This window comes from Chloroflexia bacterium SDU3-3 (genome assembly GCA_009268125.1).
Classification (GTDB): Bacteria; Chloroflexota; Chloroflexia; order Chloroflexales; family Roseiflexaceae; genus SDU3-3.
Map to the genome: position 1 here is coordinate 115,344 of WBOU01000012.1, position 57,671 is coordinate 173,014.

42 protein-coding genes, 2 pseudogenes and 1 riboswitch (2 of these 45 cut by a window edge) are annotated in these 57,671 nt (G+C 66.3%); of the genes and pseudogenes, 21 read left to right on the forward strand and 23 right to left on the reverse strand.

Features of this window, described 5'->3' with window-relative positions; translation table 11 throughout:
* The 10 genes from F8S13_19055 to F8S13_19100 form a co-directional block, all read right to left on the reverse strand.
* Positions 1–218: the 5' portion of a cysteine--tRNA ligase gene (locus F8S13_19055; GenBank protein KAB8141504.1), read on the reverse strand. 1,207 nt of this gene lie to the left of the window's left edge; 218 of the gene's 1,425 nt are visible here — the first part of the coding sequence; the start codon lies at positions 216–218; the stop codon falls past the left edge of the window.
* A gap of 57 nt (positions 219–275) precedes the next feature.
* Complete coding sequence (gene cysE, locus F8S13_19060) at positions 276–1,046, reverse strand: serine O-acetyltransferase (GenBank protein KAB8141505.1); 771 nt, start codon at positions 1,044–1,046, stop codon at positions 276–278.
* A gap of 170 nt (positions 1,047–1,216) precedes the next feature.
* On the reverse strand, positions 1,217–1,555 hold the full coding sequence (locus F8S13_19065; GenBank protein KAB8141506.1) for a zinc ribbon domain-containing protein: 339 nt from the start codon (positions 1,553–1,555) through the stop codon (positions 1,217–1,219).
* Positions 1,556–1,756: 201 nt separating this feature from the next.
* Positions 1,757–2,971 carry a winged helix-turn-helix domain-containing protein gene (locus F8S13_19070; GenBank protein KAB8141507.1) on the reverse strand — a complete coding sequence of 405 codons (1,215 nt, stop codon included), beginning with the start codon at positions 2,969–2,971 and terminating at the stop codon, positions 1,757–1,759.
* Positions 2,972–3,502: 531 nt separating this feature from the next.
* Complete coding sequence (locus F8S13_19075; protein KAB8141508.1) at positions 3,503–4,489, reverse strand: GNAT family N-acetyltransferase; 987 nt, start codon at positions 4,487–4,489, stop codon at positions 3,503–3,505.
* A 154-nt stretch (positions 4,490–4,643) separates the two neighbouring features.
* Positions 4,644–6,062 carry an aspartate ammonia-lyase gene (locus F8S13_19080; GenBank protein KAB8141509.1) on the reverse strand — a complete coding sequence of 473 codons (1,419 nt, stop codon included), beginning with the start codon at positions 6,060–6,062 and terminating at the stop codon, positions 4,644–4,646.
* Positions 6,063–6,487: 425 nt separating this feature from the next.
* Positions 6,488–8,833, reverse strand: coding sequence for a sodium-translocating pyrophosphatase (locus tag F8S13_19085; protein ID KAB8141510.1), 2,346 nt, complete (start codon positions 8,831–8,833; stop codon positions 6,488–6,490).
* Between the two features lie 535 nt (positions 8,834–9,368).
* Entirely contained in the window at positions 9,369–10,703 is a 1,335-nt protein-coding gene (locus tag F8S13_19090; GenBank protein KAB8141511.1) for an MFS transporter, read from the reverse strand.
* Positions 10,700–11,446 (reverse strand): DNA/RNA nuclease SfsA, encoded by a 747-nt coding sequence (gene sfsA / locus F8S13_19095; GenBank protein ID KAB8141512.1) that lies wholly within the window; start codon positions 11,444–11,446, stop codon positions 10,700–10,702. The genes F8S13_19090 and sfsA overlap by 4 nt, the downstream gene beginning before the upstream one ends.
* A 1-nt stretch (position 11,447) precedes the next feature.
* Positions 11,448–12,236 (reverse strand): enoyl-CoA hydratase, encoded by a 789-nt coding sequence (locus tag F8S13_19100; protein KAB8141513.1) that lies wholly within the window; start codon positions 12,234–12,236, stop codon positions 11,448–11,450.
* 1,312 nt (positions 12,237–13,548) lie between these two features.
* Here F8S13_19100 and F8S13_19105 point away from each other — a divergent pair.
* Positions 13,549–13,818: pseudogene (locus tag F8S13_19105) on the forward strand (hypothetical protein).
* A 200-nt stretch (positions 13,819–14,018) separates the two neighbouring features.
* Here the strand turns inward: F8S13_19105 and F8S13_19110 are convergent.
* The 7 genes from F8S13_19110 to F8S13_19140 all read right to left on the reverse strand — a co-directional run bounded on the left by F8S13_19110 (position 14,019) and on the right by F8S13_19140 (position 23,924).
* Positions 14,019–14,969, reverse strand: coding sequence for a prohibitin family protein (locus tag F8S13_19110; GenBank protein KAB8141514.1), 951 nt, complete (start codon positions 14,967–14,969; stop codon positions 14,019–14,021).
* 44 nt (positions 14,970–15,013) lie between these two features.
* Positions 15,014–15,304, reverse strand: coding sequence for a hypothetical protein (locus F8S13_19115; GenBank protein ID KAB8141515.1), 291 nt, complete (start codon positions 15,302–15,304; stop codon positions 15,014–15,016).
* Positions 15,305–15,349: 45 nt separating this feature from the next.
* Positions 15,350–16,888, reverse strand: a complete 1,539-nt coding sequence (locus F8S13_19120; protein ID KAB8141516.1) for a HAMP domain-containing histidine kinase — start codon at positions 16,886–16,888, stop codon at positions 15,350–15,352.
* Between the two features lie 706 nt (positions 16,889–17,594).
* On the reverse strand, positions 17,595–19,676 hold the full coding sequence (gene hflB, locus F8S13_19125) for an ATP-dependent zinc metalloprotease FtsH (GenBank protein KAB8141517.1): 2,082 nt from the start codon (positions 19,674–19,676) through the stop codon (positions 17,595–17,597).
* 320 nt (positions 19,677–19,996) lie between these two features.
* Positions 19,997–22,042, reverse strand: coding sequence for an ABC transporter permease (locus F8S13_19130; GenBank protein ID KAB8141518.1), 2,046 nt, complete (start codon positions 22,040–22,042; stop codon positions 19,997–19,999).
* Positions 22,043–22,104: 62 nt separating this feature from the next.
* The gene (locus F8S13_19135) at positions 22,105–22,503 is read right to left on the reverse strand and encodes a hypothetical protein (protein ID KAB8141519.1); all 399 of its coding nucleotides are present in this window, start codon (positions 22,501–22,503) and stop codon (positions 22,105–22,107) included.
* Positions 22,500–23,924 carry a hypothetical protein gene (locus tag F8S13_19140; protein KAB8141520.1) on the reverse strand — a complete coding sequence of 475 codons (1,425 nt, stop codon included), beginning with the start codon at positions 23,922–23,924 and terminating at the stop codon, positions 22,500–22,502. Before F8S13_19140 ends, F8S13_19135 begins: the two co-directional genes overlap by 4 nt.
* A gap of 336 nt (positions 23,925–24,260) precedes the next feature.
* Between F8S13_19140 and F8S13_19145 the strand changes: the two genes are divergently transcribed.
* From F8S13_19145 to F8S13_19165, 5 genes are all read left to right on the forward strand, one after another.
* Positions 24,261–27,284 carry a S8 family serine peptidase gene (locus F8S13_19145; GenBank protein KAB8141521.1) on the forward strand — a complete coding sequence of 1,008 codons (3,024 nt, stop codon included), beginning with the start codon at positions 24,261–24,263 and terminating at the stop codon, positions 27,282–27,284.
* 756 nt (positions 27,285–28,040) lie between these two features.
* Positions 28,041–28,478, forward strand: coding sequence for a hypothetical protein (locus tag F8S13_19150; protein ID KAB8141522.1), 438 nt, complete (start codon positions 28,041–28,043; stop codon positions 28,476–28,478).
* Positions 28,479–28,531: 53 nt separating this feature from the next.
* Positions 28,532–29,218: a 1-acyl-sn-glycerol-3-phosphate acyltransferase gene (locus F8S13_19155; protein ID KAB8141523.1), complete on the forward strand. Its 687-nt coding sequence runs from the start codon at positions 28,532–28,534 to the stop codon at positions 29,216–29,218.
* A gap of 73 nt (positions 29,219–29,291) precedes the next feature.
* Positions 29,292–30,215, forward strand: a complete 924-nt coding sequence (locus F8S13_19160; GenBank protein ID KAB8141524.1) for a methylenetetrahydrofolate reductase — start codon at positions 29,292–29,294, stop codon at positions 30,213–30,215.
* Between the two features lie 111 nt (positions 30,216–30,326).
* On the forward strand, positions 30,327–31,718 hold the full coding sequence (locus F8S13_19165) for an aspartate kinase (GenBank protein KAB8141525.1): 1,392 nt from the start codon (positions 30,327–30,329) through the stop codon (positions 31,716–31,718).
* A 58-nt stretch (positions 31,719–31,776) separates the two neighbouring features.
* On the opposite strand, the gene F8S13_19170 is transcribed toward F8S13_19165, so the two are convergent.
* Positions 31,777–32,031: a hypothetical protein gene (locus F8S13_19170; GenBank protein KAB8141526.1), complete on the reverse strand. Its 255-nt coding sequence runs from the start codon at positions 32,029–32,031 to the stop codon at positions 31,777–31,779.
* Positions 32,032–32,167: 136 nt separating this feature from the next.
* On the opposite strand from F8S13_19170, the gene F8S13_19175 reads away from it, so the two are divergent.
* A complete protein-coding gene (locus F8S13_19175) occupies positions 32,168–32,422 on the forward strand; it encodes a hypothetical protein (GenBank protein ID KAB8141527.1) in 255 nt (84 codons plus the stop codon).
* A gap of 80 nt (positions 32,423–32,502) precedes the next feature.
* Here the strand turns inward: F8S13_19175 and F8S13_19180 are convergent, their stop codons facing one another.
* Positions 32,503–34,077 (reverse strand): phosphoglycerate dehydrogenase, encoded by a 1,575-nt coding sequence (locus tag F8S13_19180; GenBank protein ID KAB8141528.1) that lies wholly within the window; start codon positions 34,075–34,077, stop codon positions 32,503–32,505.
* A gap of 263 nt (positions 34,078–34,340) precedes the next feature.
* Here F8S13_19180 and F8S13_19185 point away from each other — a divergent pair, with 263 nt between their 5' ends.
* Positions 34,341–35,732 carry a cellulose-binding protein gene (locus tag F8S13_19185; protein KAB8141529.1) on the forward strand — a complete coding sequence of 464 codons (1,392 nt, stop codon included), beginning with the start codon at positions 34,341–34,343 and terminating at the stop codon, positions 35,730–35,732.
* Between the two features lie 76 nt (positions 35,733–35,808).
* Here the strand turns inward: F8S13_19185 and F8S13_19190 are convergent, their stop codons facing one another.
* Positions 35,809–36,549 (reverse strand): hypothetical protein, encoded by a 741-nt coding sequence (locus F8S13_19190; protein ID KAB8141530.1) that lies wholly within the window; start codon positions 36,547–36,549, stop codon positions 35,809–35,811.
* Between the two features lie 374 nt (positions 36,550–36,923).
* On the reverse strand, positions 36,924–39,893 hold the full coding sequence (locus F8S13_19195) for an AAA domain-containing protein (GenBank protein KAB8141531.1): 2,970 nt from the start codon (positions 39,891–39,893) through the stop codon (positions 36,924–36,926).
* 319 nt (positions 39,894–40,212) lie between these two features.
* Between F8S13_19195 and cax the strand changes: the two genes are divergently transcribed.
* The 7 genes from cax to F8S13_19230 all read left to right on the forward strand — a co-directional run bounded on the left by cax (position 40,213) and on the right by F8S13_19230 (position 49,076).
* Positions 40,213–41,328 (forward strand): calcium/proton exchanger, encoded by a 1,116-nt coding sequence (gene cax / locus F8S13_19200; protein ID KAB8141532.1) that lies wholly within the window; start codon positions 40,213–40,215, stop codon positions 41,326–41,328.
* Positions 41,329–41,375: 47 nt separating this feature from the next.
* Entirely contained in the window at positions 41,376–42,308 is a 933-nt protein-coding gene (locus tag F8S13_19205; protein KAB8141533.1) for a LysR family transcriptional regulator, read from the forward strand.
* 254 nt (positions 42,309–42,562) lie between these two features.
* The gene (locus F8S13_19210) at positions 42,563–43,582 is read left to right on the forward strand and encodes a sensor histidine kinase (protein ID KAB8141534.1); all 1,020 of its coding nucleotides are present in this window, start codon (positions 42,563–42,565) and stop codon (positions 43,580–43,582) included.
* A gap of 216 nt (positions 43,583–43,798) precedes the next feature.
* The gene (locus tag F8S13_19215; GenBank protein ID KAB8141535.1) at positions 43,799–44,512 is read left to right on the forward strand and encodes a response regulator transcription factor; all 714 of its coding nucleotides are present in this window, start codon (positions 43,799–43,801) and stop codon (positions 44,510–44,512) included.
* 216 nt (positions 44,513–44,728) lie between these two features.
* Positions 44,729–44,822, forward strand: a riboswitch (SAM riboswitch).
* Positions 44,823–44,938: 116 nt separating this feature from the next.
* Complete coding sequence (locus F8S13_19220) at positions 44,939–46,159, forward strand: ABC transporter substrate-binding protein (GenBank protein ID KAB8141536.1); 1,221 nt, start codon at positions 44,939–44,941, stop codon at positions 46,157–46,159.
* Between the two features lie 62 nt (positions 46,160–46,221).
* Positions 46,222–47,253, forward strand: a complete 1,032-nt coding sequence (locus F8S13_19225; GenBank protein ID KAB8141537.1) for a uroporphyrinogen-III decarboxylase — start codon at positions 46,222–46,224, stop codon at positions 47,251–47,253.
* Positions 47,254–47,255: 2 nt separating this feature from the next.
* Positions 47,256–49,076, forward strand: a complete 1,821-nt coding sequence (locus F8S13_19230) for an ABC transporter permease (GenBank protein KAB8141538.1) — start codon at positions 47,256–47,258, stop codon at positions 49,074–49,076.
* 492 nt (positions 49,077–49,568) lie between these two features.
* Here the strand turns inward: F8S13_19230 and F8S13_19235 are convergent.
* A pseudogene (locus F8S13_19235) lies at positions 49,569–49,775 on the reverse strand (DEAD/DEAH box helicase).
* Between F8S13_19235 and F8S13_19240 the strand changes: the two are divergent.
* The 6 genes from F8S13_19240 (at position 49,776) to mglC (ending at position 56,385) form a co-directional block, all read left to right on the forward strand.
* Complete coding sequence (locus F8S13_19240; protein KAB8141539.1) at positions 49,776–50,651, forward strand: ABC transporter ATP-binding protein; 876 nt, start codon at positions 49,776–49,778, stop codon at positions 50,649–50,651. It begins immediately after the preceding pseudogene.
* The gene (locus F8S13_19245) at positions 50,648–51,397 is read left to right on the forward strand and encodes an ABC transporter ATP-binding protein (protein KAB8141540.1); all 750 of its coding nucleotides are present in this window, start codon (positions 50,648–50,650) and stop codon (positions 51,395–51,397) included. The genes F8S13_19240 and F8S13_19245 overlap by 4 nt, the downstream gene beginning before the upstream one ends.
* Positions 51,398–51,572: 175 nt before the next feature.
* Entirely contained in the window at positions 51,573–52,301 is a 729-nt protein-coding gene (locus F8S13_19250) for a VOC family protein (GenBank protein KAB8141541.1), read from the forward strand.
* A 360-nt stretch (positions 52,302–52,661) separates the two neighbouring features.
* The gene (gene mglB / locus F8S13_19255; protein ID KAB8141542.1) at positions 52,662–53,735 is read left to right on the forward strand and encodes a galactose/glucose ABC transporter substrate-binding protein MglB; all 1,074 of its coding nucleotides are present in this window, start codon (positions 52,662–52,664) and stop codon (positions 53,733–53,735) included.
* A 73-nt stretch (positions 53,736–53,808) separates the two neighbouring features.
* Positions 53,809–55,326, forward strand: coding sequence for a sugar ABC transporter ATP-binding protein (locus F8S13_19260; GenBank protein ID KAB8141543.1), 1,518 nt, complete (start codon positions 53,809–53,811; stop codon positions 55,324–55,326).
* A gap of 60 nt (positions 55,327–55,386) precedes the next feature.
* Positions 55,387–56,385, forward strand: a complete 999-nt coding sequence (gene mglC, locus F8S13_19265) for a galactose/methyl galactoside ABC transporter permease MglC (protein KAB8141544.1) — start codon at positions 55,387–55,389, stop codon at positions 56,383–56,385.
* Positions 56,386–57,000: 615 nt separating this feature from the next.
* Here mglC and F8S13_19270 read toward each other — a convergent pair.
* Positions 57,001–57,671, reverse strand: partial view of a hypothetical protein gene (locus F8S13_19270; GenBank protein KAB8141545.1) — the 3' portion only. It continues 139 nt past the right edge of the window; 671 of the gene's 810 nt are visible here — the last part of the coding sequence; its start codon lies off the right edge, out of view; the stop codon is at positions 57,001–57,003.

Here is a 57,671-nt window from a genome sequence, read left to right on the forward strand (position 1 = left end):
TCGTCCACATCGGTGAAGTTCACCACGTGCTGCACGGCGTAGCCACGGTACTCGAGGTAGCGCCGCACCACGTCGAAGATCATGGCCGACATGGCGTGGCCGATATGGGCCGTATCGTAGACGGTGACGCCGCAGACGTAGATCTTGGCGACGCCCGGCTCGATCGTCTCGAACGGCTCTTTCTTACGGGAAAGCGTGTTGTAGATCTGGATGCTCATGCGCTCTTCCTACTATCAAAATGCGGCTGCTGCCAGCCGGTGCTCACTTGGCGGGCGCTAGATGCCCTCGCCAAGCATGTACTGCTCTTCGGGGTCTTCCTTGCCATTCTCGCCCAGCGTGGCCCAGAGCTGCTCGGATGCGATCTGGAAGTTCATGTGGTGGGCGGTGTGGTGGTTGGTCACATCCTCCAGGCTCTCCAGCCGCTCCTCCAGCTCGCAGACCTTGCTGCGCAGCCCGCGCAGCATCTGGGCCTCGGGGTCGGGCAGCTGCTCGACGCGGCGGCTGGTGCCGGTGCGCGGGTCGCGGGTGGCCACGATGCGGGCGGGCACGCCTACGGCGGTGGAGTGCGGCGGCACATCCTTCACCACCACCGCTCCGCCGCCCACGCGCGCGCCCTCGCCCACGGTGATCGCGCCCAGCACGCTCGCGCCCACGCCCACGATCACGTGGTCGTGCAGCGTGGGGTGGCGCTTGCCCTTCTGCTTGCCGGTGCCGCCCAGGGTCACGCCCTGGTACAGCATCACCCAGTCGCCGATCTCGGATGTCTCGCCGATCACCACGCCCATACCGTGATCAATAAAAAAGCCTCGGCCAATGGTTGCGCCGGGGTGGATCTCGATGCCGCTGAGGAACCGCGCGAACTGGGAGATGAGCCGGGGGAGGAAGGGTACCCGCGCCTGCCACAGGCGGTGGGCCACGCGGTGGAAGAGGATGGCGTGCAGCCCTGGGTAGAGCAGAACCTCGAAGATAGAGCTGGCCGCAGGGTCATTCTTGAAGATAGCGCGCACGTCATCGCGCAGGGTGAGCAGGCTTGAGCGAAAGGACATAGAGAAACCTCCCCAAAGTTCATCCGGTTCCACGGGCAGAGAGAGGGGCGGGGCACCACAGCGGGGCACGTGTGTGCCCCGCGCAATGCCCCTAACAACAGACGTGCGATGCCCTCTTGCCCCAGGCAAGCAGATGTTTCGGGGAGGCAGATAGACCTGCGCTGGTGGTGTTATGCTGTGGTCGAAGAACTCGCACTGGTACTCGCTGCGCTATCGCTTGCAGGGCTGGCGCTGGCTGGGGCCTCGGCCTTGGCCTCGGTCTTGGCCTCGCCGCCCTTGGCAGAATCAGTCTTGCTCGCGTCGTCGCTCGTCCCTACAGTCGCGCTGCTGGACTTGCGGCTATCGGTGATGTACCAGCCTGAGCCCTTGAACACGATGCCCACCGGCTGGAAGACTCGCCGCACGGCCCCTGCGCACGAGGGACATGTTCGGATAGGTTCGTCCTTGAAGGATTGGAACTGCTCGAACTGGGCGCCGCACGAGTCACACTTGTAGACATAGGTAGGCATAGCCTCAGAACCCCTCCTGATGCCAATTGATATTTGCTAATTCGTCGCGATCCCTATTGTACTCTATTCAGCAACTCCTATCAAATAAAAAGCGCTAGAGTTCTGTTAAAAGTCTGTTTCCCTCTGCCCTTTTCTGCCTCCCTTTTCGCGCTGTCTGACCATCTGCCATGTCTTTGCGCCTTCGTGGTGAATCGGTTCTCTTTACCCCACGAGCAGCGGCTGGAGCAGCGCGGCCAGCTCGGGCGGGTCGCTGATGCCCAGCTGCACCTGCGGGGTACCGTGCCAGGCCGCGCAGGCCCGGATGGCCCCGGCCAGGTCGGTCAGCAGCTGGGCGGTGGGCTGCACGCCAGGCTCCAGGTGGAGCGCCTTCAGCTCGAAGATGCCCTGCTTGCGGTGGGCCTTGGGGTCGAGCCTGCCGATGATCTGGCCGCGCCAGAGGATGGGCAGTGTGAAGTAGCCGTAGCGGCGCTTGGGCGCGGGGGTGTAGCACTCGATGCGGTAGTCGAAGCCGAACAGGTCGAGGGCGCGCTTGCGATCCCACACCAGCGGGTCGAAGGGCGAAAGCAGCGTGGTGAGCGTGGGCGTGAGCGCGCCCGCCTCGGCCTGCCGGGCCAGCGGCAGCAGGCTGGGGTGGATGTAGCCCGGCTCCTTGAAGCCCTCCACTGTCGCCTCGGCTAGCAGACCCTCGCTGGCCAGCTGGGCCAGCAGCGCCGCGCCGCCCTGCTTCTTCACGCGGAAGTAGTCGGCCTGCCAGCGCGGCAGCACCACGCCCAGGGCGCGCGCGGTGGTGAGCGCGAACTGGCGGTGGACCTCGTCCAGGCTGGGGGCCTGGGCGTCATCCCACCAGGGCACCACTCGCTCGCGCAGGTCGTAGACGCGCTGGAAGCTCTTGCGGCGGGTGATCATCAGGTCGCCGGTGGTGTAGAGCGCCTCCAGCAGGCGCTTCTCCAGCTTCCAGTTCCACCATGTGCCCTTCTGTCCGTCGGTGCGCTCGAAGTCGGCGGACATGACTGGCCCGCGCTCGCGCACGGTGTCGAGCAGGCGCTGGATCTCGGGGCCGTGCTCGTCAAAGTGCTGCTGGATGTACTTCCAGGCCCGCGCTGCGCCCGCCAGCTGCCTGCTGCGGTAGAGCGGGTAGTCCTCGATCGGTAGGAAGCTGGCCTCGTGCGACCAGTACTCGAAGATCGCGTGCTCGGCCAGCAGCTCGTCGAGCCAGCGTGGGTCGTAGCTGCCCAGGCGGCTCCACAGCACCAGGTAGGGGCTGCGGGCCACCACGCTGATGGTGTCGATCTGAAGGATGCCCATGCGCTGGATGGCGGCGAGGACGTCGGCCTTGGCGGCGGGGCTGTCGGGCGGGGTGAGCAGGCCCTGGGCGGCCAGCATGAGCGCGCGTGCGGCGCTGGCGGTGAGGTGCATAGCGGTGCTCTTCTAGGTTAGGAAGGATGTCGGCCTAGTATACCAGAACATCCGTGCGTGGCCATGCGACTTTTTGCCTAATGCCGAGGTGTTTTCCCACAAGGGGATGGTTTTACCACGAAGACGCGAAGACATGAAGGGAGGAAAGGGGATGGGGTCGGGCTGGCCGGGCAATGCTTGGAGCGTTGCCCGGTCGGCCTGACCGGCCGCGGCCTCGATGATGATGGTTCCGCGTGTTTGGTGGGTGGATGCTCTGCGCGGGCGGCGGCTAGGGGCCAGCCCCTAGCAACCCCGCGAGGGGGCGATGCCCCCTTCGAAACCCCCAATTTGAGGCATTCCTATGCCGAAATATGGCGGCTGATGTTCGTGCATATGGCCATCAAAACATGAGCGGCACCTTCGCCGCATGGGCCGAGTGAGTGGGGCTGGCGATTCGCTCTTTTTTTCTTGACTCTTGGTGCCTTGGCGTCTTGGTGGTAAACGGTTTTCTCCTCTTTGCGCCTTGGCGTCTTCGTGGTGAATCGGTTTCCTCTACCGCGCGGCGAAGGCGATGCGCTGGTCGATGCGGCGGGTCAGGCGGTAGGCCACGGGGCGGAAGCCCAGGTGCGGCCACACCCGCGAGGAGAGCAGGTTGGTGCTGCGCCAGTCGGTGGCGCAGGTGGTGATGCCCTGGGCGGCGGCCTCGCGCAGCGCGTGGGAGAGCAGCGCGCCGCTGATGCCGCGCCCGCGGTGGCTGGCGGTCACGCCGCCGATCGACAGCTCGGTGCAGCCCGCCGGGTAGAGCAGCTTGTCGGGCGCCTCCTCCGCCGCGCAGAACTCCTGCACGCCCACCGGCTGGTCGCCGTCGAAGGCCAGCCAGAGCGTGACCTCGGGGTCGTCGACCTCGGCACCGTAGAGCGGGGGCAGCTCGGCGGCGCGCTCGGGCGCGGTGAAGGCCCAGCAGGGCGACTGCACCTGCTGCCGCCAGATCAGGTCGGAGAAGCCCGCCATGGTCTGGCGGTCGGCGCTGGTGGCGCGGCGGATGGAGATGCCGGGCTGCGGGTCGCGCGGCGCGAGGCTGGCGATGTCGAGCAGGGCGTACATGTGCTCGATGCCGAAGCTGAGCGTAGACCATGTGAACAGCAGGCTGGGGTCGGCTGCGGGGATGGTGGCGAAGTGGGCGTAGCAGCCCTGGTCGACCCAGCCCACGGCTAGGTGGGCGTACATGTCGCGCAGCAGCTCGCTGCCCTGGCCTGGCGCGGTGGCGCTGCCAGCTAGGCGCACCCAGGCCACGCGGCCCCAGGTGGCGTCGAAGATCAGCTCGCTGATCATGTAGCCGCGCAGCTGGCCGCCCGCGAAGGCTGCCACGCCATGGGCGTGGGGGCGCTCCAGCAGCGCGGCCACGGCGGCCTCGGCATGCTGGGGCTGGGCGTACTGCGGGGCGATCATCGGCATGGCCGCGAGGTCGGCGGCGTGGCGGGCGGCCAGCATGGCCCCGGCCTCGGGCAGCATCTCGTGGGTAAACGGTCGAAGCTCCATGGTGGCGTGCCTTTCACTGCGCGCGGGTGACAACAGCGCGTATGGTAGCACCTAGGGGCCGGGGGCAGATCGGGCCAAGGGCCGAGGAAACACTACGGCGGTCGGGCATGTGCGTGCCCGACCGCCGTAGGATGTGCGGGGATGTGCGCTGGGACTAGCCGCCAGCGCCCACGCCCTGGATGCCGCCCTCGGTCATCTTGCGGGCGTCGATCAGCTCGTCCACCTCGGCCTCGCTCAGCAGGCCCTTCTCGACCACCACCTGCTTGATGGTCTTGCCGGTGGCCAGCGACTCCTTGGCCACGGCAGCGCCGTTCAGGTAGCCGATCTTGGGGTTGAGCGCCGTCACCAGGATGGGGTTCTTGGCCAGCCAGCCGGTGGCTTTCTCCTCGTTGGCGGTGATGCCCACGACGCACTTGGTGGTGAAGGCCTTCACCGCGCCGATCAGCACGTGCATCATCTCGAACAGGTTGTGGGCGATGATCGGCATCATCACGTTCAGCTCAAGCTGGCCAGCTTGCACGGCCAGCGCGATCGCGTGGTCGTTGCCCTGCAGGTGGAAGCAGGCCTGGTTCAGCATCTCGGCCAGCACCGGGTTGACCTTGCCGGGCATGATCGAGGAGCCTGGCTGCACGGCGGGCAGGCGGATCTCGTCAAGGCCGGTGGTGGGGCCGGATGAGAGCATGCGGAAGTCGTTGGCCACGCGCACCAGCGTGATGCACAGCGTGCGGATGGAGGCCGAGAAATCTGCCGCGTCGCCCATGTTCTGCATGGACTCGAACAGGTCGCCCGACTCGTGCAGCTCGCTGCCCAGCAGCTCGGAGAGCCGCTTGACCATGCGGCTGTGGTACTCGGTGTGGGCGTTCAGGCCGCTGCCGGTGGCGGTGCCGCCGATGCCGATGCGGCGCAGGCGGTTGGCGGCGGTGTTGATACGCTCGCGGTCGTTGCGCACCGCGCGGGCGTACGCGCCGAACTCCTGGCCCAGGCGCACGGGCACCGCGTCCTGCAGGTGGGTGCGGCCCGACTTCACGATGTGGTCGAACTCCTTGGCCTTCTGCTCAAGGGCGTCGGCCAGGCCGTCGATCGCGGCCAGCAGCTCCTCGATGCGCCAGAGGCAGCCGAGGCGGATGGCGACCGGGATGGTGTCGTTGGTCGACTGGGCCATGTTCACATGGTCGTTGGGGTTGACCGGCTTCTTCGGATCCTCAAGGGCGAACCCGAGGATCTGGTTGGCGCGGTTCGCGATCACCTCGTTCACGTTCATGTTGTGGCTGGTGCCAGCGCCAGCCTGGAACGGGTCGACCACAAAGTGGGCGCTCAGCTTGCCGTCGATCACCTCCTGCGAGGCCTCCACGATGGCCTTGGCCAGCTTCTCATCCAGCAGGCCCAGGTCGAGGTTGACCTCGGCTGCGGCGCGCTTGATCGTGGCCATCGACCACACGAACGCCGGGTAGGGCTTCATCCCGCTGATCGGGAAGTTCTCGACAGCACGCTGGGTCTGGGCACCATAGAGCGCATCGGAAGGCACGCGTACCTCACCGAGCGAGTCTTTCTCAATACGATATTCCTGCGTCATCGCACAGTATCCTCCATACAAGGGCACGTTGCAGTACGGTTTCAATAGTAGCATGATTTTTGCAGAAGGCTAGAGCGTAGCGGTTATGGCTTGTTCTCCCTTTGATGATGTTCCTTGACGATTCGCGCGCGGGCGTGGCGGTGGGTGAAGATCGCTTGCTGGGGGTATTTTTGCTCTTGGAGTGCGGGCGGTGATCGTGCGCGCGTTCGGCGCTGTGCGCTATGATAGAGTGGTTTATCGTGCGGTTGGCGGCGGCAAGGGGGGGAAGATGATCGTTGGTGGCAATTGTGGCGCTCGCGCCGCGCTTGCTTGTATTTCTGCACCGCCTATAGATAGAGAAGCATCGTTGGGCGACGGATGCTTGGCACACAAAGGCGGGCGCACCACATGTGCGCCCGCCTTTCGGTTCGTTGTGGGTTGGGTCGCTAGTCGGCAGCGCCGCGCGGGGCGGGGGTGGCCGTCTCGATCGCGGCCTCGGGGGTGTCGCGCTTCGACTGCCAGATCGCCCAGGCCAGCGCCAGCGTGCACAGCACCATGCCCACGATCACGCCCGCGCCCAGGCCCTGGCCAGGCCGCACCACGTTCACGATGATCGGCGCGATGATCAGCGACACCAGGTTGATCACCTTGATCATCGGGTTGAGCGCCGGGCCTGCGGTGTCCTTCAGCGGGTCGCCCACGGTGTCGCCCACCACGGCGGCTTTGTGCGGCTCGGAGTGCTTGCCGCCGTAGTTGCCATCTTCGATGTACTTCTTGGCGTTGTCCCACGCGCCGCCCGCGTTGGACTGGAACACCGCCATCAGCTGCCCGGCCAGAATGATGCCCGCCAGGAAGCCGCCCAGCGCCTCCACGCCCAGCAGGAAGCCCACCAGAATGGGCACCAGCACCGCGATCAGGCCCAGGCTGATCAGCTCCTTCTGCGCCGCCGTGGTCGAGATCGCCACCGCGCGGGCGTAGTCGGGCAGCACGTTGCCCTCCATCACGCCGGGGATGCGGAACTGCCGTCGCACCTCATTCACGATCTGGCCGGCGGCGCGCGCCACCGCCCGGATGGTGAGCGACGAGAACAGGAAGGGCACCGCGCCGCCGATGAGCAGGCCGATGAACACCAGCGGCGAGGCCACGTTGATGCCGCTCAGCACGGTGACGCCCGCCACGCCCTGCTCGATCAGCTGCTGCTGCACCTTGCCGGTGTCGGTCAGGAACGAGCCGAACAGCGCCACCGCCGCGATCACCGCCGAGCCGATCGCGATGCCTTTGGTCACGGCCTTGGTGGTGTTGCCCACCGCATCTAGGTCATCCATCACGTTGCGGGCGTTCTTGTCCAGCCCAGACATCTCGCCGATGCCGTTGGCGTTGTCCGAGATCGGGCCGAACGAGTCCATCGAGATGGTATTGCCGGTGAGCGTCAGCATGCCGATGCCGGTGAGCGAGACGCCGTAGAGGATGGATGTGAACTGCAGTGTCGGGTCGGCGATGCCGCCGTAGATCAGCACTGAGGCCAGGATGGAGATGGCGATCACCACCACGGCCCACACGCTCGACTCCAGGCCCAGCGAGAGTCCGCCCAGGATGTTGGTGGCCGAGCCGGTCTGCGAGGCCTTGGCGATGTCCTTCACCGGGCTGAAGTGCGTGGATGTGAAGTACTCGGTCACTTTGTCCAGCACGATCGCCAGCAGGATGCCGGTGATGGTGGCCAGGAAGGGCCGCCAGTCGCCCTGCATGTAGAAGAACGAGACCACCGCGAAGCCGATCACGGCCACGATCGCGGCCAGGTAGAAGCCGCGGTTCATGGCTGCCATGGCGTTGCGGCGGCGGTCGTCGGTGCGCACAACCATGTTGCCGATCACCGAGGCCACCACGCCGATGCCGCGCAGGATGAGCGGGAAGATCACGAAGCGCATGTCGTACTGGCCGTCGAACATGCTGCCCAGCGCGGCGTCGCCCAGCACCAGGCCCAGGATCAGCGCCGAGACGATCGTCACCTCGAAGCTCTCGAACACGTCGGCGGCCATACCGGCGCAGTCGCCCACGTTGTCGCCCACTAGGTCGGCGATCACCGCCGCGTTGCGCGGGTCGTCCTCGGGGATGCCCGCCTCGACCTTGCCCACCAGGTCGGCCCCCACGTCGGCGGCCTTGGTGTAGATGCCGCCGCCCACGCGCATGAACAGCGCGATCAGGCTGCCGCCGAAGCCGAAGCCCAGCAGCGCATCGGGCGCGGCGATGCCGAAGAACAGGAAGATCAGCGTGCCGCCCAGCAGGCCCAGGCCCACCGTGAGCATGCCGGTGACGGTGCCCGAGCGGTAGGCCACCTGCATGGCGGCGTTATAGCCCTTGCGTGCGGCGGCGGCCACGCGCACGTTGGCCTCGACCGCCACGTTCATGCCCACGAAGCCCACCGCGTAGGAGAACAGCGAGCCCATCAGGAACGCCAGCGCGCGCCCGATGGCCACGGCCATAGTCGCGCCAGCGCCGAACAGCTCCTCGGCCTCGCGCGTGGGCGGGATGATCGCCACGCTGGCCCCCAGCACCACCGTCAGCACCACGATCAGGATGCTGATGGTGCGGAACTGGCGGCTCAGGTAGGCGTTTGCGCCCTGCTTGATGAAGCCCCAGACCTCCTGCATGCGCGGCGTGCCCTTGTCCTGCTGCAGGATCTGCGAGCGCAGCAGGAAGGCGTAGGCGATCCCCAAGATTGAAATAGCGAGCACGGCCCAGACCGCGCTCTGCTCGAATGAGCTCAGCCCATTAAGTCCGTTTAGCCCTAGCATGGCTATCTCCTTTTCACCACCGAAGGCGCACTTGCGTGATCGACGCTGATCCGACACCCTAGGCCATGGCAGGAATCATGCCCGCCACCCCGCCGACGGGTCCGCCCTGCCGCGCGTGCTGATCGCTCAGCCGCGCTGCGCCCCTACATACACACGCGCCGTGTATGCCTCCTTGTCCACCAGATGTAGTTGCCAAACGTGTGATCGTTGGGCGCTCTGGCCGCATTCTAACATATGGGGTTTGGCGCTGTAAAGCGTTTCCTCCTCTCTTGCGGCCTTGGCCCGGCCCCGCGCAGGCATTGGTCCTACCTGCGACTCATCCTCTTGGCGGCCTGCATCCTTCTTGCGATGGATCTCACGATAGGGCTTGATGCCGATGCTGAATCTGCGGCCCAACGTTATGATAGCCCCACACAAGTCGGTGATCGCGGTGGCACCGCAGCGCTTGACGACACGGCGCTTTTTCCCCTCTGCCGCGCCTCATTTCTACCCCTAACGGCTGCTCTTACAGCGGAGCAGCCGTTTCTTCATGCTGCTAGATCTGGCTGGGCGGGGTGTTGCCCGCCTCCACGATCGCCCGCCGCAGATCCACCCGTGTGAACAGTGCCAGCCCGGCCACAAAGAATACGATCAGCGAGATCAGCGCCACGCGGTAGCTGCCCGTGAACTGCAGCGCCAGGCCGAACAGCAGCGGGGCCAGCCAGCTGGTGCCGCGCTCGCTCAGCTCGTACAGGCTGAAGTACTCGGCCTCCTGCCCCGCCGGGATGATCTGCGAGAACACCGAGCGGCTGAGCGCCTGGCTGCCGCCCAGCACCAGGGCGATCGGCACCGCCAGCACAAAGAACTGGGTCTGGGTCTGGATGAAGAAGGCCAGGATGACGGTGGCCGACCAGATCAGCAGGCTCAGGATGATCGCCCGCTTGCTGCCCAGCTTCCGCGCCAGCCAGCCGAACAGCAGCGCCCCCAGGAAGGCCACGAACTGCACGATCAGGATCAGCGTGATCAGGCTGGAGCTGGCCATGCCCAGCTCTTGCGCGCCGAACTGCGACGAGAGCGCGATCACGGCCTGGATGCCGTCGTTATACAGCAGGTAGGCGGCTAGGAACAGCAGGGTCTGCGGCAGCCTGCGCACCTGGCTGAAGGTGTGGCGCAGCTGCGCGAAGCCCACTGTCAGGTAGTGCTGCCCTGGCGGCAGCCGCTTCACCGCGCCGCGCTGGCGCAGGGTGAGCATGGGCACGATGGTGAAGATCGCCCACCACGCGCCCGAGGAGGCCAGGCAGATCCGCACGGCCACGCTGTCCTCGATCCCCAGCTTGCCCGCGTTGAGGAACAGCGCCAGGTTGGCCACCAGCAGCAGCCCGCCGCCCAGGTAGCCCAGCGCCCACCCGCGCGAGGAGACCGTGTCGCGCTGGTCGGGGGTGGCGATCTCAGAGAGGAAGGCGTTGTAGAAGACCATGGATGCGCCGAAGCACAGGTTGGCCACCAGCAGCAGCCCGCCGCCCAGCAGGTAGTTGCTGCCCTGCAGGAAGAACATGCCCATGGTCGCGATCGATCCGGCGTAGGCGAACAGCAGCAGCAGCGGCTTCTTCAGCCGCGAGTAGTCGGCGATCGCGCCCACCACCGGCAGCAGGAAGATCTGCAGGAAGACCGACAGCGACACCACGTAGGCATAGAACGAGTCGGCCCGCACGGGGATGCCCAGCGGGTAGACAAAGCCGCCCTCGCCTGCGGCGGCCTGGGTGACTGTGGTGAGATACGGCCCCAGGAAGACCGTGATGACCGTGGTGGTAAACGCGGAGTTGGCCCAGTCGTAGAAGTACCAGCCGATCTGCTCGCGGCGGTTCTCCGCCGCGCTCGGTTGGGGTGTCATAGGTGCTCCTTGGCTGTGGTCTCGAACAGAACCGGGATCTCGTGGCCCAGCGCGATGCCCGCGCGGCTCAGCGGGCACGCGTAGGCGTACACCTCCACCCCGCGCCGGGCGGCCTCGGCCAGCGCCAGGGCGAACTGCGGGTCTATGGCGGTGTGCATGGCCACCGCGCTGGCGCTGCCCTGGGCCACAAACACCACCGCCGCGCGCGCCCCGGCCTGGGCCAGCGCCGCAAGCTCGCCCAGGTGCCGTCGCCCGCGCTCGGTGGGCGCGTCGGGGAAGTGCGCCACACCCTCGATCAGCAGGCTGGCCGACTTTACCTCCACCAGGCATGGTTCAGCCGCCCCACCCAGCTGAAAGTCGAACCGGCTCGCGCCTACGGTGGCCTCGCGGCGCACCTGCGGGTAGCGCGCGAAGGGCGGCAGGGCCTGCGCCCGCAGCGCGGCCTCGATCAGGCGGTTGGGCAGGTGGGTGTCCAGCCCCATCAGGCGCTCGGGCGGCCCCGCGTGGATGGCGGCCACCGCCTGGTACTGCGTCTTGCGCCCCGGCGCGGGCTGGTGGGCCAGCAGCAGGCGTGCGCCGGGCACCAGGGTCTCCTTCAGCCGCCCCCGGTCGGCCAGGTGGGCCTGCACGGTCGCGCCGCCCAGCTCCGCATCCACCAGGAAGCGGTTCGGCCTGGCCAGGAACAGCGCCTCGCTCAGCGGCCCGCCCCGCCCCAGCGGCACAAGGATCTGCGCATTCGCCACGCTAGCGGCCCTTCCACTGCGGCTCGCGCTTTTCTAAGAAGGCGCTGGTGCCCTCGCGCCCGTCCTCCGAGACCACCAGCTCGGCGAACAGCGCGGCCTCGTACATGCATGCGTCGGCCAGCGGCATCTCGCTGCCCCGCCCGATGGCCTGCTTGGCAGCGGCCACCGCCAGCGGCGCCTTCGCGGCAATGCTGCTGGCCAAGGCCCCCGCCGCGCCCAGCAGCCCGCTGGCGGGCACCACCCGCTCTACCAGGCCGATCCGCAGCGCCTCCTGGGCGCTGATCCGCTCGCCGGTGAGGATGAGCAGCTTGGCCATGCCCGGCCCCACCAGCCGCGTGAGCCGCTGGGTTCCGCCCCAGCCGGGGATGATCCCCAGGTTGATCTCGGGCTGGCCGAACTGGGCCGTCTCGGCGGCGATGCGGATATCGCAGGCCATGGCTAGCTCCATCCCACCGCCCAGCGCGAAGCCGTTGACAGCGGCGATCACCACCGTGCGCATCTGCGCGATCCGCAGGCCCAGCTGGTGGGCCTGCTCGGCCATCTCGCGGGCCGCCGTGGCGCTGGGCTGGGCCTTCAGCTCGCCGATGTCGGCCCCGGCCACGAACGAGCGCTCGCCCGCGCCCGTGATGATCGCCGCGCCGATGGCGTCGTCGTCCTCCACCTCGGCGAGCGCGGCCAGCAGCTCGCGGATGGTGGTTTGGTTGAGCGCGTTCAGCACCTTGGGGCGGTCTATGGTGATGGTGGCGACCGCGCCGCTGCGCTCCAGCACGATGTTCTGGTAGCTGTTCATACATCCTCTTTTTGCTTGGCTTGCCGGGTGATTATAGCACCGCAGCTTTTTTACCACCAAGACACCAAGGGAACCCGCAAGAATGAATACCGCGAAGACGCGAAGGCACGAGGGGAAGAGCGACCCGGTATACCGCCAATACAGCAGGGCACCTAAGCACAAGGGAACAAACAGCAGCGGTTGGGCATGTGCGCGATGGGGTCATTGACGTAGGGGCGGGTTTCATGCCCGCCCGCGCCGCGTTACGCGCCGTGGGCATCGGGTGGGGTTGCGATGCGGGCGGCGCATCGCGATGGGGCAGGTTTTATGCCCGCCCCATCGCCGATGATCGGTAATCTTACCCACCTGGCCCATGCGGCGAAGGTGCTGCTCGTGCAAACTGGCCCTATGCTCGAACACGAGCCGCTAGGAAAACAGCATAGGAATACTCAAAATTGGGGAATCGAAGAGGGCGATGCCCTTCAACAGGTGTCACTTTCTTGGGCGGAGCGTCGGGATGCGCTCCACGGGATGAAACGGCGTGCCGGGCATGCGCGCCATGTGATCATTGCTGTAGGGGCGGGTCTGGTGCCCGCCCACGCCGCGTTGCATCGCACGCATCGCAGGGCATTCGATGCGTGCGATGCAACGCGGCGTGGAACGCATTGGGATGTGCCGTAAGCATCGGATCGGGCCTTGCTGCTTGCGGCGCGTTACAATGGGGCGGACACGAGATCCGCCCCTACACTCATGGCGGATCATTGCGAACATCGGGTCGGGTGCGATGACGGCAATGCGGTGCATCGGCCATCGATCGTGCATGGTTGCCAAAAACCCATGGGAACGCCACAAAAGTGACACCTGTTGAAGGCGATGCCCCCTGGCGGGGTTCCTAGGGGCTGGCCCCGAGGTGCTGCCCGCGCAGGGCATCCACCCACTACGCAAGTACAACCACCATCGCGTATAGGGAATAGGCCCAGCGCTGACGTGAAAAGTGACACCATGTTAAGGGTATCGCCCCTCGCGGAGGTTTCGGGAGGCGATCCGCGCAGGGCTTCCACCTACTACGCAAGCAGAACCGCCAGCGCTTATCAGGAACAAGCACAGTGCTCTGACGTGAAAGTGACACCATGTGAGAGGGTAGACCCTGTGCGCCGCCCGTGCAGGGCACCTATCGCCAGCCGTGCAGAGTCCCCGTGACGTTTGGCGCCCTTGGCGGCCAAGAATCCCTGCCCCCTCGAACGCCTGCCGCCGATCACCTCATCCTCGCGGCGGTTGTGGGCGGTGGCGGCGGGCGATATACTGGCTTGGTTCTTCGATCCAAGGAGTCGCTATGCCCCAGCAGAGGCCATCGATCATCGTGCGGATCGCCCGCCCGCGTGGCGGCAGCATCTGGAGCATCGGCAGCAGGCATAGTCTGCTCAGCATCGGCAGCACCGGCAGCATCCTGAGCATCGGCAGCGCGGGCAGCGTGCTCAGTATTGGCAGCGCGGGCAGCTTTTTGAGCATTGGCAGCCTGGGCAGTGTGGGCAGTATCCTGTGTGCGGCCAGCCTGTTCTCGATCCTGAGCGCCGCCAGCGTGCGCTCCATCCTCAGCGTGCGCGGGCGCGGCAGCCTGCGGCAGCGCCTGCCGCGCCGCCAGCGCACGCGGGGCCGCAGCTGGTGGCGCGGGCCGGGCGGGCGGCCCGCCTAGCTTGGCGCGCTGGCCTGCCCAGCATACCGCGAAAGCACATGCAAAAACAACAGCGGCGGGTGGGGCATCACACGATGCCCCACCCGCCGCTGTGTGCTGTGTCTGGGCGGCTAGCGCGTGCCGCTGATAATGCTGGTGGCGTCGATCAGTGGCGTCGCGCCGCCTGTGAAGGTCGGCAGCTGGCCGTTCCACTTCTCCATCATCTGGTACTGGATCAGGGCGGGCGTCAGGCTCTGCGAGAGCTTGGCGTTGGCCTCGGCCTGGGCCTGGGCGCGCAGCAGCGTGGCCTGGGCCTCGCCCTCGGCCTGAGCCTTCAGCGCATTGGCGTGGCCCTGGGCCTCGGCCACATCCTGCTCGGCCTTGATCTTGGCCTGCTCCAGCTGATACTTCTGCTGCTCGGCGGCCTGCTGGGCCTGGATCTTCTGATCTAGGGCTGCCTGCAGCGACGCGGGCAGGTGCACCTCGCGCACGGCGAACGAGACGAGCTGCAGGTGGCGCTTCTTGAACTCGGTGCCTAGCGCCTTGCTGATCTCTTCGTTGATCTCGCCGCGCTTGGCCGATGTTATCTCCTCCCAGCCATATTTCGAGGCCACCACCGGCACCTGCGAGCGGGTGTACTGGCGCACCACGCGCTCCTCGACCGTGGTGATGTCGGCCCCGCCCCAGTCCTGGTAGAGCTGGCCGGCCTCCTCGGCGATCACCTGGTATTGGATGACCACATCCAGGTTGATCTGCTGGCCCTCATCGCTCTGCACCTTGATCGAGTCATCGCCGTCGATGCTGCCCTCGCTGGATTTCAGCAGCATGCTGTAGGTCTGGATGGTGATCGGGTATTCCTGGATGGCCTCGGTGAACGGGTTGATGAACGCCCAGCCGGGCCGCTGGGCTCCGGCGTTCACATCGTGGGATGCTTTGTTGAACACGATGCCCACATAGCCGGGCCGGATGTTGCGCCACGATGAGAACATCAGGGCCAGCAGGGCGACGGCGACCACGGCGATGGTGATCAGCACGCCGATCCGTGATAAACCGCTGCGGGTTGTGGAAGTGCTGCGAGACATATGCGAGTGCTCCTTATTTCAGTGCCGAAAAAAACCTCTGCCGACTATGAGCGCGGTGGCCTGGGCTGCCGAGGTGGCTCTGGTGGGTCGGGGGCTTGGTCGGCCTCGTCGGCAGACTCGCGCACCTCGCCCCAGAGCGAGCGGATGGTCTGGAGCACACGGGGGGCCAGCGCGATGCCAATCTGCCACGCGAGTACCAGAATGACGATCACGATTGCAAGCTCCAACAGTGTCGGGCTCACAGGGGGAAACTCCTGCCGCACGGGGCGGCGCTTACCGGGGCGCTGGATGCGCCCCTGCTGCTGCGGGTAGGCCATGCCGCCCCAGTGGGGCATGGCTGCGGCGGCTGGCTGGCAGGCCGTCGCGCTCGCTTTCTAAGATTATATACGCGCTGGCTCGTGTGGGGTTGCAGCCGCGATCCGGCTGGCGTCGTGCTGGCTGAGGCGGATGGCTGGCTCGTGGCGCTCGACCAGCGGGATGCGGATGAGCATGGTGGTGCCCTGGCCCAGCGAGCTGGTGACGCTGATGGTGCCGCCGTGGCTCTCGATGATGCCGTAGCAGATCGCTAGGCCCAGGCCGGTGCCCTTGTTGCCCTTGGTGGTGATGAAGGGCTGGAAGATCTGCTGCTGTAGCTCGGATGGCATGCCGCTGCCGGTGTCGGCGAAGGTGATGAAGATCGACTCGCTGTCGTGGTGCATGCTCAGCGTGATCGTGCCGCCGCCCAGCTCGTGCATGGCGTCGCGGGCGTTGGTCAGCATGTTCAGGAACACCTGCACCATCTGCCCTGGGTCGCACAGGGTGGGCGGCACGGCGCTCAGATGACGCACGATCTGGATATGCTCCTTCTCGAAGTCGTACTCGATCATCTTGAGCGTGTCGTCGATCAGCTCGCCCAGCTGGCACATTACCTGCTGGGTCTCGCGCTGGCGGGCGAAGGTCAGCAGCCCCTTGGTGATGCTGCTGCCGCGCCTGCAGGCCTTCACGATCAGGTCGAGGGACTCGTGCATCTCATCCAGATCGTTGGTGACGATGCCGATCTGGGCCTGGCCCTGGATAGCGGTCAGCAGGTTATTGAACTCGTGGGCGATCCCCGAGGCGAAGGTGCCCAGCGCCGAGAGCTTGGATGTGCGGATCAGCTCTTCCTGGTGGGCCTGCAGCTCCTTCAGCAGCCGTTCGCGCTCGTCGGCCAGCTGCTGGCGGCGGTGGCTCTCCTCGTGCAGCTGGGCCACCATCACGAACGAGCGCTGCGCGATCAGCAGAATGAGCAGGTCGAACACCAGCATCCAGAAGTTGCTGTTCCAGTGCGCGGCCATCAGCGCGCCGATCGGCAGGGTCAGCAGGTGGATCCACTGCACTAGCTGGTAGCTGTCGCGGTAGATCGACTGCACCGGCGTGTTGCTGGCCAGCGCCACCACCGTGCCTACCAGCAGCGTGCTGGAGATATAGAACCCCAGGGCGATGGCGATGAAGGCGCAGATCTCGCGCGGGGTGCTGAAGGTGGCCACGCCCGGCTCGTGGATAAGCGTGTAGATCCCCACCATGATCGCGGTGGTGATCGTGCGCGAGGCCAGGTTGAACAGGGCCTTGTGCCAGGGTCGTCTGCGGGTAATCTCGACGATCAGCGTGCTGGCGGCGATGATGTAGATCGCGGCCACCCCGGCGGTAGGCACTAGGAAGATCGTAAAGGCCTCGGCCAGCGTCATGCCGATGCGGTTGCCGTTCGTCTCGAAGTTCACCTCGAAGAAATCGGCCAGGGCGTAGCCAGCTAGCCAGCTGATCAGCCAGATCACAGGCTGGCTAGGGGGGAGCCAGTGCAGTAGGCCTACCAGCAGCAGCGCGGCGACCGACCATACTACGTAGAGGTAGGCGCGAGCCGGGCGAGAAAGTTCAGACATAGTGGCCTCGCATCGTATCGTCATTGGTCATAAAAAATACCGGAGAACGGTAGGTTCTCCGGTACAGTAGGCTGAATGAGCGCAGCGAGCGCCTAGGTCCACTTTCCGATGTTCGGAATGCTGCCGCCGAGGGCCAAGACCACGGGGAGCGCGGTCAGCGCAAACTGCACGATCCGGCGCATAAGAGTCTTGCTCATGCTGGGCCTCCCTGAGTTGTAATAACGACACACGGTAGTATGTTCGGCCCCGCGTTGTATGATGAGGGTGCGTGGGGGGATAACTACATTGTATCGTACTACTGAAAGTTGTCAACAGGTTAAGTTGATAATGTGTTGCCGAATTGGCCAGCATGTTAGGTAGATAGGGAGGTGTGTACACGAATAAATGCCTTCTCCAACAGGGAATATGTACCCGCCTATTCCGCTCGCGTAAAAAACGGAAGCTAGGTTAGGATGCGTGGTGGTTAGGCGGGCAGGGTGTATCGCTCATACCCTGGCCTGGGCGGCCCGGCGGCCCGCCCCAGGGGCATGGGGCGCACCACCATATGCCCGGCCCACTTGTGGGCAAGTATGGCCATAGGGAAGCGGTACCATGCGTATGGGTATGGTAGCCTGCCCGCCGCGCTTGTCAAGCAGCTTATCACGATAGGCGGTCGTTTTTTTGCCCAGCAACGCCAGACGGGGGCGAGGGATTAATTCCCCCGCCCCCGTCTGCTCTGGCCCGCCCCCAGCTAGGGCGCGAACGCCGACACGCTGGGCTGGCTACGGCGTGAGGCGATGCCGGTGGCCTGCAGGATGGCCTGCTCATCCAGCGAGTCCTCGCGCAGCAGCGCCTGGGTCAGCGATTCCAGCTTGTCGCGGTTCTCGTTCAGCAGGCGGATGGCCTTGGCGTAGCTGTCGTCCACGATCTTGCGCACCGCGCGGTCGGCGGCCTGCGCCGTGGCGTCGCTGTAGGGCCGCTGGCTGCCCCCGCCAAAGCCCGACTCGAGGTAGTTGCCCTCGTCGCGGCTGTCGAGCTGGATCTGGCCGACCTCGCTGCTCATGCCGAAGCGGGCCACCATAGCGCGGGCCAGGCTGGTCACCTGCTGCAGGTCGTTCTCGGCACCGGTGGTGATATTGCCATACACCACCAGCTCGGCTGCGCGCCCGCCCAGGGCCAGCACGATCCGGGCGCGCAGGTAGTCCTCGGTGTAGTTATAGCGGTCCATGTCGGGCACGCTCAGGGTCACGCCCAGCGACTGGGCGCGCGGCACCACCGTGACCCGCCGCACCGGGTCGGCCTCGGGCTGCAGCAGGCCACACAGCGCGTGGCCCGCCTCGTGGTAGGCGGTGCGCTCGCGCTCGGCGGGGCTGAGCACCAGCGGGCGCTCGGCCCCCAGCATGATCTTCTCCAGCGAGCGGTCGAAGTCCTCGGCGCGCACGTCGCTCTGGCCGCTGCGCGCGGCTAGCAGGGCCGCCTCGTTCACTAGGTTGGCGATCTCGGCCCCGGTGGCCCCCGGCATGGCGGCGGCAATCTTCTCCAGGCTCACATCCGGCCCCAGCGGCACGCCGCGCGTGTGGATCTTCAGGATCTCGACGCGGCCATTTTTGTCGGTTGGCTGCACCGTCACGCGGCGGTCGAAGCGGCCAGGGCGCAGCAGCGCGGGGTCCAGCACATCGGCGCGGTTGGTGGCGGCCAGCACGATCACGGTGGTGCTCGCGTCGAAGCCATCCATCTCGATCAGCAGCTGGTTGAGCGTCTGCTCGCGCTCATCGTTCCCACCCAGGCTGTTGCCGCCCCGCCGCCGCCCGATGGCGTCCAGCTCATCTACAAAGATGATCGAGGGCGAGGACTGCCGGGCCTGCTGGAACAGGTCGCGCACGCGGGCCGCGCCCACGCCCACCACCATCTCGACAAACTCCGACCCGCTCATGCTGAAGAAGGGCACATTGGCCTCGCCAGCCACCGCGCGGGCCAGCAGCGTCTTGCCGGTGCCTGGGGGGCCGATCAGCAGCACGCCTTTGGGGATGCGCCCGCCCAGGCGCTGGTACTTCTGCGGGTCTTTCAGGAAATCAACGATCTCCTGCAGCTCCTGCTCGACCTCGTCGATGCCCGCGACATCGGCAAAGGTCACGCGCTTCTCGGCCTGCGACTGGTCGTAGCGCTTGGCGCGGCTGCGGCCTAGGTTGAACGCGCCGCTGCCGTTTTTGAGCATGCGGCTGTTGAGCCACAGGAAGCCGCCGATCAGCAGCAGGGTCGGCCCGAACGAGAGCAGCAGCGTGAACAGCGGGTTGCGGCTGGTCTCCAGCGGCGAGGCGTCCTCGATCACCTTGTTGGCGCTCAGCAGCTGGGCCAGCTCCTCATCCGCATAGGTGGGCTTGATTGTCGAGAACTGCGAGTAGCTTGGCTCCTCGCGCGGGCTGCCGCCAAACAGCCCCAGCGGCTGGGGCGTAGGGGTGGTGCTGGCCTGCGCAGGGTCTTGCGAGCGCTTGATCGGCTGCTTGAAATCGCCCTGCAGGTCTTCGCCCCGGCTTGTGACCTTGCTCACGTTGCCAGCCTGCACCTGCTGCTTAAAGAAGGTGTAGGAGATCTCGACGCGGTCGTGCGGCTCGGGGAAGATCATCGGCAGGATGAGGTAGTTGATCCCAAGCAGCACCATAAAGAGTATCCAGAAGCGCCATGTCCGCAGCGGGTTGGGAACCTGGGGCGGGGGCGCGCCATTTGGCGTAGCGCGGCTGCCGCCGGGCGGGTTGCCGTGTGGCCCCGTCGATCGCGGCGCGGGGGGGCGGCTTGTGGCGTTTGCGCCACTGGCCGGAGGCAGAGAATCACTCATCGTCACATCCTTCACCCAACATCAACCTCTTTCGGCTACGAACTATAGCACGAAGCGCGCCGCGTTTGCTTTCCCTAATATAAGAGTTCTACAAGAAAATCAGCCTTTTTCCTCATATTGGCCCTGTCTGGCCACACAGGCGCGGGCTGCGGCAGTGCTGCCGCAGCCCGTGGGCCACCCGCTCGCTTTGTATGGCGCGCTGCCTAGCGCTTGATTCCCTAGGATGGCGGGTTGTTGAATTGATGACATAACGTATTCTTTTTGAAAAAGATGGGCGGCATGGCCCTGGCCAGCCGCCCATGCCGCCCACCGCGCCAGGGCTAGGCCGCCGCGCTTCGGCGCGAGCGCAGCAGCACCGTCAGGTAGAGCGCCAGCCCAAATACCAAAAAGTTCAGCGAGCGCACATCCAGCATGCCCAGCAGCCACATGCCGCTGGCCGCCTGGCCCGCCGTCCACGCGCCCAGCGCCGCGATCAGCACTTGGTCGCACAGGGCTATCAGCAGCGCGCCGATGATCGCACCGTGGATGCTGCCCGCCCCGCCCACCACCACCATGGCCAGCACCATGGCCGAGAGCCGAAACTCGGTCTGGGTCGGGTCCACATAGCTAAAGCCGCTGGCGAAGATCGCCCCGGCCAGCCCTGCGCAGGCCGCGCCTAGCGCAAAGGCCAGGCAGCGCAGCCGCGCGGGCGGCACGCCGCTGCTCACCGCCGCCAGCTCGTCGGCGCTGAGCGCGGCCCAGGCGCGGCCTAGGCGCGAGCGGGCCAGCCACACGCTGGCCAGCACCACTAGGGCGATGATGCCCAGGGCCAGGTAGTAGCGGGCGGTGGGCGTGCTCAGCGCCACACCCGCGATCTGCGGCGGCGGCAGGCCCGCCATGCCACGGCTGCCGCCTGTCCATGTGTCTAGGTTCAGCACCAGCAGGGGCGCAAGCTGCCCGAAGGCCAGGGTGACGATCGCCATATACTCGCCGCGCAGCCGCATGGTCAGTAGCCCATTCAGCAGCCCGAACAGCGCGGCCACAGCGGCGGCGATAGCGAACACCAGCACGAAGTTCTGGGCCGCGCCCAGCGGGGCCAGCGGGCTGCCGGTCATGGTCAGGATCCCGGCGACATACGCGCCGATCGCGAAGCAGGCGGCGAAGCCCAGGTCGAGCAGGCCTGCGAAGCCCAGCACCACATTCAGGCCCAGGGCCAGCAGCACATACACCAGGATGCTGAGCGCCAGCACCATGCCCCTGCCGCCCATGGCCGCATCCAGCAGCGGGTAGAGCGCGCCCACGACGAGCAGCGCCGCCAGCGCCAGGTGGCCGCGCCGCCCGCCGCCGCCCGCCCGCCCGATGGTCGCATCGCCCGACCCGCCATCCAGCAGCGTCTGCTTCTCGCTGCGGCCCAGGCCGGTGGGCCGGACCACCAGCAGCACGATCAGCAGGCCCAGCAGCACCACCGGCGTCCACTGCACCTGCAGAAAGTAGTCGGAGAACGAGGCCACCACGCCTAGCATCAGCCCAGCCAGGAACGCGCCGCGCGGCCTGCCGATGCCGCCCAGCACCGCCGCCGTCAGCGCTGTGAGGCTGCTCTGCGCGCCATACAGCGTGTAGGGGTGGGTATAGTAGAGCGCGTAGGCCAGCGCCGACGCGCCCGCCATCGCGCCGCCGATGGCGAAGATGATCTGGATAGCGCGGGTGCGGTCGATGCCGCACAGCTCGGCCATCTCGGCATCCTGGGCGCAGGCCTGCAGCGCCTTGCCCATGCGGCTGCGCAGGAATAGGCCCACCAGGGCGGCCAGCGCCAGCGCTACCAGCGGCATCAGCGCGTCGCGCAGCGGGTACTGCACCCGCAGCGGCAGGCCCAGCGCCGCGACCAGATCGACATCGGGCAGCAGCTGCGGGATGCGAAACCGTGGCAGCTCGGGGATGCCCGGCACGCTGCGGTGCTCGCCTGGGATGTAGGCGTTGGTGATGTAGCGGGCCAGCAGCGCCACCTGATAGAGGATGAACGAGATCCCGATGGTGGCGATCAGCGGCGCGATGCGCGGGCCGCTGCGGAACGGGCGGAAGGCCGCCCGCTCGATGGCCACGTTCAGCAGCGCCCCGGCCCCGCTGGCCAGCACAAAGGCCAGGGCGATGCCCCCGGCTAGCGCCAGGGGCGGCGTGCTGGGCGAGAGGCCCAGCTTCTCGATCACAAAGGCGGCCAGCACGGTGGCCAGCGCAAACAGATCGCCGTGGGCGAAGTTGATCAGGCGCACCACGCTATACACCAGGGTCACGCCGATGGCGTTCAGGGCGATGATCGCCCCGTTGGAAAGCCCGATGGCCAAGAGCCGCAGCACGATCTCGGCGCAGGTGTGATTCACTCCACAGGTCATGCGTTCCTCGCTATGCGCTAGAAGGAAGAACAGATGGCGCGGCGCTGCGGCCTGGCGGCGATCTACTCGGTGGGGATGGTCAGCAGGAAGCGGGCGGTCTCCTGCTGGCCGCCCTTCTGGACGGTGACATCGAGCTCCCACTCGCCGGTCATCGAGAAGAGCAGCGGCTGGCTGGTGTACTGCCCGGAGCCGCTGGGCTGGGCGGTGCCCTTGGGCGAGGCCATGCCCATGCTCAGCATGGTGGGGGCCAGCGTCACCGCGTCGGCCACCACGGGCTGGCCCGCCGCATCGCTGATGCTGATCGTGGCGGTGCGATCGCCCACCTTCAGCGCGTCCAGCGAGAGCTTGATGGTGTAGCTGCCGGTCTGCTGGGTGAGCGTGGGCGCGCCGCCGCAGGCGGCCAGCAGCAGCGCGCAGCCGAGCAGGATGGGCGCGCAGAGGCGCGTGATCAGGTGGCTCATGGGGCGACCTCGATGCTGATCGGCACGGTGATGATGTCTCCTTTATATTTGAACTGGCCCCAGACCTGGTAGCGACCAGCCTGTGGGAAGGTGTAGACAAAGCGGATATCGGGGCCGTAGGTCACGCCGTTCACCAGCATGGGGCGGCCATAGGGCGGCATGCGCTCGGCGGCGTGGACGTGGGCGAAGATCACGCCATCGGCGCTGCGGGCCATTAGGTGCCCGGCCATGCCCAGCCAGGGGCTGAGATCGCGGATGGGCTGGCCCGCCGCATCGCGGAAGCTGAAGGTCAGCGTGCTCTGCTGGCCCGCCCTGGGCGCTGCGTCGGCCTGCACATCCACCTGCACGCCGCCCACGCTGCGCTGCCCCAGCCCTGGGGCGGGCGTGGCTGCCACCGCCGCACCCGCCACGCTGAACGAGCCGCGCAGCACCTGGCTGCCGCTATCCACGCGCTCGATCTCGGCGTAGGCGGTGTAGCCGCCCGCCTGGGTGGGCGTGATCGCCACCTGGTAGACGCCGGGGGCCACGCGGGCGGGGTGGGTGTGCAGGTAGTAGCTGCCGTCGTCGCTGATCACGGCCAGGTGCAGCAGGGCGTTGTGGTGGGTCACAATGTCGTCAATCGGCAGGCCGGTGCCGCCGTCGGTGAGCGTGATGGTGAGCGTGGTGCTCTGGCCCAGGGCAGGCGCGGGCGCGGCCTGCAGCGCCAGGTTGGCGTGGGGCCTGCCGCTGTCGGTGATCAGGGTGCCAGCGGGCAGGTAGGTGAAGCCAGCGGCGGTGGCCTTGGCCTCCTCGGTGGTGTAGGTGTACTGCTGCGCGCCGAAGATCGCCACGGCCACCAGGGTGCCGAAGGCCCCATAGCCCAGCGCGCGCCCAAGCCACGATGGCCCCGCCGCGCCGCGCCGCTGGGCCGCGCTGCTGGCGATGATGTTGGCGATCATAAAAAGGATGAGCGCGCCGATGCTGACATACAGCGGGATGCTGAAGGGCTGGAGCGGCGCGGGCGTGATGGTGAAGGGCACGCGGGCCATGCCCTCGCCCTTCGCGCCTTTGGCCACGATCTCCAGCTCCCAGTCGCCGGGGCGATCGAGGTTGAGGGTGGCGTTATAGATCGGCTGCTCGCCAGTGGCGGCGGTGGCCACCTCGGCGCGGTTGGCATCGCTGAAGGGCTGGCCGCGCGGCGCGGCGCGCAGCACGATCGTGGCTGCGCCAATGTCTTTGGGCACCTCCACATCGAGCGTGATCGGCGCGGGGGTGGCGGGCGGCAGCTCGACGGTGACGCCGATCTCGTATGGCCCGACCATCTGGGTGAAGGTCTGGATGGGGCTGCTGTGCTTGCCGTGCGCCTGGGCGCTGCCTGCGCCCAGCAGGGCCAGCAGCAGCGCCAGGCAGGCTGGCAACCAGCGCTGCGGGGGACGTTGCATGAGATCTCTTCCTCGACTGTGATGAATGGCTCAATAATAGCACGCCAGCGCGGCGCGGTGCTAAAGTTCTCAGTTTGATTCAGGCGGATAGTACTAGGTTTTTTGTAGCGCGCTCCCTTGACGCTGGCGTGCGGCGGGTGCTATGCTTCTTGCCTGTAGCGCGGCGCACGCCCCTCGCGCCGCCCAGCCATCCCCGCTCCTCTCGTAGCGCAATCTCATTGATCTGTGTGAGCGGAGCGTTTTTTTGCGGGGCCTAGTCCTCTCTTTCCCCGCTGTGCGCTGTGCGCGGTTACACACCATATAGGAATGCTCTATCACGCCATGGGAGCCACCAGTATGCACCTTCGTCGGTATCGTCTCTACGCCGCTGCTGCTGTTCTGGCCTTCTGCGCTGGCTGGCTGGCCCCGGCCTCGGCGCGCGCCGCCGCGCTATCGGTCACGCCTGCAGCGGTCTCGCTGAGCGTGCCGCTCGGCCAGACTACCCAGACATCGATCACCTTTACCAACACCAGCGGCGAGCCGCTGGCGCTGGCGCTGCGCGAGGCCCAGGCGACCGGCCCGGCGCGGGCGCGGGCTGGCGAGGCGCGGGCGCAGATCCCCTCGGTGGAGGGGCGGATCGACCCGGCCCTGCTGCGGGCCACGCGGGCCGCGCCCCAGCAGCAGCGCGACTTTATCATCTATATGGGCGACCAGGCCGATCTGGCCGAGGCCTACGGCATAGCCGACTGGAAGGAGCGGGGCGAGTTTGTCTATCGCACGCTGGTCGATCACGCGGCGCGCAGCCAGGCGGGCCTGCTGGCGCAGCTGCGCGAGCGCGGGCTGGGCTACCGCAGCTTCTGGGTGGTGAACGCGGTGCTGGCGCACGGCAGCGCCGCCGATGTGCAGGCCGTGTCCCAGCGGGCCGATGTGGCGCTGGTGCGCGCCAACCACACGGCGGCGCTGCCGGATGAGCAGGCCACGCCCGCCGCCGATGACCCGTGCAGCCCCGACGACCCCGGCAACCCGCTATGCTGGAACGTGCGTCAGCTGCGCGCCAGCAGCGTGTGGTCAGACTTCGGGGTGGATGGCGCGGGCGTGGTGGTGGCGAATATCGACACCGGCGTGGATGTGACCCACCCGGCGCTCAAGGCCAGCTACCGAGGCACCCAGGGCGACGGCTCGCTGGTGAACGACTACAACTGGTTCGACCCGCAGGGCTACGACCTGCAGCCGCGCGATGCGGGCACCCATGGCACCCACACTATGGGTACGATGGTGGGGGCCGCCGTGGCCGGGCAGGCGGCGGTGGGCGTGGCACCGGGGGCGCGCTGGGTGGCCGCGCAGGGCTGCGTGGGGTTTGTGTGCAACGACTCCTACCTGCTGCAGAGCGCACAGTGGCTGCTGGCCCCCAGCAAGCTGGATCTCTCGCAGCCGCGCCCGGACCTGCGCCCGATGATCATCAACAACTCGTGGTCGGGCACGCCCAACGACCAGTGGTTCGCGCCGTATGTGGCGGCCTGGCGGGTGGCGGGCATGTTCCCGGTCTTCTCCGCCGGAAACGCCAGCGCGCTGGTGAAGCAGGACTGCAAGACGCTCAACTCGCCGGGCGACTACCCCAGCGTCGTGGCGGTGGGCGCGGTGGATGTGGCCGGGCAGATCGCTGACTTCAGCCTGTTTGGGCCTGCCTGGGATGGTCGCGTGAAGCCAGATTTTGTTGGCCCAGGGGCCAAGGTCTACTCCACAGTACCGGTGGAGGATGGCAGCTACCGCCTGATGAGCGGCACCAGCATGTCCACGCCCGCCGTGGCCGGGGTGGTGGCGCTGATCTGGTCGGCCAACCCCGCGCTGATCGGCGACTACGAGGCCACCTACGACATCCTGCGGAGCAGCGCTGTGGCCACCAGCGACACTCGCTGCGGCGATGCGGCGGGCGGGCCAAACAGCGTATACGGCTATGGCCGCGTGGATGCCTACGCCGCCGTGGCCCAGGCGCGGGTGGATGTGCCGTGGCTGTCGGTGGATGCGCCGCCCGCCAGCCTAGCCGCCGGGAAGTCGGTGGCGCTGGTGGCGCATGTGGATGCGGCGAACGTGCCCGGCCCAGGCAGCTACAGCGCGCGCGTCCAGATCTACGGCGGCGACCTGACGACCCCGCTGGCCAGCGTGCCGGTGAGCATCCAGGTGCAGGCGGGCGCAGGGGCTGTCACCATCCAGGGGCAGGTGCGCCACGCCACCAGTGGCCAGCCGCTGGCCGCCAGCGTGCAGGCCGCGCGCCCCGGCGCGGCGGGCGCGAGCGTGGCCACCGATGCCAGCGGGCGCTTCCAGCTGACCTTGGCCAGCGGGCAGCCCTACGACCTGATCGCCAGCGCGCCCTCGTTCCTCACCGCGCGGCAGACGTCCACCTACACCAGCAGCGCGACCATCGGCATCGCGCTCGCGCCCGATCAGCCCAACCTCGCAGCCGCCACCGATCCGATCTCGCTGACGGTGGGCTTCGGCGCGAGCGCCGAGGGCCAGATCCCGATAGCCAACACCGGCACCCGACCGCTCTATTATGAGGTGGTGGTGCCCAGCAGCGATTTCGCGGTGGCCACCAGCGACGACGCGGGCGGCCCGAGCTTCGACTGGGTCGATCTGCCCGCCGATGCGCCGACCCTGCCCGCTGGCCACAGCCAGATTGTGGATGACATACCCATGGGCATCAAGTTCCCGTTCTACGGCTATGTGCTCACCGACACCGTGCTGACATCCGACGGCATGGTGGCGTTCGACCGACCAATTAGCTATGGCGGCGCGGTGACAAGCTGCCTGCCCGACCCGTGGCTCAACTTCTACACGATCGCCGGGCTGCGGATGGACTACGACACCAGCCAGGGCGGCAGGGTGCGCTACGGTACGGTGGGTGATCGCTTCGTGGTGAGCTACGAGAACATGCCGCTGTATGGCTCGGCTGGCGGGCCGACCTATACGTTCCAGATGGTGCTGCACCAGGATGGCCGCGTGCTGTTTCAGTACGGCCAGCTGGGCGCAAGCCTAGCGCGCGCGTCAGCTGGCATCCAGCGCTCGCCATCCGATGTGCTGAGCCTGGGCTGCGGCCCCACGCTCGCCATCCATAGCAACATGGCGGTGGAGCTGCGCCCGCAGCCGAACGCCGCGCTCTGGCTGGCCAGCGTGGTGCAGGCCGGGGTGCTACAGCCGGGCGAGCAGGCCACGCTGCCCATCCAGGCCGCGTGGGTGCGGCCATCGAGCGCGCAGGCGCTGTACCACAGCGCGGTCGAGATCCGCAGCAGCGACCCGATGAAGCCGGTGGTGTCGGTGCCGGTGGCGCTCGCGCCGGGGGCTGCGCCGCACGAACTGCTGCTGCCGCTGGTGGCCCGCCGCTAGGCGGGGCCTTGGCTAGGCTGGCTGGCGGGCTGGTGCGGGCGCTGGGCGCACGGGCGGGGCATGGGCGCTGGGCGACACTCGTGTGAGGTGGCGTCCCGCCTGGGGGTGGTTCGGGTCGGGTCGACCGTGGGCAATGCTTGGTGCGCTGCCCGGTCGGCCCGATTTGCTGCGGTGTTGGTCAGGATGGCGGCGCTTGGTTGGGGGGTGGATGCGCTGCGCGGGCGGCTTCCGGGGGGTAGCCCTCGGAAGCCGCCAGGCGCCCTCAACAGGTATGGCTTTTACATCGATGCTGGGCTTTCTGCCATGAGCAATGGCGGTCGTTTTTGTGCGGTGGGTGGATGCCCTACGCGGGCAGCGCCCCCTTCGATTCCCCAACTTTGGGCGTTCCAATGCTGACCGCAAGCAACTGCCGTTCGTGCATAGGGCCAGCTGGCGCGAGCAGCACCTGCGCCGCATGGGCCAGGTTGGTAGGATGGCGCGCCTCGATCCCGTGTTTACCCCAGCGCGGTATGTCCCTGCGAGATCGGTTATTTTCCGCCTTGTGTGTCTTGGCGTCTTGGTGGTAAACCCGTGCAGCCGAATGAGAGCGCATCGGCCCTGCTGGCGGGGTGGCGGGCAGCCGAGGGCGCAAAATGAACATGGTATAATGGCCGCGACGCGGGATGCTTCGCAGCGCTGAATGTTGGGCTGGTGCCTGTGGCACCGCCCCGCGCCGCATCCCCCGCCGTGGTTTTTTCTATGGCTGTTAGGCCCGCTATGTATACGATCCACCCGCTTCTGGTTCACGCGCCCATCGGACTGCTGGTAGGCAACGCCCTGCTGACCGCCCTGTACCTCTGGCGCGGCGACCGCAGCGTCGAGCAGGCCGCCTACCACTGCCTGTGGCTGGGCCTGCTGCTGCTGGTGCCCGCCCTGGCCAGCGGCGGGGCGGCGGCGGCGCTGTACCTGGCGGGCGGGGGCAGCCCGCGCCCCGACGCGCTGGGCTGGATCAACGCCCACGCCCTTGGCGCGGGCGCTACGCTGCTGGCCTACTGGCGCGCGTGGCTGGCCCGCAGGCGCAGCCCAGGCCTGCTGGATGACCGGCGGGCGCGGCGCGGCTACCTAGCCACGCTGGCCCTGGGCATGGCGCTGCTGGTGCTGACGGGCTGGGCGGGCGGTCACATGGTGTATGTTCTTGGGGTGGGCCTGCGCTAGCGCCGCGCTCCTCCATCGGCTGGCTATAAGTGAGATAAGGTAAAGGAGCACGCATGCTCGGCGCGATCATGTACTTTTTGCTCTGGGCACCGCTGAATCTGGTGCGCAGGATCTACTGGCGCTGGTCTGTGGAGGGGCTGGAGCATCTGCCGCCGCCCGGCACCGGCGTGGTGCTGGCCGCCAACCACATGAGCTGGCTGGATATCATTGTCGTCGCGGCGTCGCTGCCGCTTTCGCACCGGCCCACCTGGATGGCCAAGGCCGAGCTGTTTGAAAACCCCGTGCTGGGCTGGTGGTTCCGCCAGATGAAGGTGATCCCCATCCGGCGCGGCAAGAGCGACCTGAACGCGCTGAACGAGCTTGAGAAGGCGCTGAGCAAGGGCGCGCTGCTGATCGTCTTCCCCGAGGGCCACCGCAGCAAGACGGGCGGCCTGATCGAGGGGCGCGGCGGCGCGGTGCGGCTGGCGGGCAGCAGCGGCACGCTGATCATGCCCACGGCGCTGTGGGGCTGCGAGCGCGGCCTGGGCGGCCTGATGCGGCGCAAGCCGGTGCACGTGCGCTTTGGCCCCACCTACGCCCCCGAGGGCGCAGCGGGCACCATCCCCGCCGACAAGATGCGCATGCTCACCACGGAGCTGATGCTGCGGATCGCCGAGCTGCTGCCGGAGAGCTACCGCGGCGTGTACCGCGAGCTGCACGACGAGCGCATGGGCCGGATGTCGCTGGGGTCGCCCGAGTAGGGCTGCGAGCGCGCCCCGCACGTGCGGAGGGCCGCGACACGCACGAGAACAAGCCGATAGATGAAAGAGAACTATGGCAATCTATAGCACCTTGCAGCGCCGCCTTGCGCAGGGCCAGATCGTGGTGACGGGCGAGGTCGCCCCGCCCAAGGGGGCCTCGCGCGCGGCGCTGGAGCGGCTGGCGGGCGGCCTGCGTGGCTATGTGGATGCGATCAACCTGACGGACAACCAGCGCGGGCTGGCCCGCATGTCGTCGCTGGGGGCGGGCGTGGTGATGCAGCAGATCGGCATGGAGCCGGTGATGCAGATGACATGCCAGCACCGCAACCGGATCGCACTCCAGGCCGACGCGCTGAGCGCCGCAGTGTGCGGCATCCACAACCTGGTGTGCATGACGGGCGACCACCCGCGCATCGGCGACCACGCCGAGGCGAAGAACGTGCTTGATCTCAACTCGTTCCAGCTGATCAAGATGATGCGCTCGCTGCGCGACGACGGGGCCTTCCAGTCGGGCGTGAAGCTCTCCGACGCGCCGGGCTTCTTCCTAGGCGCGGTGGCAAACCCCAACATCGAGCGGGCCGCGCGGCTGGCCAAGAAGGTCGAGTCGGGGGCCGAGTTCATCCAGACCCAGATCATTTTTGATATGGAGCGCTTCCGCAGCTGGATGACGGATGTGCGGGCGGTCTCGGCGCACCAGCAGGCGCATATCCTGGGCGGCATCCTGGTGCTGCGCTCGGCGCAGCAGGCCAAGTTCCTGCGCGACCACCTGCCTGGATCGCGGGTGCCCGAGTGGGTGGTGGAGCGGATGGAGCAGGCCGAGGACGCCGAGCGCGAGGGGATCGCGATCGCCAGCGAGCTGACCCGCGATCTGCTGGCGGTGGATGGGGTGCGCGGGGTGCATATTATGTCGGTGGGGTGGACCAAGGCCATCCCGCGCGTGGTCGAGGATGCGGGGCTGCTGCCTCGGCCTGCGGCACCGGCGGGCGCAGGCGAATAAGCCCTTTTTCAGCAGACACTGGGGTCGGCTGCGGCACATGAGCTGCCTGCCCCTGTGGCTTGCCCAGCTGGCTGCCGCCGCCGCGCACCCCGCGCATGAGGGAGAACGGCCATGCAAGTGATGAAGTTTGGCGCGGTGTCGGTGGGCGAGGCCGCGCGGCTGCGCGATGTGGTGGGGATCGTGCAGGCGGCGGTGGAGGAGGATCGCGGGCTGGTGGTGGTATGCACCGCCCACCCGGAGACCACCGACATGCTGATCAACGCCGCCCGTATGGCCGCCTCCGGCTCCGAGGCCCAGGCCGAGGCCACCCGGCGCGAGCTGTGGAACCGCCACCGCGCCCTGGCCGAGAAGCTGGTGACCGACGAGTGGGAGCGCGAGTCGCTGTACCGCGAGTGGGCCGAGCTGCTCAAGCAGTTCGACCGGATCACGCGCGCGATCGCCACGCTGCGCGAGCCCTCGCCGCGCGGGATCGACGCGGTGGCGGCGATCGGCGAGCGCTTCATCGCCCATCTGTTCGCGGTGGTGCTGCGGCAGGGCGGCGTGGCGGCCCGCATGACCGACGCCGCCGACCTAGTGGTGACAGATAGCCACTTCGGCGCGGCACAGGTGGACCCGGCCGAGTCGATGGACCGGATCTTCAAGCGGCTCTCGTACCTGATGGATGCCGGGATTGTGCCGGTGATCACGGGGTACATCGGCGCAACCCGCGAGGGCCTGGTGACCACGCTGGGGCGCGGCGGCGGCGACTACACCGCCGCGCTGATCGGCTCGGCGCTGAAGGCCCGCGAGGTGACGCTCTGGATCGATGTGGATGGCATCCTGACCGCCGACCCCAAGCTGGTGCCTAGCGCCCGATCGCTGGCCGAGCTCTCCTACGCCGAGGCCAGCGAGATCGCCACCTTCGGGGCCGAGGTGCTGCACTCGCGGGCGCTGGCGCCGCTGGTGGCCCAGGGCATCCCGCTGCGTCTGCGCGATGTGCTCAACCCCGAGCGGGATGGCACCAGCATCCACGCCGCGCCCAAGCCCGCGAACTCGGGGGTGCGCGCGATCATCTCGGCACCGCACCTGGCGCTGCTGAAGGTGCTGCCGCCGACGGGCACGCTCTGGTCGCCTGGGCGGGTGGCCTCGGCGCTGGGCCAGCTCTCGGATGCGGGCGTGGAGGTGCTGTCGTTCGCCCAGAGCTTTAGCGAGCACAGCATGAGCGTGTGCGTGCGGGCCACCGACGCTGGATTCGCGCGCGGCACGCTGGAGACGCTGCTGGCCCCGCCCTGCGGCGACACGCCCAGCGCCGCCACGGTGGAGCAGGAGGACGTGGCGCTGATCGCGGTGATCACATCGAGCGGCGGCGACGTGGCGCCCAAGGTGCTGGGGGCGATCAGCAAGGCCAGCGCGCACGTGCTGAGCCTGGCGCGCTCGTCGCACGGGGCGCATCTGGCGCTGATCGTGCCCGAGGGCGAGCTGGGCGGGCTGGTGCGCTCGATGCACCGCGAGCTGGGGCTGTAGCGCAGGGCAGAGCGACGCGGCGGGGGCAGCTGCCCCCGCCGCGTTCTGCATGGCGCGCCTAGCGCTTGCCGCCGTTCTGATGCCCTGGGGCCTCGGTCGAATAGCCGGGCGTCGGTTCGCCCTGCTGCTCGTTCTGGCCGCCCTCGATGGACGACCGGCTGCTGCGATTGTTGAAGCGCTTGTCGACCTCGTTCAGGCCGCCTTTGTGCGACTGGTGCTTCTGCTCGGAGCCGATCTGTTTCTCCAGCTGCTCGCTCAGGTTCGAGGTGTCGACCGATGGCTCGCCACCCTTGCGCTTATCATTTTGGGCCATAGCAAACCTCCTTGTATGCGTATGCCGCAGATCAAAGCAGGTTGTGTGCCAGGCTGTGCCGACGCCTGAAACCTCGCCTCGCTGCGCGCGTATTGCTATCAGGCGCACCTCTGCGCGGAACAAGGTGAGATCTCAGATGAAACAATGCCCCCTGTGCGGCTCCACGAAGATCATCCCCGATCTTCAGGTTGAAGATGGCGAGAGCTACCCCTCGCGGTTCCACCGCGTGCATGTCGACCGCAAGCCAGCGGCGCTGTGGATGCGCGAGCCGGTGGAGAGCCGCGTGCTGGTGTCCGTGTGCGGCGGCTGCGGCTTCACGGCGCTGTTTGCCGAGGACCCCGAGCTGCTCTACATGGCCTACATGCAGCAGAGCGGCGAAGACGAGTGGTAGCGCAGCTTTCGCGCAGACACACAGCAGCGCCCCCGCGAGAACATCTCGCGGGGGCGCTGTTCTTGATGGATGCGTGCGAGCTAGAGTGTGATGCCCACGGCGCGGTGGATGTCGGGCTGCTGCTCCAGCTTGGAGAGCAGCTCGGCGGGCACCGGCTCGTCGAGCGTCAGCACCATCATCGCGCGGTCGCGGGGGGCTAGGCGGCCCACGAACATGCCCGAGATGTTCACATCGGCACCGCCCAGCACCGTGCCGACCGTGCCGATCATGCCGGGGCGGTCGCGGTGGTAGGTCAGCAGCAGCGCGTCGGTGGGGATGAAGTCGACCCAGTAGCCATCAACCTCGACGATGTGGGTCTCGTCGCGGATGACCGAGCCTGCGAACTCGTGCTTGCCATCGGCGGTGATGGCGCGCACCACCAGCAGGCCGGTGTAGCTCTCGGACTCCTCGGTGGTGAACTCGGTGTACTTGATGCCGCGCTCGCGGGCCAGCAGCGGGGCGTTCACCGGCGTCACGCGCTGCTCGGTGAGGCTGGCCAGCAGGCCCTGCAGCACCGCCAGGCGGATGGCGGCGGTGGCCACGCTGGCGATCTCGCCGCGGTACTCGATCTCGTAGCCGTGGATGGGGCCTCGCACCATGCCGGTGCAGATCGCGCCGAGCTGCCTGCCCAGCTTCAGGTAGGGCGCGATCACCTCCCACTCCTCCGGCGGCACGAACGGCGCGTTCACGGCGTAGCTGGGGGTGCCGCCCGCCAGCGCGGTCAGCACACCCTCGGCCACATCCACGCCCGCGATGGCCTGGGCCTCGACGGTGGACGCGCCCAGGTGGGGCGTGGTGATCACCAGCGGGTGCCCGACCAGCGGGCTGTCCTTTGGCGGCTCGCTCTCGTAGACATCCAGGGCGGCCCCGGCGATCTGGCCCTGCTCTAGGGCCTGGTAGAGCGCCTGCTCATCCACCACGCCGCCGCGCGCCGCGTTGATCAGGTAGGCGCTGGGCTTCATCTGGGCCAGCCGCTCGGCGTTGATGATGTGGCGGGTCGCGTCGAGCAGGGGTACGTGCACCGAGATGAAGTCGCTCTGGCTGATCACCTCATCCAGCGTGGCCAGCACCACGCCCAGCTGGGCCGCGCGGTCGGTGGAGACCACCGGGTCGTAGGCCAGCACGTGCATCTCTAGGCCGCGCGCGCGGCGGGCCACCTCGGCACCGATCCGGCCCAGGCCCACCAGGCCCAGCGTTTTGCCCGTGACCTGGCGGCCCATGTACTTCGAGCGCTCCCACTTGCCCTGCTGCATCGAGGCGCTGGCCTGCGGCACGTGGCGCGAGAGCGCGCAGATGAAGCTGACGGCCAGCTCGGCGGCGGCCACGCTGTTGGCGGCGGGGGCATTCACCACGATGATGCCGCGCTGGGTGGCGGCGGCCACGTCGATGTTGTCCACGCCGGTTCCGGCACGGCCAACCACGCGCAGCTTGGCACCGGCGGCCAGCACCTCGGCGGTGACTTTGGTGGCGCTGCGGACGATGAGGGCGTCGTATTCGGGTAGCACGCTCATAAGCGCGGCTTTGTCGAGATCGGTGCGGAGATCAACCTGGGCGCGGGCGCGCAAGGCAGCCAGTCCTTCTTCTGCAATCTGCTCGGTGACGAGGATACGATCCACACGAAGCTCCTTATCCGAATTGTAAGGCGCGGGGGCCGCCAGCGGCGATAGTGGCGCTCACATCCGCGCGGGCCGCTCTTGCTGACGATGGCAGAGCGCCATTCAGTATAGCGAGAATGGGGCGACCGTCAAGGAGCTACACTGCTATTTTTTTGCGCCACGCCGTGACGCATGCCGTGACGCATGCCGTGACATCTGCGTGACTCCTTTCACGTAGAATCGCTAGGCATAGCCTGGATCAGAAGATCTTGAAAGGAGTTCCCATGGGACGGAATGCCATCCGTGTGCTCCTCGCCGTTGCTGTCCTGATCACCTCGGCGGCGCTGATACGTGTGGCGGATGCCCACGGCTCGATGCTGACGCCGATCAGCCGCGTCTATGCCTGCTACCTAGAGGGGCCGGAGTCGCCCGATACCATGGCCTGCCGCGATGCGATCGCACAGGGCGGTACGCAGCCGCTGTACGATTGGAATGAGGTCAATATCTCCAACGCTAGCGGCAACCACCGCGCGCTCATCCCCGACGGCAAGCTCTGCAGCGCAGGCCGCGCCAAGTACGCCGCCTTCGACGAGCCACGGCTCGACTGGGCGACGACGATGATGCCGACCAGCGGCAACTACACCTTCCTCTACAGCGCGTATGTGCCGCACAACCAGGGCATGTTCGAGCTGTATGTGACCAAGGATAGCTACGATCCGCTGCAGCCGCTGAAGTGGTCGGATCTGGAGGATACACCCTTCCTCACCGTCGAGCAGCCGCCGGTGGTGGATGGCAACTATGTGATGACCGGCCCGCTGCCCACCGGCAAGAGCGGCCACCACGTGATCTACGCCATCTGGCAGCGCCACGACAGCGGCGAGGCCTTCTACTCGTGCTCGGATGTGTGGTTTGGCAGCCAGCCCACGCCCACGCCCACGGTGGCCCCGGCCTGCACCGCCGCCCCCTGGAGCAGCAGCCAGGTCTACCAGACCGGCGATATGGTGGCCTACAACGGCATCGAGTGGGTGGCCAAGTGGAGCAACAGCGCCACCGCGCCCAGCACCGCCGGGATCGTGAACCCATGGGGCATGCTGCGCTACTGCCAGGTGGGCGGCCCAACGGCCACGCCGGGCGCGGCCACCGCCACGCCAGCAGCCACCCGCACGGCCACGCCGCTGCCATCCGCAACCGGCGGCCCCACCAGCGCGGCCACCGCCACCCGCACAGCCACACCCACCGCCATCCGCACAGCCACCGCTACCGGCACAGCCACACCCACCGCCATCCGCACAGCCACGGTACCCCCGGCGACGCCCACCGCCATCCGCACCTTCACGCCCACGCCCGCCAGCGGCGCGGCCTGCCAGGTGACCTATGTGGCCAACCAGTGGGAGACCGGCTTCACCGCCACGGTGACGGTGAAGAACACCGGCGCGAGCGCGATCAGCGGCTGGACGCTGGCGTGGAGCTTCCCCGGCAACCAGCAGGTCACCAATGCCTGGAATGCCACCGTCGCGCAGACTGGCGCGAGCGCGGTGGCCACGAATGCCAGCTGGAACGGCGCTATCGCCAGCGGCGGCAGCACCAGCTTTGGCTTCCAGGCCACGTTTAGCGGCGCGAACGCGGCCCCGGCCAGCTTCACGCTGAACGGTGCGGCCTGCACCATCGCGCCCTAGCGCATCTTTCCCTCGGCACGCATGCCAAACGCCCCCGCCAAACTGGCGGGGGCGTTTGCTGTGGTGGGCGGCGGCGCTACTCTTTGGGGAACTGGGCCGCGCCCGCGATCTCGGTCGTGACCGTGAGCGGGATGCCGGTGTCGACGATCTGGTTGCCGTAGATGTCGGTCACGCGGAAGGTGTAGGGGCCGGTGCCCATGCCTTTGTCATCCGAGTTTTTGAGGAAGTAGTTGTACTCCATGCGCCCCAGCTCCTCAAACTCGCCATTGGCGTTCTTGTACTCGAACTTGGCGATCGGGTTGCGGTGGTTGCGCACCTGCACCGCTGTCCACCACTGGCTGCTGCCCTCTTTGATATAGTAGATCAGGTTGCCCGAGATGTCGGGGCTGATGATCTTCCATGTGATCGGCACGCGCCCGGCGGAGCGCTCGGCGATCTTGTCGAAGGCCTCGACGCTCAGGTCGATGTCGCCCGGCTTGCACTCGGGGCAGCGGTCCACGATTCGGATGGTGGCCGTGCCCTTGGGGCCGGTGAGCGTGACATAGGCCCCGCAGATGGCCGAGTTGGCGTAGTCGGTCTGGTTCATCGCGCCCACCATCAGGTCGTTGGGCGTGGCGGGGTAGGAGCAGTTGCCAGCGCCGGTCGCGCCGTAGTAGGTGCCCTCGCCGCTGTGGGTGGGCTGGCTGCTGGCCTTGCCCCCGGCCTTGGTGATCAGCGGCAGGTACACGCTGGATGTGGCGCTGATGATATTCTGGGCGTTGGCAACACCTGCGCTGAGGAAAAAGAGCGTAACAAGTGCGAGCAGACGTCGTCGCATGCAGGCAGTCCTTTCTGTATCTGACACCACCGCTATGATAGGCCAGCGCTGCGCGATCTGCTAGGTGCGTAGCATGACAGTTTGGTCACAGGCATTTTAGCGGCGCGGTGAAATGATTCAGTGGTGAATTCACCTACCGTTCAAAAAAAGCCGCAGCGCCAGTGTTGCGAGCGCTGCGGCTATATGACGATGTGTTTCGCGCCGCGTGCACTGCCCTCATCGTAGGGGCGGGCACGGGACCCGCCCCTACGTCAATGACAACAGCGCGCCTGTCCAACCGCTGCCGGTGTGCACCCACCAGGTATGCCTCGGTACCCCAGATCGCCCCGCCTGCCACATCGGAATGCCTCCAAAACGGTGATACCTGTTGAGCGCTACGCCGCGCTCTGGGCGCTGCGCCGCTGGAGGTAGGCGGCGATGAAGGCATCCAGCGCGCCCTCGAACACCGCGCGCGGGTTGGTGCTCACCACGCCGGTGCGCGGGTCTTTCACCTGCGAGCGGCGCGAGAGCTGGTAGGCCCGCGCCACCGAGCCCCAGGGCGGCTCGGCCTCTAGCTCGGCGCTGGCCGCGCGGCCCAGGCTGAGCCGCCCGCGCAGCAGCGCCAGGGCCAGCGCCTCGGCGCTGCTGGCGTCGCCCTCGGTGGCGGCGGTGGCGCTGGTGCCGCTGGGCAGGTGCACCGCCCGCGCCTCGCCGCGCAGCCGCCGCAGCCGCCTGCCCCGGCTGTGCAGCATGCGCGGCTCGACCAGCAGATCGGCGGCGGGGATGCGCAGCGCGCCCTCCTCCACGGCGGGGATGACCTCCACGCGCACCTGCGACACCTGCTTGCGGCGGGCCTCGCCGCTGGCCACCACCTCCGCGAAGCGGTGGGTGCCGCGCTCGGCCTGCAGCAGCCCATAGGCCCCGCGCCCCTCCACCAGCAGGGTCACGCGCCAGGCGCTGGCCTCGGGCGGGGCCTCGTCCACCGTGGTGCATGTCAGGTCGTGGCCCGAGGCCCAGCTGGTGTACATCTCGGCCAGATGGCCGCCCCAGCGCGGAGCCTCGGCCTCGCCCGGCGCGCCCGAGAGCACCAGGTAGGCGTCGCCCCACTCCTCGGCGGCGCTGAAGTGCTCCTCCAGCTCGGCGAAGCCGATCTCGCGCTCGATCTGGGCTAGCTGGCGGGCCGCGTCGGGGATGAGCCTGCGCTGGTGGCGGGCCACCACCCGCTCGACCAGCGCCTCGAAGTCCTCGATCGCGCGGCGCAGCTCGTCGCTGCGGTCCACCTGGCGGCTCATCTCGCCTAGCTCGGCCAGGCGGGTCTCGGCGGCGCGGCTGTCATCCCAGAAGGCCGGGCCGCTCATCTCGGCCAGCAGCTCGTCCATGCGCTCGCGGGCGGCCTGCACGCCGATCCGCTCGCGGTAGCGGTCGAGCCGCTCGCGCAGCTGGCGGGCGCTGGCCACCAGATCGGCGGGGGCCAGGCTGCGCCGCTGCCCGTCCACCACCACGCTGGTCTCCTCCTGCTCGGGGCTGTCCTCGCGCACCCACCCAGCCTCGATCATCTCGCCTCTGGTGTAGAGCCGCACCGTGCGGCCGCTGGCCTCGCCGGGGCGGGCCAGGATGGCGCGGGCTAGCGGGTACGAGATGCGCTTCTCGATCTGGCGCTTCAGGTAGCGCGCACCGTAGCGTGCGCTGTAGCCGTGCTTGAGCAGCAGGTCGATCACGGCGTCATCCAGCTCCACTGTCAGCGCGCGGCGGGTCAGGCCCTCGCGCTGGAACAGCTTGCGCAGCTCGCGGTAGGCGATGTGGCGCATGTCGGCCAGCGACAGCGGCTTGAAGAACAGCACGCTGTCCAGCCGGTTGATGAACTCGGGGGTGAAGAAGCTCTCGGTCTCGCGCATGATCCGGCGCTCGGTCGACTCGACATCCTCGCGCCCGCCGAAGCCCCAGCCCTCGCCCTGCAGCAGCTGCGCGCCGAAGTTGCTGGTCATAATGATGACCATGTTGCGCAGGTTCACCTCCTCGCCCGCCGGGTTGATCAGGATGCCCTCGTCGAACACCTGCAGGAAGCGCTGGAAGATCATCTCGTGGGCCTTCTCGAACTCATCCAGCAGCACCACGCCGAAGCTCTCGCCCGCCAGCCGCCGCGAGAGCGAGCCGCGCTTGAGCGCCAGCTCGTCGGCGTCGGGGTCGCCGAATAGCTCCTCGTACTGCCAGTAGAAGGCGTAGTCGGCCATGTTGAAGCGCAGCAGCTTCTCCTCGGTGCCGAACAGGAAGGCGCACAGGGTCTTGGCCAGCTCGGTCTTGCCCACGCCGGTGGGGCCAAGGAATAGGAACACGCCCAGCGGGCGGGCCGGGTCGTTCAGGCGGGCCTTGATCAGGGCGATGGCCTGCACCACGGCGGCGATGGCTGGCTCCTGGCCCAGCACGCGCTCGCTGAAGTAGCGCTGCACCTCATCCTCGGCGAAGGGCTGCGAGTCATCCAGCAGCAGCCCGGCCAGCCCGGTGCGCTCGGCGAAGGATGCGAACACGTGCTGGGCATCCAGCTGCTGCGCGCCGCTGCGGCGGGCGTAGCGGATGGCGTCCTCCAGCATGTCGATGGCCTTGCCGGGCAGGGCCTGGTTGAGCAGGAAGCGCGCGGCCACATCCAGCGCGGCCTCTAGCGCCTCGGGCTGCGGCACGATCGCCGATCCGCCCGCCAGGTCGAGCGCCGCCGCCTCAAGGATGGGCCGCGCGGCATCCAGCCCTAGGTCGGGCATGGCCACTTGGCCGAAGCACTCGGTGAAGGTGGTGTCCTCGCTGGCGGTCACGCGCCAGACATCGGCGCGGGCCTCGGCCAGCCAGCGCTGCTTGCCGTTGCGCAGCGATGTCACCAGGGCGTCGGCCAGGTCGCTGTCGTCGTCGCCCTGCTTGCCCGCGCCCACGGCGTGGTGGGCGTCGCGCAGGAACAGGATGGCGTTGCCCTGCTCCTCAAGGCCCTGTAGCAGCTTGTTCAGGTTCTCGCGCCAGCCCTCGCCAAACGAGAGCGCCGAGATTAGGCTGGATGGCGAGATCTCGTACACGGTGGCGCTGGCCAGATCTTCGGGGCACTGGCCACTGGCGATCCGCCAGGCCAGCTCGTGGGCCAGCGCGGTCTTTCCGCTGCGGGCCTTGCCGATGATCAGCGGGCACTTGCTGCTGTCGGCGCGCAGCAGCTGCCAGATGGCCTCGATCTGCGCCTCTACGCCGTAGGCGCGGCGCGCGGCCCTGGCCGGATCGGTGAGGCTGGTGGCGCAGCGCTGCAGCAGGTGGGCGACGCTCGGCTCGCTGGCATCGCCGCCCGCTGGCGTGCTGGTCTCCTCTTCGGCGTGGGAGGGGGTTGAATCTGTCATATGGCGCGGTTCATCAGGGTCTGGTAGCGCAGGCTTGGCACATGGTTCGGCCTGCGGTGAGGGGCGGGGAAACACCACTATTATAGCATGGTAGGCAGCGCTTTCGGGCAATGTGCTATCGTACTGCAACGAAAAACGTACCAGAGACGTATATTGTTCACTGTCGACCTTCGATTTTCTCCCAACTGAAGCGCGCGCGCCGTGGTTCGGGCGTCCATGGCGCAGATTTTGCCATTCTGAAGGGCGAATCGAAGTATGGTATCATAATCGGGCGAAGGCTTTTCCGATTCCCCCAGAGCACAAGAAGAAGGAGCGACCGTTGAAGTATCTGCGCTTTATGCTGATCTTTCTGCCGCTGGCCCTGCTGGCCGAGTTTGTATGGCACAACCCCCTGATGATCTTCATCTTCTCTAGTCTGGCGCTCATCCCGCTGGCGGGCTACCTGGGCGAGGCTACCGAGGAGCTGGCCATCCACACCGGCCCGAAGGTGGGCGGCCTGCTCAACGCGACTCTGGGCAACGCGGCGGAGCTGATCATCACCATTGTGGCGCTGCGCGAGGGCCAGTACGCCCTCGTCAAGGCCTCGATCACCGGATCGATCTTCGGCAACCTGCTGCTGATCCTGGGCGCGAGCCTGCTGCTGGGCGGCCTGAAGAATGGCTTCCAGCGCTTCGACCGCTCATCGAGCGGCATCTCGGCCACGCTGATGCTGCTGGCGGTGATCGGCCTGCTCATCCCCACTATGTTCGAGCTGTTCCAGGAGGTGCAGTTCGGCAAGGTCGATCTGTTCAACACCGAGGTGGTGGACCCCGCCCTCAACGGGCTGAGCATGTGGGTGGCGGGCATCCTCATGCTGATGTACATCCTCAGCCTGGTGTTCTCGTTCCGCACGCCCGAGCGCGGCGTGGGCCAGCCGGTGGGCGTGGATGAACGCACCGAGGAGATCGAGCAGCACAAGGCCAAGTGGAGCGTGCCGCAGGCCGCTGGTGTGCTGGCCGCAGCCACGCTGGCGATCGTGTTCCTGAGCGAGTTCCTGGTGGGTGCGGTCGAGCCAGTGGTGGAGAGCCTGGGCGTCAGCGAGCTGTTCCTGGGCATCATCATCATCCCGATTGTGGGCAATGTGGCCGAGCACATCGTGGGCGTGCAGGTGGCGATCAAGAATAAGATGGATCTTTCGCTGGCGATCTCGCTTGGCTCCAGCACCCAGGTGGCGCTGTTCGTGGCCCCGCTGCTGGTGTTTGTCAGCGCGTTCTTCTTCGGGCGCGAGATGACGCTGTTCTTCACCCTGTTCGAGGTGGTGGCGCTGGGCGCTGCGGTGCTGGCCGCATCATTTGTGGCCAACGATGGCGAGAGCAACTGGCTTGAGGGCGCGATGCTGCTGGCCGTGTACGCCATCTTCGGCTTTGGCTTCTTCTTCCTCCCCAACGCGATCTAGATCCGCGACCACGCCGCGCGGCGCGCCCCGCCGCGCGGCCCAATCCCATGCTCAACACCATCCATCTTCGCACCTTTTTGGCGGTGGTCGATAGCGGCAACTACAGCGCCGCCGCCGAGCGGCTGCACCTCTCGCAGCCTGCGGTCAGCCAGCACATCCGCACGCTTGAGGCCGAGCTAGACAACGCCCGCCTGTTCCGCCGCGTCGGCCAGCAGATGCTGCTGACCCATGTGGGCGAGCAGCTGGTAGATGTGGCCCGCGACATGCTGGCCCTGGCCCAGCGCGCCGAGGAGGATATCCGCGCCATGCGCGGGCAGGTGAGCGGGCGTGTGGTGCTGGGTTGCACCGCATCCAGCGGCGAGCACCTGCTGCCCACGCTGCTGGCGGGCTTTCGCGCCCTCTACCCCGCGATCGCGGTGGAGGTGGCGCTGGCCCCGCTGGAGACGCTGCTGGAGTGGCTGGGCAGCCAGCAGATCCACGTGCTGCTGGCCGAGGAGCAGCAGCGCAAGCGCGGCTGGGATGCCCAGTTGCTGGGCAGCGAGCCACTGGCGCTGCTGGCCCCGCGCGGCAACCCACTGCTGGCCGAGGAGCAGGCCCCGCCCGGCGCGATCAAGGGCATGCCGCTGGTGCTGCCCCGCCGCGGTAGCCCCATGCGCCGCGTGATCGACGACGGCCTGCGGCGGCGCGGTATCGGCGCAGCCGACACCCAGGTGATGCTGGAGACCGATAGCGTGTCCATGATGGTCGAGGCGGTGCGGGCTGGTGTTGGCCTTGCATTCATCCCCCAGTCGTGCATGCCGCGTGGCCGCGACGCCGGCCTGGTGAGCCTCGCCGGGGTCAATCTGCAGATCGATTGGTACCTCATCCGCTCGCGCGAGCGCGGCGCACCTCGCGCCATCCAGGAGCTGTTCAGCTTTGCTACGGGCAAGGATAGCAGGCGTATCTTGGTCAAAGAGGGCCTGAAGCTGCCTAGCGAGTAGGGCGCCCCCGAGACCATAGCCATCCCCACAGCGCACAAGCACACGCATCGTGCTAGAATACCTGTAGGGCGAGCTGCGCCTTGCATTGCGCCTAACACAGTATCTGAAGTGTACTATTCTTATGCAGAAAGATAGCACTTTATATCCATTTCGTGAACTAATCGTCACACGAACGCAATGCAAGAATCTTGTTGCATAGATGTGCGTATGCTATACTTCCGCCATTCCGTTCTAGCTTTGTCCGATTGGAGAACATGGTGAGCGCCCAACTTCCTGATGTGCTTCAGGAAGCGCATGCGATCGTGGAGCAGCAGCAAGATCGGCTTCGCGCCCTTGCGACTGTGGCGCGGCAGCGGTGTGACACCGCCGCAGTGGCGCTGCGCCAGATCGAGCGCCAGCTTGATGAGATAAGCGTCCAGCATCGAGCCGCCGTCGAGCGCCGCGCCCCCAGCGTCGCCACGCTGACCAAACGGCTCCAGGATCTGCGCCGCCAGTTTGAAGATGCCGAGCAGGCGCTTCACCGCCAGCAGCACGCGCACAAGCAGATCGAGCAGCTCATCCGCCAGATCGAGATGAGCAGCGGGTCGCTCACCACCAGCCCCGCCAACAACGACCCATGGGTGCTGGCCCTGCGCGCCCAGATCATCCAGGGCCGCGAGGAAGAGCGCGTGCGGCTCGCCCGTGAGGTGCACGATGGCCCGGCCCAGGTGCTGGCCAACTCGCTGATGGTGCTGGAGACCTGCTACACCCTGGCCCAGGCCACCACCAGCGAGAAGCTGGTGACGATGCTCGACCGCATGCGCACCGCCACCAAAGAGGGCCTGCAGGATGTCCGCCGCTTCATCGCCGACCTCCGCCCCGGCAGGCTCGACGAGCTGGGCCTTGAGGCCGCGATCGCTGAGTATGTGCGTGGCTACACCAACGCCTATGGCACTCGCGTGCACCTGGAGAGCGAGCCGCTGCCAGTCCTGAACAACGAGACCGCGATCGTGCTCTACCGCATCATGCAGGAGTCGCTGCAGAATGCGCATAAATATGCCCGCAATGCCCCGATCACGCTGCGCGTGCTGCACCAGGCTGGCAAGATCACGCTGGTGGTGCGCGACGAGGGGCCGGGCTTCGATGTCTACGAGGTCGCGCGGCGCGCGGGCCGCAGCAGCTGGGGCCTGACCAGCATGCGCGAGCGGGCCGAGATGATCGGCGCGCGCTTCACCGTCAGCTCGCGGCCAGGGTATGGCACCGAGGTGATGGTGGTGCTGCCGGTGGATGTCTAGCGGCGCTGCGCCCTGCGGTATAGGGATGGCCAATCGTCAGGCACGGTCGTACGTACCCCAGCGTTTTTCCCACCGCGCCAGATTGCGCGATGCTTACAGATAGAGCACGGCATGCGAAGGACGCGCGTGGGCCGCGTTTGTGAACATACGCAGGGGCACCGCGCCAGCTGAGAACGCGGATACCTCTGTTCGCCATCATACGTATCGAGGCAGATCATGGCCGACACAATTTCAGTTCTTATCATCGATGACCATCCGCTCTTCCGCCAGGGCATCCGCTGGAGCCTGGAGGAGGCTGGGGATATGCGGGTTGTGGGCGAGGCCGAGAATGGCCAAGAGGCGATCAAGCTGACCGAGCGCCTGACGCCGGATGTGGTGCTGGTCGATATCAACCTGCCCGGCCTGAACGGCCTGGAGGTGGCCCGCGTGCTCAAGCGCCGCGAGCCGCGCATGGGCCTGGTGGTGCTCAGCGTCTACGAGGATGACGACCAGCTGTTCCAGGCCATCAAGGTCGGCGCGGCGGCCTACTCATCCAAGGATGTCCACCCCGACCAGCTCATCCGCATCATCCGCGATGTGGCGCGCGGGCGCTACCTGATCAACGACAGCGTGCTGGCCAAGCCCCACGTGGCCTCGCGCGTGCTGCACCAGTTCCGCGAGCTGGCCGCCAGCGAGGACGAGCAGACCTCGGCGCTGTTTGCCCCGCTCACCTCGCGCGAGATCGAGATCCTCGACTGCATCGCCCGCGGCCTCTCGAACAAGGAGATCGCCAACGAGCTGTCGATCAGCGGCCAGACCGTGAAGAACCACATCACCTCCATCCTCTCCAAGCTGCAGGTGAATGACCGCACCATGGCGGTGATCTATGCCATCCAGAAGGGCTGGATCAAGATGGGCTACGACCCCAGCGGCACCCAGCCCGCGCGCTAGCTAGATAACAGGTTGCATATCGGCGGGGCGGCGCAGGCTGCCCCGCCGTTTTTTCGTCCGCATGCCGGAGGTCGCAGCGCCTGCCTGCGTGGTATACTTTGCCCATACCAGCGTTTTCGCCCTTGCCAGTGCGCTTTCTGCCTGTTGTGAAAGAAGTCACATCTACTAACTTGACAAACATGATTAAGTAATTTAGTATTGATCACAAATGAAATGCGCTTATCCAGAGAGGCGGAGGGACCGGCCCGACGAAGCCTCGGCAACCCTACGGCGGGTGCCAATTCCGGCAGGCATTCCTGGAAGATGAGCGCCAAAACGAGCGGGCGTGGCCATGCTGCCGCGCGCGTGGATCGTGGAGGCTCGCATCTTGATGGATGTGGGCTTTTTTTGTTTGGTGGCGCAGGCCGCCGCGTGAAGGAGTCAGGCATGAGAGCACACGTGCAGGGAAGTTTTGGTCGTTTTGCCGCGTTCGCACTGGTCGGGGTTTTCGCGCTCTCTGCCTGCGGTAGCTCGGGCGCCACATCGGCCACGCCAGCCGCTGGCGGCGCGGCATCCACCAGCGCGGCGGGCGGCGCGGCGGGCGAGCCGATCATCATCGGCGTGAGCGGGCCGCTCACCGGCGACAATGCCCAGTACGGCGCACAGTGGAAGAAGGGCTTTGATCTGGCCCTGGAGGAGATCAACGGCGCTGGCGGCATCGACGGTCGCCCCCTGCAGTACCAGTTCGAGGATAGCCAGAGCGACCCCAAGCAGTCGGTGGTGGTGGCCCAGAAGTTTGTGGCCGACGACAAGATCGTCGTCGAGCTGGGCGATTTCAGCAGCACGGCCTCCATGGCGGCCTCGCAGATCTACCAGCGCGCCGGGCTGGTGCAGTTCGGCTTCACCAACTCGCACCCCGACTTCACCAAGGGCGGCGACTACATGTGGAGCAACTCGCCCACCCAGAACGACACCGCCCCGCTGCACGCCGACTTCGTGGCCGCGCTGGGCCTGAAGAAGGTGGCGGTGCTGCGCCTGAACACCGACTGGGGCAAGGCCACCTACGACCAGCTGGAGCCGCGCCTGAAGGCGCTGGGCATCGAGGTGACCGATGTGGAGGCCTATCTGGCCGACGAGAAGGACTTCCGCTCGGCGCTCACCCGCGTTCGCGACTCGCAGCCCCAGGGCATCATGCTGATCTCGTACTACACCGACGCCTCGCTGATCGTGCGCCAGGTGCGCGACCTGGGCCTAGATCTGCCGATCGTGGCCAACAGCTCCAACCACTCGCCCAAGTTCATCGAGCTGGGCGGCGCGGCGGTGAACGGGGTGTACGTGGCCTCCAACTTCTCGGCAGATGACCCGCGCCCCGAGGTGCAGACCTTTGTGAAGAAGTACCAGGCCAAGTACAACGAGGTGCCCGACTATTTCACCACCCACGCCTACGACACGCTCAATCTGATCGCCGCCGCCATCAAGCTGGGCGGCCCCACCCGCCAGGGCGTGCACGACGCGCTGCCCAAGCTGAAGGATGTGCCCAGCGTGGTGTACGGCACGGTCACGTTCAACGCCGAGACCCGCCGCGTGGACAAGCCCAAGGATGTGCGCCTGATCATCCAGGATGGCAAGTTCGTGGTGTGGGACGGCAAGCCGCTGGCGGCGAAGTAGGATCATCCCCCTGGCGGGCGGCCCCGACAGCCGCCCGCCGCTAGAGAAGAGCGAGGCCGACAATGGCAGGACTGAGCAAGCGCGAGCGGGTGGATGCGGCCCTGGGCGGCGCGGATGTGGATCGGGTGCCGGTGGCCGCGTGGCGGCACTTCATCCCCGAGGAGCAGACGGCAGATGGCCTGGTGGCAGCCAGCCTCGACTTCTTCCGCACCTACGACTGGGACTGGCTGAAGGTCAACCCGCGCGCCACCTACTACGCCGAGGCCTGGGGCAGCCGCTACGACACCTCGCACTACGACGGGGTGATGCCGCTGCGCGTGACCAGCCCGATCGGCGGCCCCGACGACCTGGCCCGCCTGGCCCCCGTCAGCCCCACCGAGGGCGTGTTCGGCGAGGAGCTGGATGTGCTGCGGCGGATCGGCGCAGGCCTGGATGGGGCGCACTACATCCAGACGGTGTTCTCGCCGCTCTCGGTGCTGGCCTTCCTCACCACCCGCCTGGGCGACCAGACCCCCGACCTTGGCCCGCAGTCGCGCTTCGAGCGGCTGCGCGCGCTGCTGCACGAGCACCCGCAGCAGGTGCACCACGCCCTGGATGTGATCAGCCAGACCCTGGCGGGCTACGCCGCCGCCGTGCTGGAGACCGGCGCGAGCGGGCTGTTCTTCGCGCTGGTGCGGCTGGCCCGCGCCGACGCGCTCACCCCCGAGGAGTTTGCCGAGTTTGGCCGCCCCTACGATCTGCGCGTGCTGGATGCGGTGAAGGACGCGCCCTTCAACCTGCTGCACGTCTGCGGCCCGCGCTCCTACGTCGAGCTGGCCAACAGCTACCCGGTGCACGCGGTGAACTGGGCCGCCGTGGGCCAGGGCAACCCAACCCTGGCCGAGGCCCGCGCCACCACCGACCGCGTGCTGGTGGGCGGCGTGGATGAGCACGGCACCATGCAGCACGGCACCCCCGAGCAGGTGCTGGCCGAGGCGGGCGCGGCCATCGCGGCGGTGGGCACGCGGCGCTTCCTGCTCAGCCCCGGCTGCGCGGTGAACCTGGATGTGCCTGCGGCCAACCTGCGCGCGCTGCGCCAGGCGGCGGGGGCCTAGCCATGAACTCGTTCATCGACCAGACGCTCAACGGCCTGATCATCGGCAACATCTACGCGCTGCTGGCCGTGGGCCTGGCGCTGATCTTCGGCTCGGCCCGCCTGATCAACTTCGCCCACGGCTCGGTGTACATGGTGGGCGCGTATATCGGCTGGTTCTGCCTGCGCCTCGGCCTGCCCTTCCCCCTGATGCTGCTGGTGGTGGTGCTGGGCTGCGCGCTGGTCGGCCTGCTGCTAGAGCGCTTCGCGGTGCGCCCGCTGCAGGGCAAGGCCGCGATCGCGCCGCTGCTGGCCACCATCGGCGTGAGCTTCATCCTCGACCAGGGCGCGCAGGTGGTGTTCGGGCCAGACACCCAGGCCTTCCCGCCCACGCTGCCCACCTGGCGCATCCCGGTGGGCGGCATCACCATCGGCGCGCTCGACCTGCTGATCGCGGGCATCGGCCTGGGCAGCGGCGCGCTGCTCTACGGCTTCCTGCGCTTCTCGCGGCTGGGCTGGGCTGTGCGCGCCACCGCCCAAGATCGCGACGCCGCCCTGCAGATGGGCGTGGATGTGCACCGCGTGAACCAGACGGTGTTCGCGATCGCCTCGGCGCTGGGCGGCGTCAGCGGCGTGCTGGTGGGCATGTACTACAACAGCGTCTACCCGACCATGGGCTACCAGGCGGGCCTGAAGGGCATTGTGGCGGGCCTGATCGGCGGGCTGGGCAGCGTGCCGGGGGCCATCCTCGGCAGCCTGGCGCTGGGCCTGATCGAGAGCTATGGCGTGGGCCTGCTGGGCGCGAGCTACCGCAACCTGTTCGCCTTCGCCATCCTGCTGCTGGTGCTGGTGCTGCGCCCCAACGGCCTGTTCCGCCGGAGCGGCGGCCTGCCGCCCGAGCCGATGACCGGCACGTTCATGGCCGCCAGCCGCCCCGTGCGCGTGCCGCCCTGGGCCGTGGCGGTGGCGGTGGCCGTGGCCGCCGCGCTGCCGCTGGTGATCACCAGCCCCAGCGTGCTGCAGATCATGATCAACGCCTGGTTCTTCGGCCTGCTGGCGCTCAGCCTCACGCTGGTGGCCGGCACCGTGGGCCAGGTCTCGCTGGGCCACGCCGGCCTGCTGGCCATCGGCGGCTACGCCTCGTCGCTGCTGTCGCTGCGGGCGGGCTTCCCCATGGCGCTGGCGCTGCTGTCAGCTGGTCTGATCACCGCCGTGCTAGGCATGGCGCTGATCTACCCCTCGTTCCGCCTGCGCGGCCCCTACGTGGTGATTGCCACGCTGGGCATCGGCGAGATCGTGCGGCTGGTTATCCTCAACTGGGACTGGCTGACCGGCGGGCCGATGGGCGTGACCAACATCCCGCCCTTCGAGCTGTTCGGCCACGCGCTGGTGACGAACCGCGAGATCTACTGGTTCGGCCTAGCGCTGCTGGTGCTGGTGGGCCTGCTGCAGTGGCGGCTGCTCGGCTCGCACCTGGGGCGCACGCTGCGCGCCATCCGCGAGGATGAGGTGGCGGCCCAGGCCTACGGCATCAGCCTGAACCGCTACAAGGCGCTGGCCTTCGCGGTCAGCGGCTTCGTGGCCGGGCTGAGCGGCGCGTGCATGGCCCACTCCTACTCGTACATCAACAGCGACACCTTCACCGCCCCCTCCTCCACCCTGGCGCTCACCATGGTCATCCTGGGCGGCATGGGCAACGTGCTGGGTGCGGTGCTGGGCGCGGTCATCCTGATCGCCCTGCCCGAGGCATTCCGCGATGTGACGCAGTATCGCTACCTGATCTACGGCGTAGTGCTGCTGCTGCTCATCCGCTTCCGCCCCCAAGGCCTGCTCGGCGCGGTGTAGGGGATGGGGGACCGATTTACCACGAAGGCACGAAGACGCGAAGGGAAAAAGACCGATTTACCACCAAGACACCAAGGCACCAAGGGGACGAAACGACATAGAAAAGAGCGGCGGACCCAACCCTACCCACCCGGCCCATGCGGCGAAGGTGCCGCTAGGGTTTTGATGGCCATATGCAACAACATCAGCGGCCAGGCAACAGCACGGGAACGCCCAAAATTGGGGGATCGAAGGGGGCACCGCCCCCTCGCGGGGTTCCTAGGGGCTGGCCCCTAGGCGCCGCCCGCGCAGGGCATCCACCCACCACCTACGTATGATTGCTATTGACAAATGCGCAGAGGTTCGCATGCTTGGTAGTGATACTTTATTGGCAGATAGAATATTTTGTGCGTAGATCAACGGAATGTCACGAAGATCTGACGGAAGGCCGCGAAGATCTGGCGGAAGGCCGCGAAGATCTGACGGAAGGCCGCGAAGATCTAGCCGAAGGCCGCGAAGATCTGGCGGAAGGCCACGAAGATCTGACGGAAGGCCGCGAAGATCTGATGGAAGGCCGCGAAGATCTGACGGAAGGCCGCGAAGATCTGGCGGAAGGCCGCGAAGATCTGGCGGAAGGCCGCGAAGATCTGGCGGAAGGCCGCGAAGATCTGACCGAACGTCGGGGGAAACTGGCGGGAAGCCCGCATACGAGGTGAGCACATGGCGCTACTGGAAGTCCAAGGTCTGACCCGCCGCTTCGGCGGCCTCGTTGCGGTCAACGCCGTCGACCTGCATGTGGATGCGGGCGAGACCGTCAGCATCATCGGGCCGAACGGCGCGGGCAAGACCACCCTTTTTAACCTGATCAGCGGCACCGACCGCGCCGACGCGGGCGACATCCGCCTCGACGGCCAGTCGGTGGCGCGGCTGCGCCCCGAGCAGTTCACCGCGCGCGGGCTGGCCCGCACCTTCCAGCATGGCCGCGTGTTCGGCAACCTGAGCGTGCTCGACAACGTGCTGCTGGGCGCGCACGCCCGGCTGCGCGCCGTGCGCCCGCGCCTGCCCGTGCTGGGCGCGGGGGCCGAGCTGCTGCTGGCCCTGGTGCGCCCGCCCGCCGTGGCCCGCGAGGAGGCCGCGCTGCGCGAGGAGGCGCTGGAGATCATCGGGATGTTCGGCGAGCGCCTGCTGCCCCGGCTTGACCACCCCACCTACAGCCTCTCCTACGCCAACCGGCGGCGCGTGGAGATCGCCCGCGCCCTGGCGGCCCGCCCGCGCCTACTGCTGCTGGATGAGCCGACGGCGGGCATGAACCCCACCGAGACCGCCGAGATGCTGGATGTGATCCGCACGCTCAAACAGCGCGGCATCACCATCCTGCTGATCGAGCACAAGCTCTCGCTGGTGATGCAGCTCTCGGACCGGGTGGTGGCCATGGACAACGGCAGCAAGATCGCCGAGGGCGCGCCGGACGTGGTGCGCAACGACCCGGCGGTGATCGAGGCCTACCTGGGCCACAGCGCCATCGGCGGCGACGAGCAGCCCGAGCAAGCGCTGGGCCATGCCGTAGGCGCGGCCAGAGAGGAAGTGACGCGATGAGCGAAGCGCTGCTGCAGATCGAGCATATCGACACCTACTACGGCCCGGTGCAGGTGCACTTCGATGTCTCCATGGAGGTACGCCAGGGCCAGATCGTCAGCCTGCTGGGCGGCAACGCCAGCGGCAAGTCGACCACCATGAAGATCATCTTGGGCCTGGTGAAGCCGCGCCGAGGCGCGGTGCTGCTGGGCGGCCAGCCGATCACTGGCCTGCCGACCCCGCAGATCATCCGGCGCGGCCTGGGGTCGGTGCCCGAGTCGCGCCGCCTGTTCGGCGGCATGACCGTGCGCGAGAACCTGATCATGGGTGCGTACGCCCGCCGCGACCGCGCCGCCGTGGCCGCCGACCTCGACTGGGTGCTGGGCCTGTTCCCCAAGCTGGGCGAGCGGCTGGCCCAGCAGGCCGGCACGCTGAGCGGCGGCGAGCAGCAGATGGTGGCCATGGCCCGCGCCCTGATGGGCAGGCCGCGCCTGATCTGCATGGACGAGCCGACCATGGGCCTCTCGCCGCTGTATGTCGATCGGGTGCTGGAGCTGATCCAGGCGATCAACCGCGAGGGCGTGAGCGTGTTCATGGTCGAGCAGAACGCCAACCTGGCGCTGCAGATCGCCCACTACGGCTACGTGCTGCAGAATGGCCACGTGGTGCTGCAGGGCGAGGCCAGCGCGCTGCGGGTCAACCCCCAGATCCGCGACGCCTACCTGGGCGGTGCCGACCCGGCGCTGCGCTCGGCGGCGTATAGCTAGGGCCGATTCACCACCAAGACACCAAGGCACCAAGGGCAGAAAAGAACCGACTCACCACGAAGGCTCGAAGAGAAAACAAGAAACAAAGGTGCGGCCCATGCTTTGCTGGCTATAGATACTGGTATATGACGCAGGCCCACCGCATCGGCCCTGGCAGCTTGAAAGGAGCAGCGCTATGAGCTTCCGCATCGATCATCTGGTCATCCTAGTGGCCGATCTGGCCCAGGCCAGCGCCGACTTCGCCGATCTGGGCTTCACCGTGGTGCCCGGCGGCACCCACACCGACGGCGCGACCCACAACGCCCTGATCAGCTTCGCCGACGGCACCTACCTTGAGCTGATCGCCTTCCTGCGCGAGGCCCCCGAGCACCGCTGGTGGCGCTACGCCGCCACCGGCGAGGGCCTGATCGACTGGGCCTTACTGCCCGCCGACATCGCCGCCGACATCGCGGCGGCCCGCGCGCGCGGCGTGGCCTACGATGGCCCCATCCTGGGCGGCAGGCAGCGCCCCGACGGCCAGGAAATCGCGTGGCAGATCGGCCTGCCGCCCGCGCCCGATCTGCCCTTCCTGTGCGCCGATGTGACGCCGCGCGCGCTGCGGGTGCCGGGCGGCGCGGCCACCCAGCACGCCAACGGCGCAGCGGGCATCGCCCGCCTGTCGCTGGCCGCCGCCGATGTGCGGGCCAGCGCGGCGCGCTACGCCGCCCTGCTAGGCCAGGATGCCAGCCCCGCCGCCGAGCCGTGCTTCGCCCTGGGCGAGGCCGCGCTGTGCCTGGCCAGCGGCGGGCGCGCGGCGGCCCGGCTGGCCGCCCGTGGCGAGGGGCCGTACGCCCTGGTGCTGCGCACCCAGCGCGGCGCACCCCAGCGCGACTGGCACCACGGGCTGCTGTTCAGCTTCGAGTAGCCCCCGCCAGATCATATCTCGCGTGAAGATTTGACATCCAAAGAACTGTTTCTTTCCTCGGCGCTGCACATAACGATGGTGTAGCGCCTTCTTTCATTCTTTCTTTCAGTGTTCTTTCGCCACACGAATTTCCCCCAGCCTACCTATATGATTTTTTACTAGTGCTGCCAAAAACCCAACTATCTGCAAATAAAGCGCGCTAGAGCATATCGATGCGCAAGGCCACAAATGATACGCTTTTGTTGCGTCGAAGCATGGCAAACCTGGGTTTTTTTTGACGGGCTGGATTAAATCCTGTATAGTAACAGTGCTGCAGCAAAAAATTCCACACTCTGATTTCATTTTTCTCAAGGAGGAGAAATGAAAAGGCTCGCACATCTGATTGGCCTCTCGTCGGTTGTTATTGCCGTGACGGCTGCTTGTGGGTCGACCGGTGGCACTGCCACTAGCGGGGGCACTGGTGCCCAGACAACCGCCGCTGCCTCGGGCGGCGCGGCAGCCACGAACCTGAAGGCTGGCGTCGCGATCTACAAGTTCGACGACACCTTTATGACGGGCGTCCGCGACAACATCAACGCCGCCGCCGCTGGCAAGCTGACCGTCGACATCGTCGATAGCCAGAACGCCCAGCCCACCCAGAACGACCAGGTCGATCTGTTCATCTCCAAGAAGGTCAACGTGCTTGCGATCAACCCTGTGGATCGCTCGGCTGCCGCCGCCATCCTCGAGAAGGCCAAGGCCGCCAGCATCCCCGTGGTGTTCTTCAACCGCGAGCCGCTGGCCGAGGACATGCAGAAGTGGGACAAGGTCTACTACGTCGGCGCGAAGGCCGAGGAGTCCGGCACGCTGCAGGGACAGCTGCTGGTCGACTACTGGAAGGCCCACCCCGAGGCTGACAAGAACAAGGATGGCAAACTCCAGTATGTGATGCTGAAGGGCGAGCCGGGTCACCAGGACGCCGAGCTTCGCACCCAGTACTCGATCAAGGCGATCACCGACGCCGGCATCCAGGTCGAGAAGCTGGCCGAGGACACGGGCATGTGGGATCGCGTGAAGGGCCAGGAGAAGATGGCCGCGTTCCTCGGCTCGCAGGGCGACAAGATCGAGGCCGTGCTGGCCAACAACGACGACATGGCGCTCGGCGCGATCGAGGCGCTGAAGGCCGCTGGCTACTTCACCGGCGACAAGTATGTGCCCGTGGTGGGCGTAGATGCCACCGTCCCCGGCCTGGCGGCCCTGAAGGACAAGACCATGCTCGGCACCGTGCTGAACGATGCCAAGAACCAGGGTAAGGCCACGCTGGATCTCTCCTATGTGCTGGCCCAGGGCCAGGCCCCCACGAAGGAGAATGTCGGCTACGACATCACCGATGGCAAGTACATCTGGGTTCCCTACAAGAAGATCACCATCGACAACATCCAGGACGCACAGTAAAACCTAGGCGACTGGCACGGGGTGTGGATAAGCTCCACACCCCTCTTCTTGGCATTCCTCTGAGGCACATACCATGAGCGCACCTACTGAATATCTGCTGGAGATGCGCAACATCTCCAAATCCTTCCCCGGCGTGAAGGCGCTCGACAACGTGACTCTGCGGGTGCGGCCCGGCACGGTGCACGCCCTGATGGGCGAGAACGGCGCTGGCAAGTCCACCCTCATGAAGATCCTGTTCGGCCTCTACTCCGCCGACTCTGGCGAGGTCATCCTGAATGGCCAGCCCATGCACCTGGAAAGCCCGCGCCAGGCGCTGGACGCTGGCATCACCATGATCCACCAGGAGCTGCACCCCATCCCGTTTCGCAGCGTGATGGAGAACATCTGGCTGGGGCGCTACCCCCAGCGCAAGATCGGCCCGCTCAGCTTTGTCGACCACAAGAAGATGTATGACGACACCAAGCGGCTGATGGACGACCTGCAGATGAGCATCCGCCCCGAGGTCCGCACCGGCGACCTCTCGGTCTCACACATCCAGTCCATGGAGATCGCCAAGGCCGTCTCGTACAATGCAAAAGTAATTATTATGGACGAGCCGACCTCGTCGCTCACCGAGAGCGAGGTCGCGCACCTGTTCCGCATCATCAACCGCCTGCGCAGCCAGGGCGTCTCGATCATCTACATCTCGCACAAGATGGAGGAGATCCTCAAGATCTCGGACGACGTGACGATCATGCGCGACGGCAAGTATGTGGGCACCTGGGAGTCCAAAGATCTCAACATCGACCTGATTATCAGCCGCATGGTCGGGCGCGATCTGACCCAGCGCTTCCCCGACAAGACTAACACGCCAGCCGAGGTGCTGATGCGCGTGGAGGGCCTGACGTCGCCGCTGCCGCGCTCGTTCAAGGATGTCTCGTTCGAGGTGCGCCGAGGCGAGATCCTGGGCATCGGCGGTCTGGTGGGTGCGCAGCGCACCGAGCTGGTCGAGGCGATCTTTGGCCTGCGCTCGGTCTCGTCGGGCAGTATCACGGTGGATGGCGAGCGCATCTCGATCCACTCGCCGATCGACGCCAAGCGCCACAAGATCGCCCTGCTGACCGAGGAGCGCCGCGCCACGGGCATCATCCCCACTATGTCGGTCTACGACAACACGATCATCGCCAACCTGCGCCGCTACGCCAACGCGCTTGGTTTTATCAACTACAAGCGTGCCGGGGGCGATGTAGAGGAGAATGTGCGCCGCCTGCGCGTGAAGACGCCCAGCTCGCGCACCCTGATCGCAAATCTCTCGGGCGGCAATCAGCAGAAGGTGCTGCTGGCCCGCTGGCTGCTGACCGAGCCGGATGTGCTGATCCTCGACGAGCCGACCCGCGGTATTGATGTTGGCGCAAAGTACGAGATCTACTCGCTGATCATCGAGCTGGCGCAGCGCGGCAAGGCCGTGATCATGATCTCCTCGGAGATGCCCGAGCTGCTTGGCATCTCGGATCGTATTCTGGTGATGAGCACGGGGAAAGTTGCTGGCGTTCTTGACCGCGAGGATGCAAATCAAGAGAAAATTATGCGTCTGGCAACCCAGTTTATGTGATATTTTGCTGTGGGGTAATTGATTATGGGATCTGAAAATAAAGCTGAGTCGCGCCTCCGCATGCCGACCTTTGATGAGGTGCGCAACTTTGTCTCGCAGAACGCTATCTATGTGGTGCTGATTCTGCTGCTGCTAGGCATTGTGATCAAGGATTCTTCGTTTCTTGACCCTGGCAACTTCCGCAACATTCTGATCAGCATCTCCACCCGCGTGATCATCGCGCTGGGCATCGGCGCGATCCTGATCACCAGCGGCGTGGATCTCTCGGCGGGGCGCATCGTGGGCTTCGCCGCCGTGATCTCGGCCTCCATGATGCAGACCATGGACTACGCCCGCCGCTTCTACCCCGACATGGTGGCGCTGCCGATGATCCTGCCCATCCTGGCGGCGATCGTGGCCTGCCTGCTGCTGGGGGCGATCAACGGCTTTATCATCGCCAAGCTGAATGTGCCGCCGTTCATCACCACGCTGGGCATGACGGTGATCGTGTACGGCATGAACTCGCTGTACTTCGACCTGCCGCCGAACTCGTCGCAGCCGATCGGCGGCCTGCGCTCCGATTTTACCACGCTGGGCAGCGGCTCGATCGTGGGCGTGCCCTACATCGTGCTGATCGCGCTGGTGTGCGCCGGGCTTACCTGGGTGCTGTTTAACAAGACCACGATCGGCAAGAATATGTACGCGATCGGCGGCAACCGCGAGGCGGCTAAGGTCTCGGGCATCAACGTGGGCATGAACCTGATCATGATCTACGCCTTCGCGGGCGCGATGTACGGCCTGGCTGGCGTGCTTGAGGCCGCGCGCACCGGCGGCGCGACCAACAACTACGGCAACGGCTACGAGCTGGATGCGATCGCGGCCTGCGTGGTGGGCGGTGTCTCGACCTCGGGCGGCGTGGGCACAGTGCCGGGCATCCTGGTGGGCGTGCTGATCTTCGGCGTGATCAACTACGGCCTGACCTTCATCGGCATCAGCCCCTACTGGCAGCAGATCGTCAAGGGCCTGATCATCGTGGTGGCAGTGGCCTTCGATATCGCCAAGTACTACCGCAAAAAGTAGCGCTGTTCATATTACGATAAGCAAAAGCGGATGGGCCAAATGTCTGGCCCATCCGCTTTTGCGCTTATTGATCGAAATATTGTCAGTCTGTGATTAGAAGAAGTTATATGATTAAAGTGTACAGTATATACATATTGAATGGGTATACATTGTTTATGTACGCTGTATTTCTCGTACATAGTTAATGAATTCAGGATAGGACACAAATTCTGTTACTAATTTTGGCCAAGCCCGCCTTATGAGAGGAGATCTTAATGTGCGTTTGATTTCCTGTTTCCAAATTTTCCAGACTTTATCATCAAGATACTTTGATTTCCACAGGTAATATTCTTCAGATGTCATGTTAAGGTATTTAAGTGTGCATAAACTTAGGATTTCATCTTCTGGAGGTAGAATCTGGTCTAAATCATATCTAGTATGAAACGCATTACTAGGGAAGGATTCCATAATTTCTTCATATCGTTGTGTGTAATTTATGAAAATAGACATATTCATCTGTTTGCGATTGATTATTGCGCTAAATTTAATGGTGAATATGGCTACAATTAATGCTAGTATGGTGGCTATCTGAGCAATAATATTAATTAAATCTGTAGTCATAGCTACCTTTAGTTATCAATAGAAAAGATCGGATGGATCTTCTTCAATGTATGCTAACCAATAATCAATCTCCGGATGAGTTGATTCTTCTATACGTATCCACTCGTCAGTATATCGGTACCAATATAACATCCACTCTAGCTTTTTTATTTTACTGGGGACCCAAATATCAAAATTATCTAAGAGATTACCAGTATTGCTAGTACGCCACGATCCCTGTTGTTCAAATCGAAGTTGTGCAAGCTGTCTTATCTTTCGAGGGGTCATTTCTGTAAAAGGAAAGTCTGTAGGTTCGGATATATTAATAGTGATGCATCTACCTCTTATGATATAGCTATAAATATGACCAATATCTTGATTTTCGTTTGTTTGATGAATACAATATGTTTCTAATTTAGGTTTTATCTCCTCGTGAATATTGATATTGAGGTTTTTAAGATTATCGTGGTAGTCTAATGGTAGGTATATTGAGAATGCATTAATATTTGCCTTGTTTGTGTAAACATAATCTATGCTACTACCTATAGATTCATAATCTAATTTGCCATGAGCAGATAGTTCGTTGGTAATAGCATGAGGTTTGCAGATAAATGGACATAACGTATCATTCTCACAAATAACCCCACCTGTATCGGGACAGAACTGATATAGAATAACACGATAACTTGCTGCATTTCTGCATCCGG

Bases quoted from the DNA above. Each gene is read 5' to 3' on its own strand.
- cysE (KAB8141505.1), bottom strand. From the start codon at position 1,046: ATGTCCTTTCGCTCAAGCCTGCTCACCCTGCGCGATGACGTGCGCGCT.
- F8S13_19065 (KAB8141506.1), bottom strand. From the start codon at position 1,555: ATGCCTACCTATGTCTACAAGTGTGACTCGTGCGGCGCCCAGTTCGAG.
- F8S13_19070 (KAB8141507.1), bottom strand. From the start codon at position 2,971: ATGCACCTCACCGCCAGCGCCGCACGCGCGCTCATGCTGGCCGCCCAG.
- F8S13_19075 (KAB8141508.1), bottom strand. From the start codon at position 4,489: ATGGAGCTTCGACCGTTTACCCACGAGATGCTGCCCGAGGCCGGGGCC.
- F8S13_19080 (KAB8141509.1), bottom strand. From the start codon at position 6,062: ATGACGCAGGAATATCGTATTGAGAAAGACTCGCTCGGTGAGGTACGC.
- F8S13_19085 (KAB8141510.1), bottom strand. From the start codon at position 8,833: ATGCTAGGGCTAAACGGACTTAATGGGCTGAGCTCATTCGAGCAGAGC.
- F8S13_19090 (KAB8141511.1), bottom strand. From the start codon at position 10,703: ATGACACCCCAACCGAGCGCGGCGGAGAACCGCCGCGAGCAGATCGGC.
- F8S13_19100 (KAB8141513.1), bottom strand. From the start codon at position 12,236: ATGAACAGCTACCAGAACATCGTGCTGGAGCGCAGCGGCGCGGTCGCC.
- F8S13_19110 (KAB8141514.1), bottom strand. From the start codon at position 14,969: ATGTCTCGCAGCACTTCCACAACCCGCAGCGGTTTATCACGGATCGGC.
- F8S13_19115 (KAB8141515.1), bottom strand. From the start codon at position 15,304: ATGCCCCACTGGGGCGGCATGGCCTACCCGCAGCAGCAGGGGCGCATC.
- F8S13_19120 (KAB8141516.1), bottom strand. From the start codon at position 16,888: ATGACGATACGATGCGAGGCCACTATGTCTGAACTTTCTCGCCCGGCT.
- hflB (KAB8141517.1), bottom strand. From the start codon at position 19,676: ATGAGTGATTCTCTGCCTCCGGCCAGTGGCGCAAACGCCACAAGCCGC.
- F8S13_19130 (KAB8141518.1), bottom strand. From the start codon at position 22,042: ATGACCTGTGGAGTGAATCACACCTGCGCCGAGATCGTGCTGCGGCTC.
- F8S13_19135 (KAB8141519.1), bottom strand. From the start codon at position 22,503: ATGAGCCACCTGATCACGCGCCTCTGCGCGCCCATCCTGCTCGGCTGC.
- F8S13_19140 (KAB8141520.1), bottom strand. From the start codon at position 23,924: ATGCAACGTCCCCCGCAGCGCTGGTTGCCAGCCTGCCTGGCGCTGCTG.
- F8S13_19145 (KAB8141521.1), top strand. From the start codon at position 24,261: ATGCACCTTCGTCGGTATCGTCTCTACGCCGCTGCTGCTGTTCTGGCC.
- F8S13_19150 (KAB8141522.1), top strand. From the start codon at position 28,041: ATGTATACGATCCACCCGCTTCTGGTTCACGCGCCCATCGGACTGCTG.
- F8S13_19155 (KAB8141523.1), top strand. From the start codon at position 28,532: ATGCTCGGCGCGATCATGTACTTTTTGCTCTGGGCACCGCTGAATCTG.
- F8S13_19160 (KAB8141524.1), top strand. From the start codon at position 29,292: ATGGCAATCTATAGCACCTTGCAGCGCCGCCTTGCGCAGGGCCAGATC.
- F8S13_19165 (KAB8141525.1), top strand. From the start codon at position 30,327: ATGCAAGTGATGAAGTTTGGCGCGGTGTCGGTGGGCGAGGCCGCGCGG.
- F8S13_19170 (KAB8141526.1), bottom strand. From the start codon at position 32,031: ATGGCCCAAAATGATAAGCGCAAGGGTGGCGAGCCATCGGTCGACACC.
- F8S13_19175 (KAB8141527.1), top strand. From the start codon at position 32,168: ATGAAACAATGCCCCCTGTGCGGCTCCACGAAGATCATCCCCGATCTT.
- F8S13_19185 (KAB8141529.1), top strand. From the start codon at position 34,341: ATGGGACGGAATGCCATCCGTGTGCTCCTCGCCGTTGCTGTCCTGATC.
- F8S13_19190 (KAB8141530.1), bottom strand. From the start codon at position 36,549: ATGCGACGACGTCTGCTCGCACTTGTTACGCTCTTTTTCCTCAGCGCA.
- F8S13_19195 (KAB8141531.1), bottom strand. From the start codon at position 39,893: ATGACAGATTCAACCCCCTCCCACGCCGAAGAGGAGACCAGCACGCCA.
- F8S13_19205 (KAB8141533.1), top strand. From the start codon at position 41,376: ATGCTCAACACCATCCATCTTCGCACCTTTTTGGCGGTGGTCGATAGC.
- F8S13_19210 (KAB8141534.1), top strand. From the start codon at position 42,563: ATGGTGAGCGCCCAACTTCCTGATGTGCTTCAGGAAGCGCATGCGATC.
- F8S13_19215 (KAB8141535.1), top strand. From the start codon at position 43,799: ATGGCCGACACAATTTCAGTTCTTATCATCGATGACCATCCGCTCTTC.
- F8S13_19220 (KAB8141536.1), top strand. From the start codon at position 44,939: ATGAGAGCACACGTGCAGGGAAGTTTTGGTCGTTTTGCCGCGTTCGCA.
- F8S13_19225 (KAB8141537.1), top strand. From the start codon at position 46,222: ATGGCAGGACTGAGCAAGCGCGAGCGGGTGGATGCGGCCCTGGGCGGC.
- F8S13_19230 (KAB8141538.1), top strand. From the start codon at position 47,256: ATGAACTCGTTCATCGACCAGACGCTCAACGGCCTGATCATCGGCAAC.
- F8S13_19240 (KAB8141539.1), top strand. From the start codon at position 49,776: ATGGCGCTACTGGAAGTCCAAGGTCTGACCCGCCGCTTCGGCGGCCTC.
- F8S13_19245 (KAB8141540.1), top strand. From the start codon at position 50,648: ATGAGCGAAGCGCTGCTGCAGATCGAGCATATCGACACCTACTACGGC.
- F8S13_19250 (KAB8141541.1), top strand. From the start codon at position 51,573: ATGAGCTTCCGCATCGATCATCTGGTCATCCTAGTGGCCGATCTGGCC.
- mglB (KAB8141542.1), top strand. From the start codon at position 52,662: ATGAAAAGGCTCGCACATCTGATTGGCCTCTCGTCGGTTGTTATTGCC.
- F8S13_19260 (KAB8141543.1), top strand. From the start codon at position 53,809: ATGAGCGCACCTACTGAATATCTGCTGGAGATGCGCAACATCTCCAAA.
- mglC (KAB8141544.1), top strand. From the start codon at position 55,387: ATGCCGACCTTTGATGAGGTGCGCAACTTTGTCTCGCAGAACGCTATC.